The sequence below is a fragment of the Blastococcus sp. Marseille-P5729 genome (assembly GCF_900292035.1).
In the GTDB taxonomy this organism is placed as follows: domain Bacteria; phylum Actinomycetota; class Actinomycetes; order Mycobacteriales; family Antricoccaceae; genus Cumulibacter.
Map to the genome: position 1 here is coordinate 285,142 of NZ_OMPO01000002.1, position 57,219 is coordinate 342,360.

The following is a 57,219-nucleotide window of genomic DNA, read 5'->3' on the forward strand; positions in this document are numbered from 1 at the left end:
GCGGGGCCCGCTACCTCCAGGGTGCGCGCGCGTACGTCGAGGGCAACGGCGGCCGGGTGAGCGCGGTCGTCAACACCGGGGACGACGCGACGATGCACGGCCTTCGGGTCTGCCCCGACCTCGACTCGATCATGTACACGCTCGGCGGCGGCCATGACGAGGAGCGCGGTTGGGGGCAGGTCGGTGAGACCTGGACCGTGGGCGCCGAGCTGAAGGAGTACGGCGCTGGACCGACCTGGTTCGCCCTCGGCGACAAGGACATCGCCACCCACCTGGTCCGCACCCAGATGCTCGACGCCGGGTACCGCCTGACCGACGTGACCGAGGCACTGTGCACCCGGTGGCAACCGGGGGTGCGCGTACTGCCCATGAGCGACCAGCGGGTCGAGACGCACGTGGTCTGTACGCCGCCCGGGGCCGACCGGCCCAGCGCGCTGCACTTCCAGGAGTGGTGGGTGCGCCATCGCGCCGCGATCCCCACGACCGGATTCGTGCAGATCGGGTTGGAGCAGGCCCGCCCCACCAGCGAGGTGCTGGAGGCGGTGGCGACCGCGGACGTCGTTCTGCTCGCGCCCTCGAACCCGGTGGTGAGCATCGGAACCATCCTCGCCCTCCCGGGCATGCGGGAGGCGCTGCGGCAGGGGCCGGCGCCCGTCGTCGGCACCTCGGGCCTGATCGGCGGCGCGCCGCTGCGCGGCATGGCGGACGTGTGCCTCCGGGCGATCGGGGTCGAGCCGACCGCGCCCGCCGTCGCCGCCCACTACGGCGCCCGCGCAGCGGACGGCGTCCTGGACGGCTGGTTGGTCGCTCCCGGCGACGGTGGCCGGTTGGACGGGATCACCATCGCCGAGGCACCGCTGCTGATGACGGACCCGTCGCGCACGGCCCAGATGATCCAGGCGGCTCTCGATCTCGCTGGCCGGCTGCGGTGAGCGGTGAGCAGCTGCCGGGGCAGTTCCTCGTCCGCGCGGTGACCGGGCTGCCGGACTTCCGACCGGGCGATGACCTCGCTGCCGCGCTGTGCCAGGCCGCTCCCTGGCTCGCGGACGGTGACATCGTCGCGATCACCTCCAAGGCCGTGTCCAAGTGCGAAGGCCGCCTCGTGACGACCGGCGTGCTTGAGGAGGAACGGACCCGCGCCCGGCAGCAGGCGATCGACGCGGAGACCGCCGCGGTCGTCGCCCAGCGCGGGAACCTGCGGATCGTCCGCACCCGGCAGGGCATGACGATGGCCGCGGCCGGAGTCGACGCCTCGAACGTCAATGCGGACGAGATCGCCCTCTTGCCGCTGGATCCTGACGCCTCCGCGCGGGCGATCCGCGACGCCGTGCGCGCCCGGCTCGGGCGCGACGTCGCCGTCATCGTGACCGACACCGCGGGCCGGCCCTGGCGTGACGGATTGGTCGACATCGCCCTGGGCGCTGCGGGAATCCCCGCGTTACGCGACCTGCGCGGCAGTCTCGACACGCACGGGCACCCGCTAGCGGTCACCGCGCTGGCGCAGATCGACGAGCTGGCTGCGGCCAGCGAACTGGTGCGCGGCAAGCTCGGACGGGTCGCCGCGGCCGTCATCCGGGGCATCCCGTGGGACGACGCCGGACCGGGAGCGGGGGGCGCAGCGTCGCTGATCCGCACCGGTGATAGCGACATGTTCAGCCTGGGCACCAGGGACGTCGTCCCGGCCACCCGCCGAGCGGTGCCGGACGCGGGGGGCGGACCGGCTGACCTCGCGCCCCTCGTCGCCGACGCCGTACAACGGATGCAGCCGGCGCCCGGCATCGAGACGGCCGTCCAGGGCAGCAGTATCCGAGTTCGCTGCGACGACCCGTTCGAGCGTGGGCTGTACGTCGGTCAGCTGCTGGTGGCGCTGCGCGCCGACGGGCTCACGGCTGTCGTCACGCGGACCGCTCACGGTGCAACCCTCGAGACCGCACTGGCTGCGCCGTACGCCGGGACGCCCCGATGAGCTTCGCGGAGCTGCACGCAGACGCCCTCGCCGTCCTCGATCGATGGGCGCCGGCCGACCCGGCTCAGGAGTCCTTGCGACAGGCCTACATCTCCTACCTGCTGGGAATGCCGGACGCGATGGCACGTTCGTGCGCACCAGGGCACCTCACGGCCAGCGCGGTCGTGGTGGACCCCAGTCGTGACGCGACCCTGCTCACGCTGCACCCGCGCATCGGCCGCTGGGTCCAGCTGGGCGGGCACTGCGAGCCCGACGACGCCGGGCTGCGCGCTGCGGCCGAGCGCGAGGCGCGCGAGGAGTCCGGCATCGACGACCTCCGCATCGGCGAGCTGCCCCTGCAGCTCGACGTGCACCCGCTGACCTGCTCGGGCGGGGTCCCGACGCGCCATCTCGACGTGCGCTATCTCGTGATCGCCCCGTCGGGTGCGGATCCGGTCATCAGCGACGAGTCCGACGACTTGCGGTGGTTCGCCTTCGACCGGCTGCCGGGGGGCCTCGACGCCTCGACGCACGCGCTGCTGATTGCGGCCCGCCGAGCAATGACCTGAGATCGCTTATATCGCCCGAAAGTCGGGCACCGTCCGGCGCGGCCCGCGGCGTGGCTTTCTGATGCCGGCCAGCTCGATCAGCCGCACGACGCGGCCGCGATGGGGCCGGTATGGCTCGAGCAGCTCTGCCATCCCGGCGTCATCGACCGGCTCACCGCGGAAGGCCATGCCGACCGACGTTGGAATGTGATAGTCACCGAAGGACGGGTGGTCGGCCGAGCCCCAGGCTCGCTCGACGACCTCAGCCGCGGTCCACTCGCCGATTCCACGGATCGACTTCAGGGCCGTCGCGCCGTCCTCGGCGGAACGCGTGCTGAGCCGCTCCACGCTCGCCGCGCGAGCGGCGACCCGGCGGATCGTGGAGCGGTGCGCGCGGTCGACCCCGAGGAGGTGCCACTGTGCGTCGTCGAGGCCGCGCAGCACCTCGGCAGACGGCGGCACCCGCATCGGCCGAGGCACCGGCCCCGGCGCGGGGGCTCCGTACTGCCGCAGCAGCCGGCGCCACGACGCAAAGGCCTCCTTGCCGGTGATCTTCTGGCTCAGGATCGCCGGCACCAGGGACTCGAGGACGAGGCCGGTGCGCGCGATCCGCACCCCCGCGAAGCGGGTGTGGAGGTCGCGGACGATGCCGGCGCCCGGCGTGAACCCCGTCAGGTCGTCCTCGAGCCCGGCGAGCCCGGTTACGTTGTGCAGCACCCAGGCCGCTCCCGGCCCCCAGGCCTGTACCACGAGCTCACCTCGCGACACCGAGAACAGCGCGGTGGCGGCGCCTTGCGGAGTGCCGAACGCGCGCCAGATCCCAGCGGTACTAGCGAAGTAGGCCGGGTCGCCGGTTCCGTACCGGTAGCGGCCGAAGGTCCGGGCGAGGTCGAGCGCGAACGGCAGCGGGACCCTGGCGATGATGCCCGGGTCCCGCTGCTGGTCCTGCGACATGCGCGTCAGCGTGGCGCCATCCGCAGCGCGGCGTCGAAGCGGACCGTCTCGCCGTTCATGTAGTCATTCTGCGCCAGGAAGAGCGCCACGTCGGCGTACTCGGCCGGCTGGCCGATGCGGGCCGGGAAGGGCACACCTGCACCGAGCGTCTTTCGGAACTCGTCGCTGACGCCGGCGAGCATGTCGGTGTCGATGATGCCCGGGGCGATCGAGTTCGCGCGGATGCCGACCGTCGACAGATCCCGTGCCAGGCAGATCGTCATGCCATGCACGCCGGCTTTCGACGTAGCGTAGGCGATCTGGCCGATCTGACCCTCGAAAGCCGCCACCGAGGCGGTCGAGATGATGACGCCGCGAGCGCCGTCCTCGTTGTACGGCTCCGTCTTGGCGATGGCGTCACCGGCCAGCCGGATCATGTTGAAGGTGCCGACCAGGTTGATGTCGATGACTTTCTGGAAGGACTCGAGATCGTGCGGGCCGTTCTTGCCGAGGGTGCGCTTGGCGTAGCCGATGCCGGCGCAGTTGATCAGCACGCGCAGGGGGCGGTCCTTGCTCGTCGCGTCGGAGACCGCGGCCTCGACCTCGTCGGACTTGGTGATGTCGGCCTTCACGAAGGTGGCCGCCCCACCGAGCTCGTCGACGAGCGCCTTCGCCTTGTCCTCGTTGAGGTCGACGATGGTCACCAGCGCGCCCTTGTCGGCGAGCGAACGGGTGGTCGCGGCGCCGAGGCCGGACGCTCCGCCGGTCACGATCGCGGACACGACTGACAGATCCAGCATGGATACTTCCCTTTCATTATTGACATCCGGCTCGCGACGCGAGCCGGTTACAGTAGCTCGTCCCGGCCGCGGGACTTCCATTCGTCGACGGCATCCTTGACCCGTTGGGCCTCGGAGCGGCGTACCACGAGGATCGCCGCCTCGGTCTCGACGACGACGATGTCCGGCACGCCCACGACGGTGACGGCGCGCCCTGTCCCCGACGTGGCAAAGCTTCCGGGAGAGTCGATCAGCAACGTCTCGTCCGGCTGTGCCAGGCGGCTGCCTTCGACCAACCCGAGCTCGGCGATGGTGTCCCAGTCGCCGATGTCGCTCCATCCCATGTCGGCCGGCACCGTGGCCACCCGGCCGCGCGCGGCCGCGCCCTCGACGACGGCGTGGTCGATGCTGATCGAGGGAATGTCGTCCCAGGTGCGCTCCAAGAGCCCTCGCGCGGCGTCGATGTCATGATGCCAGAGGTCGGCGACCGGCTGCACACATGCGGCGATCTCCGGAGCCTGCTCGCGCAGCTCGTCCATCAGGTCGGCGACCCGCCAGACGAACATGCCGGCGTTCCACAGATATCTACCGGAATCGAGATAGGACTGGGCGGTGGCGGCGTCCGGTTTCTCCTTGAAGGACCGGACGTCGACCGCATTGCCGATATCGAGGCCAGCACCGCCCTCGATGTACCCGTATCCCGTCTCGGCCCGCGTGGGGGTGATGCCCACGGTCACCAGCCGGCCGGTCCGCGCCACGTCGATCGCGGTGCGGATCGCGGCGCGGAAGGCATCACCGACCGAGATGAGGTGGTCGGCGGCGAAGCTGCCCATGACGGCGTCCGGGTCGACGGCCTCGATGATCGCAGCAGCGAGCGCGATCGCCGGTCCACTGTTGCGCCCCGATGGCTCCACGACGATGTTGTCCCGCGGGACGGCTGGCACCTGCTGGGCTATGGCCGATTTGTGCGCCGCACCGCAGACGATGTACGTGCGCGCGGGAGGAGCCAGGGGCTCGAGCCGGGCGAGGGTGAGCTGGATGAGCGAGCGCTCGTCCGCGCCGAGACGGTGGAGGAACTTGGGCGATCCCTTGCGACTGAGCGGCCAGAGGCGGGTTCCGCTGCCACCGGCCGGAATCACCGGATAGAAGCTGTTCATGAGTCCGTCTCCTGCTCGAGCACGCCGAGCTCCGCTGCACTGCGCTGCGGTGGCGCACCGCCTCGCACCTTCGCTGACCGTTGGGCAAAGGCCGATCGGGCAGCCAACCCAGCGCGCAGCGCGAGCCGAACCGGAAGCCACCTGGCGCCACGATACCGACCGGCGAGGTAGCGGTAGGCGCTGCGATGATGCTCTGTCACCATGCGACCTGGTTCTCGATTGGCAGCGTGCCCCTGGTGGTGGGTGACGACCGAGTCCGGTGCATAGACAACGTCGTAACCCGCATCGTGCAGACGGGTGCAGAGGTCCACGTCCTCGAAGTACATGAAGAACCCAGGGTCGAAGGCGCCTTTCTGCTCCAGCACATCGCGGCGCAGCAGCATGCAGGAGCCAGAGATCCAGCCCGTGGTGCGCTCCTCCACTGAGCCCTGCTCGGCGCGATAGGCGCGGGTCCAAGGGTTGCCCGGCCAGACCGCCCCGAGGATCGCGTGGCCGACACCTGTCCCCAGTGACGGGAGCTGCCGTGCGGACGGATACAGGTCACCTTCTGGAGTGACGATCGCCGGCCCGATCGCGGCCGCCTGTGGCCATCGGCTCGCCACGTCAAGAAGCGTGTCGAATGACCCCGACCCCCAAACAACGTCGGGGTTGGCGACCAACACCCAGGTGGTCGTAACGCGCTCGATTCCGATGTTGGCTGCCGCGCCGAACCCGAGGTTGCTACCCGACCGAATCAGCTCGACACCTGGCCGTTGCGCGGCTCGATCGGTCGAGCCGTCGGTCGAGCCGTTGTCGACCACGAGTACCTGTGGTCGCTCAAGCGTTGCGCGGCAGAGGGAATCTAGGAAGTCGTCGAGGTGGTGGCCTGGCGAGTAGGCGACGACCACGACAGTCACGTCTGCACTCATCGGCCAGCTACCCGGGCGTTGGATGCTACGGCACGCTCGTAGCAGGCGATATGTGCCTCAGCAGCCTTCGCCCACGTGAACTTGGCCGCCTGGGCGTAGCCGAGGTCTACGAGCCGCCGCCCCAGGCCGTCATCGGCCATCAAGGCGGCGAGGCCGGCGGCGATGGAGCGCGCCTCGGTGTCGACATAGTAGGCCGCGTCACCACCTACCTCGGGCAACGCGAGCCTGCGGGTGGTCAGGACGGGGCTGCCGCAGGCCATGGCTTCCGCCACTGGCAGCCCGAACCCTTCACCGAGTGATGGGTAGGCGACGATCCGGGCCCCGCCCAAGAACCCAGCGAGCTCGTCAGCAGGCAGGTAACCGGCTCGGATGACGCGAACACCGTCAGGCAACCCGGCAACTAGCCTGTCGATGTCCTCGCCCCAGCCAACTCCTCCGCCGAGCACTAGGCACCAATCCGGCCGAGCGACCTGAACGTACGCCTCGATGAGGGCCGGGATGTTCTTGCGGGGCTCGATCGTGCCCAGGAACGCGATGTAAGGACCGTCGACGCCGAGACGTCGCCGCACGGCGGCGACCTGTTCGTCTGTCGGAGTCCGGAAGAGTGTCTGGTCCACACCCAGGTGGACGACGTCGAAGCGGGAAGCGTCCGCCCCCGTATACCTTATGATCTCGTCGCGAGTGGCCCGCGATGGCGTGATGCAACGGTCGGCGATCCGCGGGGCAAGCCGGCTCCAGCCACGAAACACGACTCGTTTGGCGCGTTCGTGCACCTCGGGATGGCTGAAGAAGGTTGCGTCGTGCAGGGTGACCACAGAGGGAAGCCGCATCGCCAGTGGCCGCGTGTAGTGCGGGCTGTGGACCAGGTCGGGGCGGTGTCGACGGACCAGCCACGCCATGCCTGACTGCTCCCAGACCAGACGTGCCGGGCGCCTGCGGATGATCGGCGGGGCGGTAATGATCTCGGCATGTGGGCACAGCGCCGCGTAGTGCTCGCGGTCGTCATGCTGAGTGACGATGACGAGGTCGACCCCGCTATCCAGCGCGGGCAGCAGGCTGTCGACATATCGGCCGACGCCGCGCCGGTCTGCCGGCACCGCGGTGGCATCGAACATCACCCTCATGCCGTCTCCAGTGCACCCTCGTAGACCGACCAGTGTGCCTTAGCCACCGCAGACCACGTGTGACGAGCGGCCACCACCTTCCCTCGCTGTACGAGTTCGTCGATCTCGCGTGGCCGAGCCCACAGCCGGCTGATCGCCGCAGCGAGGGCAGCGGCATCGTCTCGTGGCACGCTAGTCCCTGCACCGCCTGCGATCTCGACGAGCGCTGGAGCGTCCGAATGCACGACCGCTGTCCCCAGCGTCATCGCCTCGATCACGGGAAGGCCGAATCCTTCAGATCGACTCGGCATCACCAGCATCTCGGCTCCCCGGATGATCGACGCCAGCTGATTGTCACCCACCCGGCCGGTCGTGATGACCCGAGCCGGGTCGATCGGCTCGCGCCGCACCAGCTCGGCGACGTCGACCCCGCCCCACCCGGCCTGACCGACCACCACGAGCGGGATGTCCCGGCATTCCGTTGCGGCGAGCGCCCTGATCAGGATGTCCAGACCCTTGCGCGGCTCGACGGTCGATACTGCCACGATGTACCGCTCCGGCAGATTCCACAGCTCCTCGCCTATCGCGTCTGCGCTCACCAGACTCGGCGCAGCGGCGCTGCCAATGACCTCCACCGGGCACTGAAAGTCGAGAACCGAGGCAAGCTCCTCGCGGACGGCATGGCTGGGCACGATGACGGCCGCAGCCTCGCGGGCCGCACGTTCGGCCTGGGCGCGGTGCCACCGCACGCCCCGTGCTGTCAGCGTCTCCGGGTGTGACCACGGAACCGCGTCATGAATGGTCACAACCTTCGGTACGCGGGCTCGCCACGGCACCAGGAGCGTCGGGGCATGAATGACGTCGACCGCGTGAGGCACCGGTGGCAGGCCACGTTCCCATGCCGCGACGAGCGCACGACGTCCAAGGGGCAACCTGCGCGGACCGTCGGCTCCGGTAACCAGTGCCTGCGAAGTCGAACGGTGGAACGCGCAATAGGTGCGCACGGTGCGCCGTCCGCGCGACGCAGTAAGCGCACGGGCGAGTTCGATGGTGTACCGCCCCGTGCCACCGGGTACCGGAGCAAGAGCCTGCTCGACGACTAGGCCGAGGCGTGCGGCGGTGCGCTGGTGCAAGCGAGCAGGCCTTCCTTCGATGCTTTGGGACAGGGGCTCAGACTATCGGCGTCACGCCGCCGTTGCGGTGAGGCAGGGTGACGAGTAGGGCACACTGAACCCATGCCCTTCCGTCACCCGCGCGTCACAGTCGTGATCGTGACATGGAACCAGGCGGATCTGGTCTGCGAGGCCATCCGGTCGGTGCGGAGGCAGACCGTTCCCGCACACATCCTGGTCGTCGACAACGCCTCCTCCGACGGAACCACGGACCGCATCGCTGCGGAACACCCCGATGTACACATCCTTCGACTCGCGTCGAATACCGGATTCGCCGGGGGCGTGGCTGTTGCACTCGAGGAGGTCACCACCGAGCTGGTGGCCTTCCTGAACAACGACGCGACGGCCGACCCGTCGTGGCTAGAGGCGTCGATTGCAGCGCTAGACGCCGACCCGCAGGCCGCATCAGTCGCCGCCCGAATGCTCCTGACTGACCAGCCTGATCGGGTGAACAACGCTGGTGTCGTGCTGCTGCGCAGTCTGTACGGAGCCGACCGCGGTCTGGGGGAGATCAACGACAGCCGTTTCGGGTCGGCTGTGGAGGTCTTTGCCGCTTCCGGCGGAGCCGCTGTTCTGCGGCGGTTGCCGGTGCTGGCGGCAGGCGGGATCGATCCGAGCTACTTCATGTACTACGAGGACGTCGACCTCGGCTGGCGGCTTCGGCTCGCCGGCTGGCGAGCGATCTACTGCCCCGATGCGATCGTGTGGCACCGCCACGCTGCGTCCTCCAAGCCGGGGTCGGCCACGTTCGCACTGTGGACCGAACGAAACCGGCTCATCACCCTGGCGCGCAATGCGCCGCTCGACGTGTTCGTCCAAGCACTGGGCCGGTTCGTTCTGACCACTGTCTCGCTCGGCATCTCGTCCCTGCGTCGGGGCGTACCCGATGTGGCAGTGTTCAGCCCTTCGTTGCGGCTGCGGATCCTTGCCGCGACGCTCCGCCGGCTCCCGTCAACGTTCGCCACCCGCCCACCGTCGTCACGCCGGCGGGAGGTGCTGCGGCGTTGGCGGGGCGTCGGCAGCCACGAGCTCGGAGGCGCCACATGAGGATCGCGCTCGACTGCACCCCGTTACTCGGGCCACGCACCGGGGTCGGAAACTACACAGCGAACGTGCTCGCCCAGCTCGCGGCTGCGCACCCCGAGGACCAATGGACCGCGACGGCGTTCACGGTGCGCGGGAACGACCTGCTCGCGCGGGTACCCGCAGGCGTTCAGACACGTACACGGCCGGCGCCCGCTCGGGCGCTTCGTCAGCTGTGGCGCCGAACCACCCTGCCTCCGGTCGAGCTTTTCACCGGTCGGCAGGATGTCTTTCACGCCACGAACTTCGTCAGTCCCCCAGCCTGTCGAGCCGCCCAGGTCCTGACCATCCACGACCTTGCCTACCTCACCCATCCGGCCACCGTAAATGCGCGGTCGCGTGCGTACGTCGACCTGGTGCCGTTGTCCATCCGTCGCTCGCGGGTGGTGTGCACGCCCAGTCGGGCCGTCGCCGACCAGGTTCGGGAGGCCTACCGAGTCCCGACTGAATCAGTCGTGGCAACTCCGCTCGGCGTTGATGCGTCCTGGTTCTGCGTTCAGCCGGATGAACGCGTGCGCCGGGCGCACTCATTGCCGACCAGCTATCTCCTCGCGGTCGGAACCCTAGAGCCGCGCAAGAACCTCCAACGGTTGATTGATGCCTACGCGGTCGCCGGCGACCAGCCGCCGCTGGTGCTGGCCGGGGCGGCTGGGTGGGGCACGGAACTCGACACCAGCGCGGTCCCAGTCGGCCGGCTCATCCAAACCGGTCGCCTACCGTTCGCCGATCTTCAGGCGGTCGTCGCAGGCGCGGCAGGCCTGCTGATGCCCTCTCTGGAGGAGGGGTTTGGGTTGCCCACGATCGAGGCGTTGGCGTGCGGCGTGCCGGTCCTTGCCTCCGACATCGCGGTGTTCCGCGAGGTACTGGACGACCAGGCGACCTTGGTGGATCCGTTGGAGGTCGAGTCGATCGCCGCGGGCATCGATCAACTAGTGCGAGAGCCGCAAGGCACGGCCACCTCGCGCCGCGAGAGAGCTGCCGGCTTCAGCTGGACACAGTGCGCGGTTCGCACATACGCGGCTTACCAGCGAGCGCTGGAGGGCTGAGTGGGATCAACCCTCGCGCAGAGCAGCACCGTCCCGCTGGAACGCTTCTGCGAGCGCTTCACGCCAGCCGGGCATCGGGCTGAGGCCTGCGGCGTTCCACTCATCATGAGAGAGCACCGAGTACTGCGGGCGCCGGGCCGGACGGGCGAACGCGTCGGAGGTCGTCGGCTGGACCCGCTGCGGATCGAGGCCGTTCTGCTCGAAGATCGCGCGGGCGAACTCGAACCACGAGCACTGGCCGCCCCCTGTGCAGTGGTAGTAGCCGGCTGGAGCGTTGCCAACGGCGAGTTCCACGAGCCCGTGAGCCAGATGTCGGGTCCACGTGGGCGAACCAACTTGGTCGTCAACGACCGAGAGAGTCTCACGTTCACCGGCCAGCCGCAGCATTGACCTGACGAAGTTCGGCCCGTATGCGCCGTATACCCAGGCCGTACGCACAACGTAGGCAGAATCGGGCGCGATCTTCCGGATGGCCTTGTCGCCGGCGTCCTTGGTGCGCCCATAAGCGGTGCTGGGCTGCGTGAGGTCATCCGGCCGATAGGGTTCATCGGCGTCACCGGCGAACGTGTAGTCGGTAGAGACGTGGATGAGCCTGCACCGTCCTGCGATCGCCTTGGCAATGTTACTTGGGCCGTCGGCATTGACGGCGTATGCCGTCCGCTCGTCGGACTCCGCGGCATCGACTGCCGTGTAGGCGGCCGTATTGATCACCACAGCCTTACCGGGTGTCGCCGCCCTCAGCCATTCGTCGACCAACGAACGGGTCGATCCCGCATCAGTGATGTCGAGCTGCTCGACGTCCAGACCAACGAGCGCAGGCTCGCCCAGCCCGTCCTCGGCCAACAGTTTCACCAACTCGGTCCCGAGCTGACCTTGCGCACCGACCACTAGGAACCGGTGATCGGCGAGGACTGCGCGAACGTCAGGCGCGAGTGTAAGTGAGGCCACCATCGCCATCGAATATAGTGTGTCCTACGGCAACCGTTCGCGCCATTCGGAGAAAGTGGCGCTCCCCCACTAGCGAGCGGTGGTCGCACGGTCTGAGCTAATCGGGATCTCGCTCTCAGCGTGCAATGCTGGTGTCTCGCCGCAGCCCGCTGCGGTTCGCAGCAATCTACCGCCTGCGCCATGTGGATGAACACGTCTCGGAGGTCACGTGAAGGACGAGCCCGTCGATGAGCGCCCGCTTCCGCCCGAGCTCGATCCTCGATCAGGCATGGGCGCCGCCCCGCGTCGCCGTTCCGCACAGAAGCCGGCGCCCTGGGTCAAAGTCGTACGCGGTATCGCGGGCGTGTTGTCCGTGCTGCTACTGGCCGGTGCGGCGTACGGCACGTCGTTGATGAACCGCGCTCATTCCGGCTCGGGCACGCTGGCCGGCACCGAGGGTGAACATAACTCCGACCGACTCGGCAACCACGAGGACATCAACATTCTCGTGGTCGGCAACGACTCGCGGGCCGGATATACCCAGGAGCAGCTCGATCAGCTGAGCACCACCCAAGAGGAAACGCTTGCGACCGACACGATCATGCTGATCCACGTGCCCGCCAACGGCACCCGGATCCGCGTGGTGTCCTTCCCCCGCGATTCCTGGGTCTCGATTCCGGATATGGGCTCGAAACACAAGATCAACGCCGCCTACGTGAACGGGTACTACTCGCTGCCGGACGACGCTGCCGAAGAGCAACGTCAGGCCGCCGGCCAGGCCTACCTGATCAATACGGTCAGCCAGCTCTCAGGGCTCAAGATCGACCACTACGTGGAGGTGACCCTGCTCGGCTTCTACGACCTCACCAACGCGCTCGGCGGCGTCGAGGTCAATCTCTGCGCCCCGTCGAAGGACCCCTCGGGTGATTCCGGGGCCGACTTCCCGGCCGGCAAGCAGGTGCTGGAGGGCCAGGAGGCACTCAGCTTCGTGCGCCAGCGCAAGGGCCTGGAGGGCGGCGATCTCGGTCGCATCAAGCGCCAGCAGTACTTCTTCGGCGCCGTCATCCGGCAGGTGCTGGATCAGGGGCTGCTCGACCTGGTCAACGTCGGCAAGCTGACCAACATCATCGATGCCCTCTCGGGAACGATTCGCTACGACCAGAACCTGGACCCGATCGCGCTGGCGGACCAGATGAGCAACATCGCGGCGGGCAACGTCGAGTTCATGACGATCCCGCTCGCCGAGAACTACGAGGAGAAGATCGACGGCATGGACGTCGTCATCCCCGCCGATCAGGCCGTGCTGGACAAGTTCTTCGACACATTGTCCGCCGAAGGCACCGACGACGATGCCGCGGGCTCGTCCGCCCCGGAGGCCCCCGCTACCGTCGACCCGAAGTCGGTCACCCTCGACGTCTACAACGGCACCGAGGTCGAGGGGGCTCAGCAGACCGTCGCCGACGAGCTCTCGGCGCAGGGCTTCCAGATCGAGAACACCCTCACCGCCTACACCACCGACTACGCCGCGAGCATCGTGCAGTACCCGGCCGGCATGGAGAAGGAGGCCAACACGGTCGCTGCCGCCGTGCCCGGGGCAACCGTCGAGGAATCCGACCAGGTCGACAAGGTGCTGCTGATCGTCGGGCAGAACTACCCGGGGCTGCTGCCTGAGGCGCCCCCGCAGACCGAGACCCCCGCCCCCGAGCCGACCGAGCCGGCGACCGCCGCGGACGAGGGCTGCATCAACTGATGACGGCCACGCTGTCAGCCCTGCTCGACGCCGCGATCGCCCGCGACCCCGCCCGGCCGCTAGTCACCTACTACGACCGTGACAGCGGCGAGCGCACCGAGCTGTCCGGCACCACCTTCGCCAACTGGGTTGCCAAGTCCGCCAACCTGCTGCGCGACGACCTCGACGTCCACGCGGGATCGACCGTCGCGCTGGCGCTGCCGATGCACTGGCACCAGATCGTGCTGGCGTTTGCCACGTGGGCGGTCGGTGGCTGCGTGAGCGAGTCGCCGCAGGACTCCCCCGACGTCCTCGTGATGTCGCCGGGCCGGCTCATGGAGCTGGCGGACGCCGACGCCGGCGAGCTGCTCGTGAGCAGCCTGGACCCGATGGGCCGCGCGCTGGAGCCGCGCCCGGACCACGTCTTGGACTACACCAGCGAGGTGCGAGTACACCCCGACGCCTTCGCGGGAGCACCCATCGACCCGTCGGCGCCGGCGTACGCCGGAGGCTCGATCGTGCTCGACCACGCACATGCCGCGCAGACCGCGTTGGAGCTCGCCGAGCGGCTGTCGGTCGGCGAGGGCACCCGGCTGCTGGTTCCGGCCGACGCCCCGGCCGAGGCCGGGTTGCTCGGCTGGGCGGTGCCGCCGCTGGTCGCCGGGGGCTCGCTCGTGCTGGTGCGCGCGGGCGACGACGCCGACGCTCAGCAGTGGCGGGCGCGGGTTTCGGAGCAGGAGGGCGTGAGCGCCGTTCTCGGCTCGCCCGGAGTCGCTGGGTAGGCGTCCGACCCGGCCGGTGTGACCGGTCAGACATAATGGCGGCACGCGTTCGGCCCGACCGGCCGCACGCAAGCACCCAGCACCCGTTGTGTTGTGCCGCTTTCGGGAAATGACGCCCGAAAGTGCCACACAACAACGGGTGAAATCGTCACCCCTCACAAGGAGCAGCAATGGACAAAGTCGTCCAGAGCGCTGCCGAGGCTGTGGCCGACATCGGCGATGGGGCCTCCATCGCCGTGGGCGGCTTCGGGCTCTGCGGCGTACCGCAAGACCTGATCGATGCCCTCCGCGAGAAGGGCTCGGGCGATCTGACCGTAATCAGCAACAACTGCGGCATCGACGGCGACGGGCTCGGCGTACTGCTCGAGGACAAGAAGATCAGCAAGGTCATCGCCTCGTACGTCGGCGAGAACAAGGCCTTCGCGCAGCAGTACCTCACCGGCGTCCTTGAGCTTGAGCTCACCCCGCAGGGCACCATCGCCGAGCGGCTGCGGGCCGGCGGCGTGGGCATCCCCGGGTTCTACACCGTCACTGGGGCCGGTACCTGGGTGGCCGAAGGCGGCATCCCCACCAAGTACGACTCCGACGGCAACGTCGTGAAGACCTCGGCTCCGAAGGAGACCAAGGAGTTCGACGGCAAGCAGTACGTCCTCGAGACGGCGATCGTCTCGGACTTCGCGCTGGTGAAGGCCGCCAAGGCCGACCGGCACGGGAACCTCGTGTTCAACGAGTCGGCGCGCAACTTCAACCCGCCGGCGGCGATGTCGGGCAAGGTCTGCATCGTCGAGGCCGAGGAGATCGTCGAGCCCGGCCGGATCGACCCGGACGCCGTCCACCTGCCCGGCGTCTACGTGCACCGCATCATCCAGTCGAGCGGCCGTAAGCCGATCGAGAAGCGCACCACCCGCCCGAAGGAGGCCTAGCCATGGCGTGGGACCGCAACCAGATGGCCGCGCGCGCCGCTGCCGAGCTCGAGGACGGGCAGTACGTCAACCTCGGCATCGGCATGCCGACGCTCGTCCCCAACCACATCCCAGAGGGAGTGACCGTCACGCTCCAGAGCGAGAACGGCATCCTCGGTCTGGGCCCCTACCCGTACGAGGGCGAGGAGGACGGCGATCTGATCAACGCCGGCAAGGAGACCGTCACGGTGCTGCCGGGCTCGTCCTTCTTCGACTCCTCCACCAGCTTCGGGATGATCCGCGGCGGCAAGATCGACGCCGCGATCCTCGGCGCCATGCAGGTCGCCGAGAACGGCGACCTCGCGAACTGGATGATCCCCGGGAAGATGGTCAAGGGCATGGGCGGTGCGATGGACCTGGTGCACGGCGCCAAGAAGGTCATCGTGCTGATGGAGCACACCGCCAAGGGCGATTTCAAGATCGTCAACCAGTGCTCGCTGCCGCTGACCGGCAAGGGCGTCGTCCACCGGATCATCACCGACCTGTGCGTCATCGACGTGACCACGAAGGGCCTCGAGCTGGTCGAGCTCGCCCCCGACGTCACCGTCGAGGAGGTCCAGAAGGCCACCGAGCCCGAACTCATAGTTTCCGTCTGACGAGCTTGGGGGCAGTGGAGCACGCTAACCACCCGATAACGTGCTCCACCGCCCCGCGGAACCGAGCAGCTACTGGAGGCGGACGCCGCGGGTTTCCACGCCGATGAACCACGCGCAGCCGGCCGCGAGGACGAAGCAGCCCGCGAACACGGTGAGCGCGATCGGCAGACTGCCGGTCACCAGCAATGAGCCGACGGACGGCGAAATGACGCTGGCCAGCCGCGCCGAGCTGCTGGCCATCCCCATGCCGGTCGTGCGGACCTCGGTCGGAAACAGCTCGGGCGTATAGGCATACACCGCACCCCATGCCCCCAGCAGCGCGAACGACATCAGGGCGGACGACGCCAGCACCCCGCCGGAGGAGTCCGCGCCCAGGAACAGGTACACCCCCACCGCGCTAGTCAGTAGAAAGCCGGTGACAGTCGCCCGTCGTCCGACCCGGTCGACCAGCCACGAGGCGAGGAAGTAGCCGGGCACCTGGGCCAGCGCCAGCAGCAGCGTCGTCCGGTAGACGGCGCCGAGCTCCATCCCCTGCAAACGCAGATAGCTCGGCAGCCAGGAGAAGATGCCGTAGTAGCCCAGGCTCAGCCCAAACCAGACGCCCGCGAGCAGCACCGTCCGCCGCGCCAGCTCGCCCCGGAACAGGCCCGCCACCCGCACCCGCTGTGTGGCGGCCGGGGTCGACAGATCGGGAAAGTCGACCGGCTTGCCGTTGCTGCGGGCCAACCGCTCGATCGCCCCCCGCGCCTGCCGGGGATGTCCGCGGGTGAGCAGCGACCGCGGCGAGTCCGGGACGCCGATCCGTGCCACCAGCCCTACCAGGCCGGGCAGCGCGGCGATCGCCAGCAGCCACCGCCAGGCCTCCTCGGGCGCCATCCGCGTCGAGAGGAACCACGCCAGTCCGGCCACCGCGATGGTGCCCAGGGCCCAGAAGCTCTCCAGGTAGACAAGGAAGCGACCGCGCCACACCGTGGGCACGAACTCGGCCATCATCGCGTAGTCGACCGGCAGGGTGCCGCCGAGGGCGAAACCGGTCAGCACCCGGAAGATCACCAGGACGGTCAGGTTCGGCGAGAAGGCGCCGGCCACCCCGAAGATCACTCCGAGCGCCACGGTCACCAGGAAGACGTTGCGGCGACCGATCCGGTCGGCCAACCACCCCCAGAACAACGCGCCAACGAGCATGCCTGCGAAGGTGGCGGTGAGCAGCACCGTCGCCATCCCGGCGCCGGGCGGGAGGCCGAAGGACGCGCTGACCCCCGGCAGCGCGAACGCCATGAGCAGCACCTCCATCGCGTCGGCGGCCCAGGTGAGCCCGCAGATGGCCAACAGCTGCCACTGAAAACGGCCCAGCCCGATACGGTCGACTGCCTCGTCGACGGAGATCGAGCCCGGTGGGGTGGTCGTCACGAGCCCATTGTGTCAGCCCGTCCAAACTCTCATGATGTGGGACCACGGTTCGCAGAATGGGAACCCCGGCCGGATCACGGAGGACATCGCCGTCCCCTTCGCCCGGTTCGCCCGTTGCGCAATCTGCGGGGCAGTGAAGCACGCTGTGAGGCGATCAGCGTGCTCCACTGCCTCGCAGAAGGTGTTCGAGGTACGTACGCCTAGCGGCCGAGGATGGAGCGGGCCATGACGATCCGCTGCACCTGGTTGGTGCCCTCGTAGATCTGGGTGATCTTGGCATCGCGCATCATCCGCTCGACCGGGAAGTCGCGCGTGTAACCGGCGCCACCGAGCAGCTGGACGGCGTTGGTGGTGACCTCCATCGCGACGTCCGAGGCCAGGCACTTCGCGGCCGAGGAGATGAACCCCAGGTTGGGCTCGCCGCGCTCGGCGCGCGCCGCCGCGACGTAGCACATCTGGCGTGCCGCCTCGGTCTTCATCGCCATGTCGGCGACCATCCACTGGATGCCCTGGAAGTCCGAGATCCGCGAGCCGAACTGCTTGCGATCCTTGATGTACGAGACGGCCACGTCGAGGGCGCCCTGCGCGACGCCGACCGCCTGGCTGCCGATGGTCGGGCGGGTGTGGTCAAGGGTCTTCAGCGCGGTCTTGAACCCGGTGCCCTCGTCGCCGATCATCCGATCGGCGGGGATCACGCAGTTGCTGAAGTGCAGCTCGCAGGTCGGCGAGCCTTTGATGCCGAGCTTCTTCTCCTTCGGCCCGACCTCGAAGCCCTCGTCGTCCTTGTGGACAACGAACGCCGAGATGCCGTTGGCCTTCTTCTCCGGGTCAGTGACCGCCATGACGGTGAACCAGTCCGACTCGGTCGAGTTGGTGATCCAGGCCTTGGTCCCGTTGAGGACGTAGTTGTCGCCGTCCTTCTGCGCGCGGGTCTTCATGGCCGCCGCGTCGGAGCCGGCCTCGCGCTCGGAGAGCCCGTAGCTGATCATCGACTCACCGGAGGCGATCGAGGGCAGCACCTTCTTCTTCAGCTCATCGGACGCCGACAGGATGATCGGCATCGAGCCGAGCTTGTTGACCGCCGGGATCAGCGAGCTGGACATGCACACCCGCGCCACCTCCTCGATCACGATGCACGCGGCGATCGAGTCGGCACCCGCGCCGTCGTACTCCTCGGGGATGTGCACGGCATGGAACCCGGCCTTCGTCAGCGCGTTCAGCGCCTCCTGCGGGAAGCGGGCCTGCTCGTCGACGTCCGTCGCGTGCGGCTTGATCTGCTCCTCGCTCAGCTCCCGGACGGCCTGGCGCAGGTACTCGTGCTCGTCGTCGAGCTGGTAGATGTCGAAGTCGGGGTTCATTGGTGGACCTCCCTCGGTCGGACGGGACTCGAGAAACACTATCGTGACCTACCCCACAATCTCGGGGCCGGTCCGCGCGGCTCAGCGCTGCTGCAGCCGCTCGTTCTTGGCCATCGCGACGTCGCGCAGCTCGGCTTGGAAGCGCGCCATCTGCTCGGTCAGGACGGCGTCGCCGCTGGCCAGCACCCGGACCGCCAGCAGGCCGGCGTTGCGGGCACCGCCGATCGAGACCGTCGCGACCGGGACCCCGGCGGGCATCTGCACGATCGACAGCAGTGAGTCCATCCCGTCCAGATGCTTCAGCGGCACCGGGACGCCGATCACCGGCAGCGTGGTCATCGAGGCGACCATGCCCGGCAGGTGGGCCGCGCCCCCGGCCCCGGCGATGATCACCCGCAGGCCTCGGCCGGACGCCGTCTCGGCGTACTCGGTCATCTCGCGCGGCATCCGGTGCGCCGACACCACGCGCGCCTCATACGTGATGCCGAACTCGTCCAGCGCGGCGGCAGCGTCCTTCATGACCGGCCAGTCCGAGTCGCTGCCCATGATGATGCCGACGACCGGCTCGCTGCCTGCCTGGGTCTCAGTCATGGAAGACTCCTTCGCGTAGATAGGCCGCAGCGTCACGGGTGATCGCGCGCAGCCGCGGCAGGTCGTCGCCGTACGCCGTGACGTGACCGATCTTGCGCCCGGGGCGCACCTGCTTGCCGTACAGGTGGATCTTGACCTCCGGCCAGCGCGCCATCAGGTGGTGCACCCGCTCGTCGATGCCGGGTCCGCCGTCCGGGCCGCCGAGCACGTTGGCCATCACGGTGTACGGCGCCCGTGTCGTGGTCGCTCCGAGGGGATAGTCGAGGACGGCGCGCAGGTGCTGCTCGAACTGGCTGGTGACCGCACCGTCGATGCTCCAGTGCCCGGAGTTGTGCGGTCGCATCGCGAGCTCGTTGACCAGGAACCGCCCGTCCGTGGTCTCGAACAGCTCGACCGCCATGACGCCGGTGACCCCGAGCTCGGTGGCCAACGCGATCGCCATCGCGGTGACCGCGGAGGCGCCGTCCTCGGTGAGGTCCGGCGCGGGTGCGATCACCTCGACGCAGATGCCGTTCTCCTGCACGGTCTCGACGACCGGCCAGGCGCTGACCTGGCCGAACCGTGAGCGCGCCACGACCACGGCCACCTCGCGGCGCAGCGGCACCATTTCCTCGGCGAGGATCTCAAAGCCGCCGTCGGCGGCGGCCTGCACGACCTCGGCGGCGGCGGACTCGTCGGCGACCACCCACACGCCCTTGCCGTCGTAGCCGCCGGTGGCCGCCTTCAGCACGACCGGCCACAACCCGCCCGCGAACTGCGCGATCTCTTCGACGCTGCCGACCTGGGCCCAGCGCGGCTGCTGGGCGCCGCCCCACGCCGCGATCCGCTCACGCATGACCAGCTTGTCCTGCGCGTGCCGCAGCGCCGCCGACCCGGGTTGAACCTCCACGCCCGCGCGCTCGAGCGCCTCGATGTGCTCGCCGGGCACGTGCTCATGGTCGAAGGTCACGACGTCGCACTCGGCCGCGAAGGCCCGCAGATCGTCGAGGTCGAGGTGGGTTCCGAGGCGGACGTCGGGGGCGACCAGCGCGGCCGACTCATCGGGGCCGATGCTCATCACGCGAAGCGACTGGCCGAGCGCGATCGCCGCCTGGTGGGTCATCCGGGCGAGCTGTCCGCCGCCCACCATTCCGACGACGGGAAGTCCGGTGCGTGAGTCCACCGCCCCACCGTACCGGCGGACGAGCCCCGGTCAGCGACGCAGGTCGGACACCAGCAGCCGGGCCTGGCGGAGGCTGTCGGGCAGTCCTTCGACCCAGATCCCGACCAGCAGCGACTCAGGCTTGGCAGCGTCGAGCCGCCGCGCCTCGATCAGCTCGCGCAGCGCGGCGACCCGGCCGGTGAGCTGCGGCGTACGCCGCGCCAGCACGATCGCCGTGGTCGGGCCGGCCTGCACCACGGTCTCGCCGGAGCTGAACACCGCCCGCAGCTCGTCGGCGAGCTGACACATCTGCCAGGCGTGATCCCAGCCCTCGGCCCGCGCCTGCAGCCGGGCCTGCCACCCGGCATCGTCGCCGTCGGGCGCCGTCGTCCGCGACCGGCCCGGGTCGGCCACGCCCTCGTCGGAGTCGCTGAACCGCGACCTCGGCTCGTCGACCCTGGACGGTCCGAGCAGCGAGGCGACGACGAAGGCGTATTCCTGACCGAGCCGCCGGCCGGCCGACTCGACCTCGGCGGCGATCTCGCCGAGCCGGATCGAGAGATAGGAGCAGTCCGGCAGGGCCGTAGCATTGATCGCGGGCACCTGGGGATGCGCGAGGCCGGTGTCCTCCGACCAGCCGATCGCAGCGGAGCGGACCAGCTGGACGACGTCGACTTCCCGGCAGCTCTGCGTCGCACGGTGCGCCGGGTGGGCGAGCAGCGAGGTGGTGAGGGAGGCGATGGCGACGATGTCGGAGATTGTCTCCTCCATCGACACGCCGGCGCCAGCGCGGGCGCGCCCGAGGCGCATACAGCGCTCCGCGATGTCGCCGTCGCTCACGATGGCTTCGGTGACGGCGTCCACAGCGGGAGTCCACCAATCGTCGGGGAACCGCCAGCCGCGATCTCGGCTTGCCTCACGCCACATCGCTCGAAGCTGATGAGCGGAGACGGTCCGCGGCCCGTGGGACTGGCCGTGCTCGGCACGTGAGGAAGGCGGCATCGTTCCCGGCATCCTCCTGTCGACCGAGCCGGTCCATGGCTGCCTCATGAACCCAGCGTGAACATATCCAACTTAGCCCCGGGATGAGGCCAAAATCGCGTGAATGCGGCATGTGAAAATGTCGTTCATCGCGTTATCAACCCGTAGTATCTACACGTCCTGATCCCGCACGGCACGTCTATGGTGCCCCGGCTGGAGCCCATCCCGCATGTCTTTCACGCAGAGCCCCGCCGCCGGTCAGGCGGCGGACGCCGAGCACATCACCGCCGTCCGCAGTGGTGACACCTCGGCGTACGCGGTGCTCTACGAACGGCACCGGGCAGCGGCCTATCACCTGGCCCGCCAGCTGGTCGCCTCGCCGAGCGAGGCTGACGATCTCGTCTCGGATGCGTTCGTCAAGGTCTTCCAGACCCTGCTCTCCGGCGGCGGGCCGGATTCTGCATTCCGCGCGTACCTGCTGACCAGCGTGCGCAACACCTTCTACGACGACGTACGCCGCGGCAAGAAGGTCACCTACACCGACGACATGGAGGCGCACGACGATGGCGCCCCGCATGTCGACCCGGCCATCGCCCAGCTCGACAGCTCGCTCGCGGCGCGCGCCTTCGCCCGGCTGCCCGAACGCTGGCAGACCGTGCTGTGGCATACGGAGATCGATGGGGAGTCACCCGCGCAGGTCGCGCCCGTCCTCGGCATGACCGCCAACGCCACCGCTGCGCTCGCCTACCGCGCCCGAGAGGGCCTGCGGCAGGCATTCCTGCAGGAGCATGTCGCGGACGTCGGCGACTCCGCCTGCAAGCTCACCAGCGACCGTCTGGGTGCCTGGGCCCGCGGCGGGCTGTCCAGGCGCGAGCAGGCCCAGGTCGATCGTCACCTCGACGAATGCGACCGGTGCGCCGCCGTCGCCGCCGAGATCACCGACCTGGGCACCGGTCTGCGGGGCATCGTCGCCGTCCTGGCGATCGGCAGTGTGCCACTGACCGCTGCCTACCTCGCCGGCGGCACCACCGCGAAGATCGGCGCTCTCGCCTGGGCTGGCGTCGGCACCCCGGTGGCGGGATTCGCCCAGCTCAGTCCTCTCCTCTCGACCTCCTCTGCCCCCGTGGCAGCCGCCGCAGCACCTGCTGCAACCACTACCACCACCTCAACCACAGGAGCATTCGTGCCAGAAAGCACCTCAGCCGCCGAGGAATCGGCCGGCGCAGCAGGATCCGGCGGGGCCGCCACCGCCAGCAACTCGAAGGGGCTGCTCGCCGCCATCGCCGGCACCGCCGCCGTCGCCGCGATCGCCACCGCGGTGATCGTGGGATCGAGCTACGACGATCCCAATCCCAGCGCGACCGACGCCGGGCTCTCGCCGTCCACCTCATCCAGCGGGGCCGCTCCGTCCATGCAGCCGCAGAGTCCCGTTCCGTCGACCACGCCGTCCACCGAGGCGCCGCCCTCGGACTCGTCTTTCAACGACTCGCCCTCGACCTACGGGAGTGACGACATCGCTGATCTGCCGGCGATCCCGCCGGTCATCGGCGAGGTCATCCCCGGCTTGGACTCGACCATCCCCGCCCTGCAGAGCGAGACACCGGCACCGGCACCCGCGCCGACCGAGAACCCCGCCCCGGCGCCTGCCCCGACCCAGAACCCCTGGCCCCACGCAGGAGCCCACCCAGACGCCGAATCCCGGTGGCCCGGCGATGACGAGCCCACTGCGACCTCAACGTCGTCGAACCCGGCCCGACCACCACGACTCCGGCCTGACTACGACTCCCCTCCTCCGCCGCCGCCGAGCCCCACCCCAGCTGACCCGACCACCACTCCCGAATCGCCGATCACGGCCACTGTGGTCGGGACGACTGTCACGTCCGTGCCGTTCACGATCATCAATGGCGGCGCGAATGGCGACCCGACCTATCAGAAGACGGTCCTGACGATTCAGCCGTTCGGCACTCCCACTACGCCGGCTGCCGGTACCGAGAACACGACGTGCTCGGTCTACATCAACGAATCGCCGACCCCCTACAAGGACGGCAATCAGGCCTGCGGCGATCAGGCTCTCGAAATCCAGCTGGGTGACATCTCCCCGGGCCCTACCGGCGTCATCGTAAAGGTGGTCGTGAACATCAACTCTGACCTCAGCGGCGCCATCGATTTCATCCCGCTGTCCTTCGAATACGGAGGAGCCCAGCCGGCCCAGATCAAGATCGGCAACCAGCTCGGCGTCGAGCCTCCAGCACCGACACCGCCTGGCCAGGGTGGTGGACCAAACCCCGGCACCGCTCCTCAGGCCGGAGGGAACCCCGGAACTGGGCAGGACGGCCAGGGCCAGAACACCCCATAGTCATCCCCTGATCGAGAACCACTTGCCATATTCGAACATCTGTTCGAATATGGATGGGTGACAGCAACATCTCTCGCGACGGCGCTCGCTGACCTCCCGGTCAGCCGGGCGTCGTCGCTGCTGTCCGAGGCCCCTCCGCTACTGGCCGGCGCCGAGGTCGAGGCCGGTCACCACCCCGTCACCGAGGGGCTGCGAGGGCTGCTGGGCACGGGGCTGCGCCGCGGGGCGAGCTATCTGGTCGAGGGATCCACCTCCTTGTGCCTGGCGATGGCCGCCGGCGTCAGCCAGGAGGGCGGATGGTGCGCAGCAGTGGGCATGCCGCGGCTAGGCATGCAGGCGGCAGCCGGCCTCGGCATCGACCTCCAGCGGTTCGCCGTCGTCCCCGATCCGGGCAGCCACTGGCTGGAGGTCGTCGCGACACTGGCCGACGCCGTCGAGGTGATCCTGCTGGCGCCCGAGGCACCGGTGCGCGATGCGGACCTGCGTCGGCTGGCGGCCAGGCTGCGCCAGCACGGCAGCACCCTGATCGTGCACGGACGGCGATGGAGCGGCATCGAGGCGCGGTTCACCGTCACCGACAGCCATTGGGCGGGCGCTCACACCGACGGCCGCGGCTATCTCAGCGCCCGGCACGCGCTCGTGACCCTCAGCGGCAAGGGCGCGCCGGTCACCGAGCGGCTCTGGCTGCCTGGCCCCGACGGCGGCGTCCGGCCGGTCGACGAGTCACCCGAGCGGGTCCTGCGAGCGGTGCGATGAGCACGCTCACGCTGTTCGACGACTCCTCCCTGGAGCGCACCCCGCCCCGGGTACTGGTGATGTGGTACCCGGACTGGCCGGTGATCTCCGCCTTCCCCGGCGCCGATGCCGACGACGCGCTGGTCGTCATCGAGAAGGGAGCGGTGCTCGCCTGCTCGGCAGCCGCTCGGGCGGGCGGCGTACGCCGGGGCATGCGCCGCCGCGAGGCGCAGTCCCGGGTGCCGTCGCTGTCGTGGGTGGAGCACAACCCGGACGACGATGCCCGCGCCTTCGAACCGCTGCTGCGTGCCATCGAGCACATCTCCCCCGGTGTCGAGCCGATCAGGCCGGGCATGTGCGCGACCGGGGCGCGAGGTCCGGCCGGCTACTTCGGCGGGGAGGAGCAGCTGATCGACGTCCTCGGCGAGTATCTCGAGAGCCTGGGCTTTCCCGAGGCCCGCTTCGGGATCGCCGACGGGCCGTTCGCAGCGATCCAGGCAGCTCGCGCGGACGTCGTCGTCCCGCCAGGTGGCTCGGCGAGCTTCCTCTCCGAGCTGCCGGTCGACCGCCTCGATCTCCCCGGCCTGGCCGATCTGCTACGCCGCACGGGGATCCGCACACTGGCCCAGTTCGCCTCCCTGCCTGCGAACCAGGTGTCAGCGCGGTTCGGCGCCGAGGGAGCGCACGCCCACCGTCTCGCCACCGGGCTCGAGCAGCGGCGGCTGGCGGTGCGCACGCCCCCGCCCGAGCTGTCGGTGCTCATCGACCTCGATCCCCCGCTCGATCGCGTTGACGTCGTCGCGTTCACCATGCGTCAGCATGCCGACCGATTCGTCGCCCAGCTGGCCCGTCACGACCTGGTGTGCACCGCCCTCGAGGTGCGGCTGACCGATGAGCGGGATGCCGCATCCCAGCGGGTCTGGCGGCATCCCCGCTGGTTCACCGCAGCCGATGTCGTCGACCGCGTCCGGTGGCAGGTGCAGGCGGCCAGCCCCGCGAACGGCGCAGCCAAGCTCGGCATCGACGGCGGCGGGGTGTTGCTGGGTGCGCTGAGCACCATCGAGCTGGTCCCCCGTGAGCTGGACCGGGTTGGTGAGCATCCCGACCAGCTCTACGATCGGGGTCGCGACGACGAGAAGGTGCACCGTGCCTTCACCCGGGTGCAGAGCATGCTCGACCACACCGCGATCCTCACCCCGACCCGCAGTGGTGGCCGCTCTCCCCGCGAGTTCTGCACCCTCACCCCCTGGGGTGAAAGCCCCGCGCCCCGTCGCGATCCGCTCGCCCCCTGGCCCGGACGGCTCCCCGACCCGGCGCCGTCCCAGCTGCTCTCTCCACCCGAGTCGGTGATCGTGCACGGTGATACCGGCGTCCTCACCGTAGACGACCGTGGCTTTCTCAGCGAGAAACCTACAGGTATTCGTTACCGGGACGGACGCCGCGAGAAGGTCACCGCGTGGGCCGGGCCCTGGCACAGCGACGAGCGCTGGTGGGACCTCGCCGCTGGCCGTGAGCTCGCCCGCATCCAAGCAGTGACCGCGAAGTGCGCCTACCTGCTGGTCCACTCGTCTACCGGATGGTGGCTGGAAGGCATCTATGACTAGACACCCACATCCCCACCCTTCGCTTTCGGAGCTCATGGTGGGGGGTCACTGATGGGGTGGAATAACCCGCCGGTCTCGTGGTCGGAGCTGGAGCGGCGACTGTCGTCCACCGTCCACGCCGACGGCCTTCCCGTTCCGGACGGCGGCGACTCCCCTGCCTGGAGCAGACATCGACCGAGCTACCAGGCACCCGACGAAGGACCCCGCCGGCCGGACGGCCCGGTCGTGCCGTACGCCGAGCTGCACTGTCACTCGAACTTCTCCTTTCTCGACGGGGCAAGCCATCCCGAGGAGCTGGTCGAGGAGGCGGTGCGGCTCGGTCTGACCGGGTTGGCGATCACCGACCACGACGGCCTGCAGGGGGTCGTGCGGATGGCGGACGCCGCCCGCGAGTACGACCTCCCCACGGTGTTCGGCGCCGAGCTGTCGCTCGAGCTCACCGGTCCGCAGAACGGCGTCCCGGACCCAGAAGGCCCACACCTGCTCGTGCTGGCCCGCGGCACTGAGGGCTACCACCGGCTCGCCGGAGTGATCACCGACGCCCAGCTCGCCGGCGGCGAGAAGGGCAAGCCGGTGTACTCGCTGGAGGCGCTGGCCGATCGCGGCGAGGGCCACTGGGTGGTGCTGACCGGCTGCCGCAAGGGCCTGGTTCCACGGGCGTTGGCCGGCGTGCAGGGTGAGCTGCTCGGGACGGCCGGCTCCAGCAACCGCAGCGACCGGCTCTCTGCCGCGATGCGCGAGCTGGATCGGCTGCAGGCGCTGTTCGGGCGCGACAACGTCGTCGTCGAGCTCTCCACCCACGGCCATCCCCTCGATCACGAGCGCAACGACGTCCTGTGGGAGATCGCCAGATCCACTGGCACGCAAGCGATCGCGACCAACAACGTGCACTATGCGACGCCCGAGCGGCGACGCCTGGCGATGGCGGTGGCCGCTGTCCGTGCCCGCCGCAGCCTCGACGAGCTCGACGGATGGCTGCCGGTCACCGGCCAGGCACACCTGCGCTCCGGTGCCGAGATGCTGCGACTGCACGCGCCGTACGCCGGGGTCGTGCAGGGCGCCGCCGATCTCGCCGCGCAGCTGGCCTTCCCGCTACGCTCGGCCGCGCCCGAGCTGCCGCATCTCGACGTCCCCGACGGCTACGACCTGATGGGCTGGCTGCGGGAGCTGACCTGGCGCGGAGCGCGCGAGCACTACGGCAACCCCGAGAACCCCATCCACGCCGAGGCCTACCCGCGGCTGGAGAAGGAGCTGCAGGTCATCGAGGACAAGGACTTCCCGGGCTACTTCCTGATCGTGCATGACATCGTGCAGTTCGCCAGACGCAACGGGATCCTCTGCCAGGGTCGCGGCTCAGCGGCGAACTCGGCGGTCTGCTACGCGCTGGGCATCACCGCAGTCGACTCGGTGCGCTACGGGCTGCCGTTCGAGCGGTTCCTCTCCGAGACCCGCAACGAGGAGCCCGACATCGACGTCGACATCGACTCCGAGCGCCGCGAGGAGGTGATCCAGTATGTCTACGAGAAGTACGGGCGCCGCAACGCCGCACAGGTCGCCAACGTGATCACCTACCGGCCGCGGTCCGCCGTCCGCGACATGGCCAAGGCGCTCGGCTACAGCGTCGGCCAGCAGGATGCGTGGTCGAAACGGATCGACGGGTGGCATGCCGTGCGCGCCGACAACGCGGGCAGCGAGCCTGATGACCCGGGCCAAATCCCGGAGGATGTGCTCGAGCTGGCGAACGACCTGCTGAAGTTCCCGCGCCACCTGGGAATCCACTCCGGCGGCATGGTGCTGACCCGGCAACCGGTCGGCGAGGTATGCCCCATCGAGCACGCGCGCATGGAGAACCGCACCGTGCTGCAGTGGGACAAGGACGACTGTGCATCGATGCGGCTGGTGAAGTTTGACCTGCTGGGGCTCGGGATGCTCTCGGCGCTCAGCTACTGCATGGACCTCGTCGAGGCGCACCTCGGTGAGCGGTGGACGCTCGCGACTATGCCCAAGGAGGAGAAGGGGGTCTACGACCAGATCTGCCGGGCCGACACCGTCGGGCTGTTCCAGATCGAGAGCCGCGCCCAGATGGCAACCCTGCCTCGGCTGCGGCCGCGGACCTTCTACGACCTGGTGATCGAGGTGGCGCTGATCCGTCCCGGGCCGATCCAGGGCGGCGCCATCCACCCGTACATCCGGCGCCGTCGCGGGAGCGAGCCGGTCACCTACGAGCATCCGTCGCTCGAGCCGGTGCTGCGCAGAACCCTTGGTGTGCCGCTGTTCCAGGAGCAGCTGATGCAGATCGCGATGGCGGTAGGTGGATGCAGCGGAGCGGACGCCGACCTGCTGCGCCGCGCGATGGGCTCCAAGCGCGGCGTGGAGAAGATCGAGCGGCTCAAGCAGAAGCTGTACGACGGCATGGCGGCCAACGGTGTCACCGGCGCGCTGGCCGACTCGATCTACGACAAGATCGAGGCCTTCGCCAACTTCGGGTTCGCCGAGTCGCACTCGATCTCGTTCGCGTTGCTGGTCTATGCCAGCGCGTGGCTCCGGCTGCACTACCCCGGCGCCTTCCTGTGCTCGCTGCTGCAGGCGCAGCCGATGGGCTTCTACTCGCCGCAGAGCCTGGTCGCGGACGCCCGTCGGCACGGCGTCGAGGTACGACGTCCCGACATCCAGCTGTCCGATGTGCACGCCGGGCTCGAGCCGCTGGATCTCGACTGCGGCATCTGCCCGCCCCGCCGGGTGCGCGCCATGCCGACCGGGGATCCCCGCTGTGTGGAGGATCCCGAGCTCACCGAAGGTTCCATGACGTGGGAGCCAGTCGGCGACTTCGACAGCGATGCGCACCGCCGCGACGGCCGGTTCGCCGTACGGCTCGGCTTGTCGTCGGTGCGCGGCATCGGCACGGATCTCGCCCAGAGGATCGTCGACGCGCGCGGCGAGGGCCGTTTCGAGAGCATGGCCGACGTCGTACGCCGCACCGGGCTGACCACCGCCCAGACCGAGGCGCTGGCGACGTCGGGCGCGTTCGAGTGCTTCGACCTCGATCGGCGCCGCGCGCTGTGGGACGCCGGGCCGGCGTCCCAGGAGCACGCCGACCGGCTGCCGGGCTCGGGTTCTCCGCTGGAGGCTCCCGTGCTGCCCGAGATGACTCGCGGCGAGCTGAGCATGTCGGATCTGTGGGCCACCGGCATCACCCCTGACGATCATCCGATGACGCACCTGCGAACGGCGCTCGACGCGCGCGGCGTGGTGACCGCGGCCGGGCTCGCAGGAGTACCGAGCGGCACCCGGGTGCATGCCGCGGGCGTCGTGACCCACCGGCAACGGCCCGCGACGGCGTCCGGGGTGACTTTCATGAACCTCGAGGACGAGACCGGCATGGTCAACGTCGTCATCCCGGTACCGGTGTGGAACCGGCACCTGCGGGTGGCCCGCGAGTCGTCCGCGCTGGTGATTCGCGGGGTGGTGGAGAAGAACGACGGCGCGATCAACCTCGTGGCGGAGCGGCTCGATCGCTTGCAGATCAGCATCTCCAGCATGGCGCCGACCAGCGCTCTGCCGAGCATGTCCCGCGACTTCCGCTGACACAGAGCATCACCAGACGCCGCAACTCTCATACTGAAGGGGACGTCGGAGGTGACGAATGCGCGCTACGGATGCGGCCGGGATCGTCCGGCTGCTCGGTCTCGGGGCGCGTGGCGTACGGTCCGTCGTCGAACAGACCCATCTCGCGGTGCAGCAGACGGTCTATCGCGGCATCGCAACGGCCACCAGCACCCGTGCCGAACCGGTCGGCCGCGCCCACGACGGCTATGTGGCTGGAATCCACCGACTTGTTGACGCGGGTCTGCTGGGCGCCGAGCACCTCGCGCGCGCCATCGTCCTGCACCGCGTCGCCGGTGCTGACCCGCTCACCGACTCGAGCCGCGCTGCCGCCGTCGTGGCCGTCATCAACGGGTTGTACGGCGACCGCCTGCACGACCACGAGCACGCGCTCGCGCCTGGAATGACCCTGCGCGCCGGGCAGTCCGACGTCCCGCTTACTGACGAGGGGCTCGCGGCCGCCTATCCGGAAGCCTCCGGCCGGCTCGTCGTCTTCGTGCACGGGCTGATGGAGACCGAGACCTCGTGGAGCTTCCGCGCCACGAAACGCCACGGGCAGGCCGAAGCCAGCTACGCCTCCCTGCTCACGCGAGACACTGGGCGAACGTCGCTGCTGGTCCGCTACAACACCGGCCGGGCGATCGCCGACAACGGCCTCGCCCTCGGTGCGCTGCTGGAGTCCGTCGTACGGCACTGGCCGGTGCCGGTGCGCGACATCGCGCTCATCGGGCACTCGATGGGCGGGCTGGTCATGCACAGCGCACTCGCGCAGCGCGAATCGGACGCCGACTGCACCGACCTGGTCTCCACGACGGTCACCCTGGGCACGCCCTACCTCGGCGCTCCCCTGGAACGAGGCGCCGACGCGCTCGCCCGTCATGCGGCCAAGGTGCCCCCGGCGCGCTGGCTCGCGGAGCTGGTCACGGCACGCAGCGAGGGCATCAAGAACCTGGGCGACGGGCTCGGACCGCACTCGCAGCTGACGCAGGACGCCGGACACGCCCGCCGTCACTACCTCGTGTTCGCGACCGTCGTCCCGGGCGGTGCCGGCCGGCTGCGCGATATCACCGGTGACGTGATCGTCCCGACCGCCAGCGCCGCCGGCGGCTACCCGCTGCCCTTCGCGGACGACGAACGGGCCTGCGTGCTGCACCTGCCGGGGCACCACCACATGGACCTGCTGAACAGCCCGGTCCTCTACGAGCACCTGCTGGGCTGGCTCACCAACGACGTCCACCCTGAGTAGCCCGCGAGCGCGGCTGGCAGAGTGTGGGCATGAGCGAATCGGACCATCCCCTCACCGCCACCCTCGAAGAGCCGAGCATCTGGTTCGACGACATCGAGGTCGGCCAGGTATTCGAGCTGGGCTCGGTAGTCGCCGAGCACGACGAGGTGCTCGCCTTCGCCAAGCGCTACGACCCGCAGTGGTACCACGTCAACGAGCAGGCCGCGAAGCGCAGCCCGTGGGGCCAGATCATCGCCTCGGGCTGGTGGACCGGCTCGAGCATGATGCGGCTGTACGTCGACGGCTTTCTGTCGAAGATCGCCCCCGATGCCTCCCCCGGCATGGAGAACGTCCGCTGGCACAAGGCGGTCTACCTCGGCGACGAGCTGCGTGGCCGGATCACGATCGTCGACAAGAAGGACTCCTCGCGGGGCCCGCACCTGGGCACGCTCACGATCAGCTGGGAGGTGCTGCGCGGCGAGGACATCGTCATGAGCTTCGTCGGGCGCGGCTGGTTCCACAAGCGGACGCCGTCCGCCTGAACCAGACCTGCCGTGGGTTGGTCAGGGCGATGGCGCGCCCAGCCCTGACCAACCCACCGCAGAACGGGCAGCACGCCAGGAGCCACCATATGCTCGCAGGATGAGCAGGCTGACCACCCGGCGCCGGATCGAGCGCATCGACCTCGCGCGCGGCACCCGCGTGGCCAAGACCGACTCGCTCGCCGGCGAGGAGCCGCTCGAGATCAGGGTCGGCGGGCAGCCGCTGACCGTCACGATGCGTACGCCGGGGCACGACGTCGAGCTGGTGCACGGCTTCTTGCTGTCCGAGGGCGTGATCGGCAGCCGCGAGGACCTGATGACCGCGCGCTACTGCGACGGATCGGTGACCATCGAGGAGACCGGGGTCGCGGCCAACACCTACAACGTGCTGGACGTCGAGCTCACGACCGACGCTGCGCTGCGCGCCGCCCAGGCGGTTCGCAGCTTCGGCACCACCAGTTCCTGCGGAGTGTGCGGCTCCGCGAGCATCGACGACGTCGAACGGCAGAGCCACTTTCCCGTCGCCGCGGGAAAGCCGGTCGTCGACGCGCAGCTGGTCACGCGTCTACCGCACCTGCTGCGCGAGCAGCAGAAGGTGTTCGGCAAGACCGGTGGACTGCACGGTGCCGGGCTGTTCGACGTGGAGAGCAGCACGTTGCTGGTCCGCGAGGACGTCGGGCGGCACAATGCGGCCGACAAGGTGATCGGCGCCGCGGTGATGGAGGGCCGGCTGCCGCTGGCGACCGGCGTCCTCGTGCTCAGCGGCCGGGTCTCGTTCGAGCTGGTGCAGAAGGCGGCCATGGCGGGGATCGGGATGGCGGGGGCGGGGGCCGCCCCGTCCTCCCTCGCGGGCGCTCTCGGGGGCCGCCTGGGCATCACCGTCGCTGCGTTCGTCCGCGGCGAGTCGTTCAATCTCTACACCCCCCCGGACCGCGTGGTCTGAGGCCTCAGCTGGCCGGCTTGGGACGCAGCCCGTCGGCGTCGAGGGAACCACGACGGTGATCGTCACGCACGACCCGCTGGTCGCCGCGCGCCGCCGGTCGCTTCACTCCCCTCATCGATGACCTCAGAAGGACCAATCGGGCAGCCACCTTCGTCCGCGAACGGCTTTTGCAACGCACCACTAGTGCGGGAGGACGCGCGAGCCGCGGTCGGTGCGTTCGATGACCAGCTGCGTGGTGATGCGGGTGCGCATCTCCTCGACGTGGCTGATCACGCCGATGGTGCGGCCCACCTGGCGCAGGTCGTCGATCACCCGCATCGCCAGGTCGAGGGTGTCGGCATCGAGCGAGCCGAAGCCTTCGTCGATGAACAGCGAGTCCAGCGACATCGCACCGGTCTCGTTGGTCACCACCTCCGCGAGCCCCAGCGCGAGCGCGACGGAGGCGTAGAAGGTCTCGCCACCGGACAGCGAGTGCGGCGGCCTCGCCTTGCCGGTGTAGGCATCGAAGACCTCGAGCCCCAGCCCTCCGTGCCCCCGCGCCGTACGCCGCTCGTCGGTGTGCCGCAGCGTGTATCGACCCGACGACATCCGCATGAGGTGCTCGCTCGCTACCGCAGTCACCTGCTCGAGACGTGCCGCGAGGAAGTAGGAGGTCAAGTTCATCTTCTTCGTGTTGGGGCCCATGCCACGAATCAGCAGCGCCAGCGACTTCACCTCGGCGGCACGCGCGGCGGTCGCGAGCGCCGCAGCGAGGTCGGCGCGCGAGTCGCGAGCGAGCTGCTGCAGCCGGTCGGCCTTGCGCGTAGCGCTGGCGGCGTCGGACCGCGCCCCGTGCTCGTCGGCGCGGGCCTGCCGCAGGGTCTCCTGCAGGCCTTCGAGGTCCGGTCGCTCGGTGGGTAGGTCGCACAGCCGCGGATCGCTGAGCCGCGTCTGCGCGGCTACCTCATCACGTTCGAAGGCAGCAATCATCTCCGCCGCCTCGGTGAGGGTCTGCTTCGACAGCGAGGCAGCCACCGCTTCGGCCACCGATACGAATCCCGCCTCTTCGGCGGCCTCGTCGGCGGCGGCCGCCGCCTTCAGCAGGGCGGCGTCGGCGGCGGCGTGCGTCTCGATCGCCGCGGCGTACGCCTCGATGGTCTCGATGTCGGCCTCGATCTGCTCGGCGCGCTCCGCGACCGAGGCGTGCCCGTCGCGGGCCTTCTCGATGGCGGCGGACTGACGATCGATGTCGGTGCTGAGCTCGCGGACGGCGCCCGCCAGCTCGGTGCTGCGCTGCTCGGCCGCGTGCAGCTCGCCGGTGATCCGCTCGATGTCGGCGTCGACGGCCTCGAGCCGGCCGAGGGCGGCCGGGATCCGGTCTGCGGCGTCGGACGCCTCCTTGGCTCGCCCGCGGGCGGCCTTGAGCTCCTTCTTGATGGCGGCCGGGGGCCGCTCCCCGCAGACCGCGAGCTGTCCGCTCAGCATCGACTCGAGCTCACCGACGCTCTTGTCGGCCATCTCCTTCACCCGACGCGCGTCGTCGACGCGCTTCTCCGCCGCTTCGATCTCCTCCGGGGTCGGGGCGTCGCCCGCGCGGCGGGCTGGCTTGGGGTGGCTGATGCTGCCGCAGACCGCGCACTCGTGACCGTCGCGCAGCTCGCCGGCGAGCTCGGCGGCCATGCCGGAGATGCGGCGTTCGCGGAGATTCAGCTCGGCCTCTCGCGCGGCCGTCGCGTCGTCCGCACGCTCGGAGCGGTAGATGCGCGCCTCGACGAGTCTGGCCCTGGTCTGCTCGGCCGCCGACGACGCCGCGAGCGCCTCGGTCAGCCGTTGGACCGCAGCTGCGGCGTCCTCGCGTACGGCGGCCCGCTCACGAAGCTCCGTCAGCTCCTTCTCCGCGGCGAGCCGCTGGGCCGGCAGCTCGGCCAGCGTCTGACGCAGCGCCCTCACCGACTCGCCCGCCTCGCCGGCCTGCTCCTGCGCCGTTGCCACGAGCTCGCGCTGCGCGTCGATCCGCTGCTCGGCGCGCAGCGCGTCGTCCAGCGCCCCACGCTGGGTGCTCAGCGCGCGGGCCCGCGCGCGCACCTTGGCCAACGGTTTGCCGACCAGCGCCGGCTCGATCGCGGCGACCCGCTCCTGCGCGGCGGTGCGGCCCTCGTGGGCCTGGGCGAGCTCGGCGTCCCGGTCCGCGCGCTCACGCTCCAGCGGGACGACGACCGCGGCGGCAGCGGCGCGGTCGTACTTCTCACGCAACAGCCCGATGCCCTCCCGCTGGGCCTCGACGCGGTCGCGGAGGGTGACTGCCTCGCGGTACTCCTGCTGGCGCTTGACCAGGTCCTCGGCGTCCCGCACCCGGGCGGCCGCCTCCTCGTGCAGTCGGGTGGCGATCGACACCGCGGTCTCCGCCGCCGCGAGCCGATCGCGGTGCGTCCGCGCCAGAGTCTCGAACCACGTCCCGTCGACCTTCTCGGGCAGCTCGTCGTCGGGAATCTCCGCCACCGCCTGCGCCGTCGTGAGCAGGTTCTGGACCTTCGCCTCGGCTTCCGCCGCCCGGGCGGCCTCAGCGCGCTGGCGGTCGTCGAACCACTGCTCGACGTCGTGGAAGCGATGCGCGTTGAACAGTGAGGTCAGCAGCTTCTCGCGGACGTCGTCCGAGGCGTGCAAGAACTCGGCGAACTGTCCCTGCGGCAGCAGCACGACCTGGGTGAACTGATCGCAGTTCAGCCCGATCCGCTCTTGAAGCCAGTCGTTGGCGACGTTCTCCTTGCGCGCGCCCTCGACGCCGATCCAGCGCCCGTCGACCTGCTGCTCGACGGCGACCGAGGCACGCTCGACGGTGAATCCCTCGCCGCGGTGCTTGGGCCGCTCATAGGACGGCGAGCGGTGCACCCGCAGCCGCTGGTCGCCGATCGTCACCTCGAGCACGACTTCGGGCTTGGTGCGGGAGTCCGCGAAGTCGCTCTTCAGCCGGGACAGGTGGCCATCGCGGGTGCCGGGCAGCCGGCCGTACAGGGCGTAGGTGACCGCATCGAGGACCGTGGACTTGCCGGCGCCGGTCGGCCCGGTGAACAGGAACAGCCCGTCGGCGGCCAGGGCATCGAAGTCGATCGTCTCGGTGGCGACGTACGGCCCGATCGCCGTCATCGTGAGGGAGTGCAGTCTCATGCTCGTGCCTCCTGGGCCCGCAGTGCCTCGTATGCCTCGCGGATCAGCTCGCTCTCCAGCTCGCTCGCCTCGACCCCGCCGCGCATCTCGGCGATGAAGCCGGCGGTGAGCTCCTCGTCGCTCTTGCCCCGGACTCGCTCCGCGTAGCTCGCCGGCGCCTGCCCGGGGACGCTGTCGGGCCGCAGCTCCAGGCGCACGCAGTTGGCGAATCGCTCGCGCAGCCTCCGCATCGCCTCCAGCGGATAGACCGGGTCGGTGAGCACGGCGCTGATCCAGTGGTCGACGACCGCGTCGTACGCCGGATCGCTGAGCAGCTCATCGAGCCGGCCAGTGATGACGGACATGCCGCGCGGCACCGGGAGCTCGGCCCACGTGACCTGCTGGATGCCGGACTCGTCGAGGTCGATCAGCCACGCCCCTCGCGGGCCGTGGTCGCCGAAGGAGTAGGCCAGTGGAGAGCCGCTGTATCGGATGCGGTCGCTGAGTGTCTTGCGCGAGTGCAGGTGGCCGAGCGCGACGTAGGTCGGGCCTTCGAAGACCGCGGTGGGCGCGCATTCCACCCCGCCGCACGCGATCGAGCGCATCGAGTCGGTGATCTCTCCGGCGATGTCGGCGGCGCCCGGCATGACCGCGCCGCGGTCGCCGTCGACCGCGAAGCAGTGGGCGAGGACGACGGACCGCGCGCCGTCCCGCTCGGCCAGGTCGTCGCGGACCCGGTCCATCGCCGCGTCGAGGATCAGCTCGTGGCTGTGCAGCTCGTCGTCGCCGAAGTGGCCGCGGTCGATCTTCGGATCGAGGAACGGGATCCCGTAGAAGCACACCGGGCCGTGCTCGTCGGCGAGCTCGACCGGCCGGCCGATCTGGTCGACGGTCGTGATGACGTGCAGGCCGCCCGCGGCAGCCGCCCAGCCGCCGTAGCCCAGCCGCGACGCGCCGTCGTGGTTGCCGCTGATCATCACGATCTGCGCACCCGCCTCGCGGACCTGCCGCAGCTGATCGGACAGGAACGCGACCGCTTCGGCAGACGGGGCCGCCCGGTCGAAGACGTCGCCGGCGATGACGACGACGTCCACCTGCTCACGGCGCACCGTCTCGACGAGCGCGGCGAGCACCTCGCCGAGGAGGTCGAGCACCTCGGTCTCGTTGAATCGGCGTCCGACATGCCAGTCGGAGGTGTGCAGGATCCGCATGCCTTCAACGTAAACGGGAGCCCTGACAACTTCTCGGACCTGAGTCCGGCGAGCCGCGTCCGCCGGGGTGAGAAGGCCGACCCGGCCTGCTGACCGCGCCCGTGGCTACCGCAGCGGCGGGGTCTCCCAGTCGTCGGACGGGTAGGCGCGGGTGTCGCGCCGGTCGTCGTGGGCGCGAGTGTCGCACCGGTCGTCGTAGGCGCGGGTGTCTCGCCGGTCGTCGTAGGCGCGGGTGTCACGGCGGTCGTCGTACCCGCGGTCCCGGCGGTCGTCGTACCCGCCGTCGTACCCGCGGTCGGCGGGCGGCTGCTGGTGGTACTCGGCGTGCCGGCCGCCCATCTGCTCGTGGCCGAGGTGGGCGGACCGTCCGTAGCCGCCCCGGCGGGCCGCGTCGTCCTCGATCAGGTGGTTGAGCAGTTGCTGGATCTGGTTGCTGCGCGGGATGTTCGAGAACTCCTCGTCCTGGCTGTCGCCGGCCGTCTCGATCTGCAGGCTGCCCGAGCGCAGGATCCGATCGAGCAGCGACTGGCGGAACGAGACGTCGGTGATCTTCGACAGCGCGATGTCTTGCCCGGACTTGGCGAGGATGCCGCGCCGTACGACGACCCGGTTCGAGGTGATGACGTAGTGCGTGGTGCGCCAGCGCAGGAACGGCACGACGACGAAGCCGATGAACAACAGGACAGCGATCGCGATGATCACCCAGTCCACGATGTTCCAGGTGTCATCGACCGGGGTCATCGCGACGATCAGCCAGGTGGCCGCGATGATCAGCAGCCCGATCACGGCCGGGATCACCAGGGTCAGCCAGTGCGGGTGCAGGCTCCGGACGACCTTCTCGTCCTTGGCCAGGATGTTCTCGGGAAAGCGCATTCGTTCCTCCGCAGGCTGGTGGTCAGCACCAAATCTACGCGAATCGCCAGGTCGGGTAGGGCAGATCGGCGCTCAGCCAGCGCGTCAGCCGGAGGCGGGCTGCGTGGCGAGGCGATGCGGTCGGGTGGCTCAGCCAGTCGGGCGGACGTGGATGACGTCGCCGGCGCCGACGACCACCGGCCCGTCCGCCGTCCGGACGACGAGACGCCCCTCCTGATCGACATCCTCGGCGATCCCGAGGGCCGGCGGCGCTCCCCCTGGCAGCTCCACGCGCACGCGCTGGCCGAGGGTGCCGCACGCGGTTCGATAGTCCGCCAGCAGTCCCGTGCGGACGACGTCCCCGGCGGCGCCGTCCCACCGCCGGTAGCGGGCCGCGATCGCGTTCAGGACGGCGGCCAACAGTCGCTCCCGCGAGATGTCCCAATAGTCGCCGATGACCTCCGCGGTCTCCGGCAGGCGGTCGTGCGAGCGCACGTTGAGGCCGATCCCGACCACGGCGGCACCAGCCGCAGCCTGGGTGAGAATGCCCCCGCACTTGCCGCGGTCGGGGCCGAGCTGGACGTCGTTCGGCCACTTGAGGGCGGCGTCCACGGCGGCGGACTGCAGCGCGTCGTACACCCCCATGCCCGCCAGGATCGGGATCCAGCCCCAGTGTCGCACCGGTGCCTGCGGGCGCAGCAGGATCGAGAACATCACCGAGGTCCCCGGCGGCGCCTCCCAGCCACGGTCGAGGCGGCCGCGGCCGGCGGTCTGGAACTCCGCGGTCCGCACGAGTCCCTGCGGGGTGCCGCGAGCGGCCTCGGCGAGGACGTCGTCGTTCGTGGAGCCGGTCTCACCGACCGCCTGCAGCTCGCTCCAGAAGGGGTCGAGCTCGCGGCGTACGGCATCAGCATCGAAACTCACGCGCCCGACCCTATCGATCTGCGGGTCAGTGGAGCACGGTATGGGGCCGATAGCGTCCTCCACTGACCCGCAGGTCGGGTGCGGGTCAGTCGTCGCCGATGCCGCGAGCGTGCAGGGCCTCGCCGGTCGACCGGGCGTGCGCGACGACGCGGATCACCATCGGTCGCAGCACCGCCCGAGGATCACGTTGCAGCCCGCGGGCCTTCGCCGCGTCGCGTGACTCCTGCGCGAGCTGCAGGGTGGTCGGGATGCCGCGCAGCATCAGCGAGAACGCCAGCGCGACCTGCTCGGGCCGGACGCCGAAGCGCCGCAGCGGCTGCACGCCCCGGGTGACCGCATCGAGCACCTCGTCCACCGGGGTCGTCGACGTCATGACGGTCGCCAGCAGCGCGAGCGCGACCAGGTCACCCACGACAGCGACCGCGCGCTCCCAGCCCTGCTGCCAGGCCAGGTAACCGCCCAGGAAGGCCATGACCAGCAGCAGCATCCGGGTGCCGGCGAACAGCGTCCGCAGCCCCACCCGGGCGGACGCCGCGACGATCAGCGCAAGGAGCACACCGGCGACCGCCGTCCGCCAGCCGGGCAGGAACGCCAGCGTCAGGCCGCACGCGAACAGCCCCACCAGCTTCCCGCCGGCGGGCAGCCGGTGCATCCAGGAGGTGCCGGGGCGGTAGGCGCCGAGCAGCTGCACGCTCATCCGGGCTCCATGCAGGACTGCTCGTAGAACGCCACTGCCTCCGCCGCGGGCCCGTCGTAGCCGACCCGGCCCTCCTCGATCACGATGCCGCGCTCGCAGCGCCGCGCCAGCTCGAGGTCGTGCGTCACGATCACCACCTGCTGCGGCAGCGACAGCAGCAGGTCGCCGATCCTTCGCGCGTTGCGCAGGTCGAGCAGGGTGGTGGGCTCGTCAGCGACCAGCACGCTCGGGTCGGTGGCGAGGACGCCGGCCAGCGCGAGCAGCTGTCGCTGCCCGCCGGAGAGGCCGTGGATCGAGCGCTCCCCCAGCCCGCCGAGCCCGTACCGCTCCAGCACGGACTCCGCGACAGCCTGCCGCTGCTTGGCGCCGCGCACCGTACGTCGCAGCGATAGCGCGACGTCCTCGGCGGCCGTCGGCATCACCAGCTGGGCGGCGGGATCGGAGAAGACGAACCCCACCCTGCGCCGCACCTGCGCGCCGTCCTTCACGACGTCCAACCCGTCGACGGTGACGGTGCCGCCGGTGGGCTCGATCAGCCCGTTGAGCAGCCGGGCGAGGGTCGACTTTCCCGAGCCGTTGGCGCCGATCAAGGCAGTGGTCGGCTCGGTGATCCGCAGCGTGGTCGGGTGCAGGATCGTCAGCTCACCCTCGGCGAGGGTCGGGACCCGCACCGAGGCCCGGGTGAGCTCGATCCCGGTCACGAGATGCGGGCACCCGCCTGCGGCTGGACGTCGTCCTGCTCGTCGTCGATCTCCGGCTCCAGCGGTGACGGACGGCCGAGGAGATCGGGGAAGGCGCGGTGGACGGCGGTCGCGACCAGCGCCATCGCGACGTTCTTGATGACGTCGCCGATCCAGAACACCCGGTCCACGGCCCACGCCTCCGACCAGCTCAGGCCCGCGCGCAGCACCATGCCGCCCATGCCGAGGGTATGGATCAGCAGGATGCTGCTGAAGAGGCCGGCGAGGAAGATCAGGCCGACGCTCTGCAGCTTGTGCCGCGGGAGCTTGGAGACGATGAAACCGCACAGGGCGGCGGCGAACGGGAACGCGACGAGGTATCCGGCGCTGGGGCCGGCGAGGACGCCGACGCCGGCGGCGCCGCCGGAGAAGACCGGCAGGCCGGCAGCGCCCACCGCGATGTACAGCAGGTTCGCCAGGAACCCGCGGACCGGACCCAGCACCGCGCCGGCGAGCAGGACGGCGAAGGTCTGCAACGTGATCGGGACCGGGCCGGCGATCTGGATCGCCGGCAGGATCGCGCACACGGCGATCAGCGCGGCGAAGCCCGCGATCAACGCAATGTCGGTGGCAGTCGACCGGGAGCTTCCCCGGCGGGTGGTGCTGGTCATGGGTGCCCTGGCTTTCGGGTCGGGGTGACTGGGATACAGTGACCTGAACGATGTTCAGGTCAACCTGAACGGTGTTCAGGTTAAGGTTGAGTGAGCCCACGGTCAAATCGGACGGATGTGACATGCGATACCACCTGGCAGACGTCGTCGACCGCGCCCTGCGGGTGCTCGACGAGTACGGTCTCGCCGACGTCTCGATGCGGCGGCTCGCCGGGGAGCTCGGCGTCCAGCCCAGTGCGCTCTACCATCACGTCAGCAACAAGCAGCAGCTGCTCGCGCTCATGGTGGACGAGATCCTGCGGCGCGGGCGCCGTACGCCGGTGGACGACGAGTGGCCCGCCCGGTTGCTCGACAGCTGCACCACGCTGCGGGACTCGATGCTCGCCTACCGGGACGGCGCCGAACTGGTCGCGACCGTGCACGCCTACGGGCTGGGCAGCCACGACCCGGCCGACGATATCGCCGCGATCCTGCTCGACGCGGGCTTCGAGCCCGCGCTCGCCGTGACCGCCGCACGCACCCTGCTGCACGTGACCTTCGGCTACACCGGCGAGGAGCAGACCCACCTGCAGGCCGCGAGCGTGGGAGCCATCGACGGGGAGGGCACGCTGCCGGCGGGCAGCTTCGCGTCGTCCATCTCGCTGATCATCGACGGCCTGCGGGCCCACACCCCCGCCTGATACCTGCCGCTGCGGGCTTCGTACGCTGCGGGCGTCCGACGTCCGTGGAGTCATCAGGGCTAGTTGCGACCTAGCCCCGACCAACCCACCGCCGAACGGGCGACGTGACGCACTCAACGAGTCCTAACCCACCGCAGGTGGGATGACGTGAAGGTGAGCGGGTGGTGCCGCGTTAAAGTGCATGACGTGACCGATACCGCTAATGACGCACCTGAGATCGACCTGTCCACGACGGCGGGCAAGATCGCGGACCTCGAGCGCCGCAAGGCCGAGGTCGCCAACGCCGGTTCTGACCGCGCCGTGGAGAAACAGCACGCGCGCGGCAAGAAGACCGCCCGCGAGCGCATCGAGATGCTGCTCGACCCCGGAACGTTCATCGAGATGGACAAGTACGCCCGCCACCGCTCCACCGCCTTCGGCCAGGAGAAGAACCGGCCGTACGGCGACGGCGTGGTGACCGGCTACGGCACCATCGAGGGCCGTCAGGTCGCGATCTTCGCCCAGGACTTCACCGTCTTCGGCGGCTCGCTCGGCGAGGTGTTCGGCGAGAAGATCGTGAAGGTCATGGACTTCGCGATGAAGATCGGCTGCCCGGTCATCGGCCTGAACGACTCCGGTGGCGCCCGCATCCAGGAGGGCGTCGTCTCGCTCGGCCTGTACGGCGAGATCTTCCGCCGCAACGTGTGGGCCTCCGGCGTCATCCCGCAGATCTCGGTCATCATGGGCCCCTGCGCCGGCGGCGCCGTCTACTCCCCCGCGATCACCGACTTCACGGTCATGGTCGACCAGACCTCGCACATGTTCATCACCGGCCCGGACGTCATCAAGACCGTCACCGGTGAGGACGTCGGCTTCGAGGAGCTCGGCGGGGCCAAGACGCACAACACCAAGTCCGGTGTCGCGCACTACATGGGCACCGACGAGGAAGAGGCCATCGAGTACGTCAAGGCGCTGCTGTCCTATCTGCCCTCGAACAACCTCGACACGCCGCCGGAGTTCGAAGGCCACGGCGAGGACCTCACCGGTCGCGAAGAGGACCTCTGGCTCGACACCGCCATCCCAGACTCGCCAAACACGCCGTACGACATGAAGCAGATCATCGAGCACGTCGTGGACGACGGCGAGTACCTCGAGGTCCAGCCGATGTTCGCCCCCAACATCCTGTGCGGGTTCGCGCGCATCGACGGCCAGGCGGTCGGCGTGGTCGGCAACCAGCCGATGCAGTTCGCCGGGACCCTCGACATCGACGCCTCGGAGAAGGCCGCCCGGTTCGTGCGCACCTGCGATGCCTTCAACGTCCCGGTCGTGACCTTCGTCGACGTCCCCGGGTTCCTGCCCGGCACCAGCCAGGAGTGGAACGGCATCATTCGCCGCGGCGCCAAGCTGATCTACGCCTACGCCGAGGCCACCGTCCCCAAGGTCACCGTCATCACCCGCAAGGCGTACGGCGGCGCGTACGACGTCATGGGCTCCAAGCACCTGGGCGCCGACATCAACCTGTCGTGGCCGACCGGCCAGATCGCCGTCATGGGCGCGCAGGGCGCGGTCAACATCCTGCACCGCAACACCCTCAAGAAGGTCCAGGACGAAGGCGGCGACATCGAGGCCAAGCGCAAGGAGCTCATCGACGAGTACGACCAGCATCTGGCCAACCCGTACATCGCGGCCGAGCGCGGCTACATCGACACCGTCATCAACCCGCAGAACACCCGCATGAACATCACGCGGGCGCTGCGGGCGCTGAAGAACAAGCGCGAGACGCTGCCGCCGAAGAAGCACGGGAACATCCCGCTGTGACCGAGAACCAGCCGGCCGATCCCGACCACCCAGACGCCACCGCAGTCGCCGACCCCGCCGCCGAGCAGGCAGAGCAGCCCAAGCCGTTCTTCGTCGTCGAGTCCGGAAACCCCACCGCCGAGGAGATCGCGGCGCTCACCGTCGTCCTCGCGGCCGCCGCGAGCGGCGATGAGCAGCCGGCCCCCGCGCCCGTCAGTGGCTGGGCCAGCCCATCTCGGATGATGCGATCGATCGGCACCGCCGGGTTCGGTGGCTGGCGCGCGGAGTACCAACCCCGATGAGATTCGTGCTCGCCTCTCGCTCACCGGCGCGTCTGGCCACCCTCCAGGCCGCCGGCATCGAGCCCGAGGTGCTCGTCTCGGACGTCGACGAGGACTCATTGCTCGCGGGGATGCCCGACGCATCGCCGCAGCAGAAGGTCATCGCGCTGGCCGAGGCGAAGGCTCGCGAGGTGTCTGCCCAGATCGGGCCGGACGCCGGCGAGGCGGTCGTCATCGCCTGCGACTCGATGTTCGAGATGGACGGCGAGGTCCGCGGCAAGCCTGCCGACGCGCAGGACGCCGTCCGCCGGCTGCGGCAGATGCGCTCCAACCACGGCACGCTGCACACCGGCCACCACGTCATCGCCGGGGAGCGGTCGGCCAGCGCCGCGGCCAGCACCGAGGTGCACATCGGGCCGATGACCGACGAGGAGATCGCGGCGTACGTCGCGACCGGCGAGCCGCTGCACGTCGCCGGCTCGTTCACCATCGATGGTCTCGGTGGCTGGTTCATCGAGAAGCTCGAGGGCGATCACACCAACGTGGTCGGCATCAGTCTTCCGCTGGTCCGCCGGATGCTGCTCGATCTCGATATAGATATCACTCAATACTTCAACAAGCTGTCTTACGCATAGCACAAGGAAAGGGCACATCATGCCGGAGACCTCCATCAAGAAGGTGCTCGTCGCGAACCGCGGCGAGATCGCCGTACGTGTCATTCGCGCCGCGAAGGACGCGGGCATCGCCTCCGTCGCGGTCTACGCCGACCCCGACCGCGACGCCCCGTTCGTGCGGATGGCCGACGAGGCGATCGCCCTCGGCGGCGCGACCTCAGCCGAGAGCTACCTGGTCATGGAGAAGATCATCGATGCCGCGAAGCAGACCGGCGCCGACGCGATCCACCCCGGCTACGGCTTCCTCTCCGAGAACGCCAACTTCGCCCAAGCGGTCATCGACGCCGACCTGATCTGGATCGGTCCGTCGCCGAAGGCGATCGAGGCCCTCGGTGACAAGGTCACCGCCCGTCACATCGCCACCGAGGCCGGCGCACCACTGGTCCCGGGCACCAACGACCCGGTGAGCGGCCCGGATGAGGTCGTCGCGTTCGCCGAGGAGCACGGTCTGCCGGTCGCGATCAAGGCCGCCTTCGGCGGTGGCGGCCGCGGCCTGAAGGTCGCCCGCACCATGGAGGAGATCCCCGAGCTGTTCCACTCCGCCGTCCGCGAGGCCGAGACCGCCTTCGGCCGCGGCGAGTGCTTCGTTGAGCGCTTCCTCGACAAGCCGCGGCACGTCGAGGCCCAGGTGCTGGCCGACCAGCACGGCAACGTGATTGTCGTCGGCACCCGCGACTGCTCGCTGCAGCGCCGCAACCAGAAGTTGGTCGAGGAGGCGCCCGCGCCGTTCCTGACCCCGGAGCAGCGCGAGAACATCCACAGCGCCGCGAAGAAGATCTGCCTAGGTGCCGGCTACTACGGCGCCGGCACGTGCGAGTTCCTCGTCGGCCAGGATGGCGTCATCTCCTTCCTCGAGGTCAACACTCGCCTGCAGGTCGAGCACCCGGTCACCGAGGAGACCACCGGGTTCGACCTCGTGCGTGAGCAGTTCGCCATCGCCGAGGGCAAGAAGCTGCCCTACACCGAGGATCCCGAGCCGCGCGGGCACTCCTTCGAGTTCCGCATCAACGGTGAGGACGCCGGCCGCGGCTTCCTGCCCGCGCCGGGCACCGTCACCAAGCTCGTCGAGCCCTCGGGCCCGGGCGTGCGGATGGACTTCGGCGTCGAGACCGGCTCGGTCATCGGCGGGCAGTTCGACTCGCTGCTGGGCAAGCTGATCGTCACCGGCAAGGACCGCACCCAGGCGCTGGAGCGCTCGCGTCGCGCGCTGGACGAGCTGCAGGTCGAGGGCATGGCGACCGTCATCCCGTTCCACCGCGCGATCGTCCGCGACCCGGCCTTCACCGCCCCCGACAAGGACGGCAAGCCGTCTGAGGGCTTCGACGTCCACACCCGCTGGATCGAGACGGAGTACGACAACCAGGTGGAGCCCTTCACCGCTCCCGGCGAGGCCGGCGAAGAGGAGGAGCCGCGCCAGAAGGTCGTCGTCGAGGTCGGCGGCAAGCGCGTCGAGGTCTCGCTGCCCGGCGACATGTCCTTCGGCGGCGGTGGCGGCAAGAAGAAGGCCGCGAAGAAGCGCAAGGTCGGCGGCGGCAGCGGGTCGGCGGCGTCCGGCGACTCAGTCACCGCCCCGATGCAGGGCACCATCGTCAAGATCGCCGTCGAGGACGGTCAGACCGTCGCCGAGGGCGACCTGGTCGTCGTCCTCGAGGCGATGAAGATGGAGAACCCGGTGGCGGCACACAAGGCCGGTGTCATCAGCGGCCTCACCGGGGAGCCCGGCACCTCGGTCACCCAGGGCACCGTGATCTGCGAGATCAAGGACGCCGAGTAGCACCGGCGCCGTCCAGCCTCACGCAATAACCTTCTGCGGGGCAGTGGCGCACGCGATCTGTTGATTAGCGTGCTCCACTGCCCCGCAGAAGTGTTCTCGGACGCCGAGTAACGCCGGCTACGACAGCTTGAAGCCGTGGTAGTTGCCGGCGAGCGCGATGCCCTCGCAGATGGCCGCGTAGGTGTCATGGCCGCCGACGAACGGCATGAAAACCCGCTCCTTGCCGGGAATGTTCGCGCCCATGTACCAGGAGTTCGCCTGCGGCATGAGCGTGCCCGCGGCGATGTCGTTGTTCGCCCGGACCCACTGCTCCTCTGCCTCCGGACGCGCCTCGATGCGGCTGAGCCCGGCGTCCCGCATGCCTTCGAGCAGCCGGCTGAGCCAGTCGACGTGGTACTCGATCGAGGTCATCATGTTCGTGAGCACGGACGGCGACTGCGGTCCGGTGATCATGAACAGGTTCGGATAGCCGCTGCTGGTGAGCCCGAGGTAGGTCTGCGGGCCGTGCGCCCACTTGTCCTTCAGCTTCTCGCCTCCGGCGGTGATGTCGATGCTCGTGATCGCGCCGGTCATCGCATCGAACCCGGTGGCCAGGATGATGACGTCATGCTCGCGCAGCTTTCCGCCGGCGACGATTCCGTTCTCGACGAACTTCTCGATCGGCTGTTCGCGGATGTCGACCAGCTCGACGTTGTCCTGGTTGTAGACCTCGAAGTAGCCGGTGTCGACGCACATCCGCTTGCTGGCGATCGGGTACGTGGTCGGCAGCAGCTTCTCGGCCACCTTCGGATCCTTCACCCGTTCCCGGATCTTCTCCCGGAGGTACTCCGCGAACGTGTCGTTGGTCTGCGGGTTCAGCAGGATGTCGCCGTACGCAAAGCCGAAGGCCAGTCCGCCGTACTCGTAGAACTTGTCCTGCTGCGCGCGCACCTCGTCGGGCGACAGGTCAGCGGCGTGCACGTTCGCCCTCTGCCCGTCGTCGAAACCAACCTTGGCCGCAAAGTCCTTGGTGCGGATCTCGTCGTAGTTGGCCTTGACCTTCTGGCGGTCCTCGTCGGTCAGCTCGTGGTTGTGCGCGGGCATCGAGAAGGACGGCGTCCGCTGGTAGACCGTGAGCTCGCCGACCTCGGGGCCGATGGCGGTGATCGTCTGCAGGCCGGAGGATCCGGTGCCGATGACGCCGACCTTCTTGCCCTTGAGGTCCGGGGCGTCCTTCGGGTAGCTCGAGGTGTAGTAGAGCTCGCCCTTGAAGTCCTCCAGCCCGTCGAACTTCGGCTTCTGCGGTACCGACAGGGTGCCGGTGGCGAGGATGACGTGGCGGCAGGTGACCGGCTCGCCGGGATCGGTCGTGACGGTCCAGGTGCGCGCGTCCTCGTCCCAGTCCATCGCGCTCACGCGCGTGGAGAAGCTGATGTCCTTGCGCAGGTCGAAACGCTCGGCGACGTGCTGCGCGTACTTCAGCAGCTCGGGCTGGGGCGAGTACCGCTCCTTCCAGTCCCACTCCTGCTGCAGGTCCTTGTCGAAGCTGAAGGAGTAGTGGTGCGACTCGATGTCGACCCGGGCGCCTGGATAGCGGTTCCAGAACCAGGTGCCTCCGACGTCGTCGCCGGTCTCGTAGACGTGGGCGCTCATACCCAACTGGCGCAGCCTGTGCAGCTGATACATGCCGGCGAAGCCGGCGCCGACGATGACGACGTCGTAGTCGACGTCCGCCGGCGTTGCCTTGGTCTGTTCAGTAGCGATCATCGCGGTCATCTTCAGTTCACCTCTTGGTCGTCAGGAACTGGTCGATCTTCTGCGCCACGAGGTCCATTCCCGCGGCGTATCCCGGAAGGATGTTGGCCATCTGGAAGAAGGCGTGCATCTGGCCGGCGGCTGTCTCCATCTCGACCTCGTTGCCCGCCTCCCTCAGCTTCTCGGCGTACTCCTTGCCTTCGTCGAAGAGCGGATCGTGCTCGGCGAGGTAGACGAACGCCGGCGGCAGATCCGCCAGGTTCTCGTGGCGGATCGGAGATATATCGGGAGTCTTGCGCTTCTCGACGTCCGGCTCGTAGTGGTTGAAGAACCACTCCATCAGCTGCTTGTCGAGCAGCAGCTGGTTTTCCGGCGCGTTGTACGACGGGCGCTCGAAGTCGCAGTCGGTCGCCGGGTACACCAGCACCTGGTAGTCGATCGTGGGTCCGCTGCGGTCCCGCGCGCGCTGCGCCATGACCGCGCTGAGGTTGCCGCCGGCGCTGTCCCCCGCGACGATCAACGGCGCACCCTCCGGGGCCAGCTCGGCCCGGTGCGCGTCGACCCACTCCAGCGCGGCGTACGAGTCGTCCACGGCCGCCGGGAAGGGATGCTCCGGCGCCTTGCGGTAGTTGACCATCACGACGGTGCAGCCGGTCTTCTCGACCAGCTGACGCCCCACGGTGTCGTACTGCAGGTCGATGTCGCCGAGGACCCAGCCGCCGCCGTGGTAGTACACGATGATCGCCTTCGGATCGCCCTTGGGCTTGAGGACACGGGCGCGGAAGGTGCCGCCGTCGCCATCCAGCTCGAGGTTGCGTACCTCGCCGACGTCCGGTCCGGGCCCGCTCATGCCGGCGAAGATCGGCCCGGTCATCCGCGCCATCGCCGGGGTCTGCTCATAGAGCGGCGGGGGGCCGCCCCCGGCCCTCGCTGCCAGGAACTGCTGCGGTGCTTCATCTATCGCCCTGCTTGTGACCCAAGCAACAGTTGACCCGGCTGTCAACACCACCGGTCGGCGTCCGGACTAGTGGTCTTTGCGTTAGTTAGGCTAACCTAAGCGTGCCCCTGCCGACGTTCATCTGATGCCGGTGCCGTCCTCGCCGTCCACCGAGGTCAGCGCGGTCGCAACCAGGAAGTCATCGACGCATGCTGTTCACCGACAAGCTCAAGGCACTGACCGACGACGCCCATCAGGACGCCGAGCAGTCGGTCTTCATCACCCGGCTGCTCCAGGGCGAGGAGTCTGCTGCCGCGTACGCCCGCCTGGTCACCGAGTACCTCCCGCTGTACGACGGACTCGAGCACGCCGCGCGCGCGACCCGCCAGGCGCGTCCGATGAGCGAGTTCTTCGATGCCCGCCTCGAGCGCACCCCGGCACTACGCAGCGATCTCGCGGTCCTCGGCGTCTCGGACCCGGCCCCTCCCCTGCCGGCGACCTCGGCGTACGTCGACCGCATCGCCTCCTTCGCGACCGACGAGCCGGTGCGGGTCCTGGCACATCACTACCTGCGCTACCTCGGAGACCTCTCGGGCGGGCAGGTGATCGGACGTCTGGTCCAGCGCCACTACGGCATCCCGGACGACGCCCTGCGGGTCTGGGACTTCTCCGCGGTCGGCAAGAGCAAGCCGTACAAGGACGCCTACCGCGACAAGCTGAACATCTGCTTGTCGGCGTCCGAGCAGGACGTGTTCGTCGAGGAGTGCCTACACGGCTATCGCCTGGCCCGCGAGCTGTTCGAGGATCTAGCCGCGGCTCCGGTCGGCTGATCGACCGGTCCCCAGGGACGGCAGTACGCCTCACCGCCGCCCCTCGATAGTGCAGCGACAGCGGCGCCCGGCTGGATGTCTGTCAACGAGGGCCTGCTCATCACCCACCGCAGCGCGGATCCGCAGCGTAATGGCAGCGCCTCGCTGGGACGGGCCTAGCCGAGCTGGCTGTTCAGCCAGTCACTGACACGGCTCATCCCGACCTCGTAACCGGGGAGCATCTTGTACATCTGGAAGAAGATGTGCATCTGTCCTTCGGCCACCGAGGTCTCGACCGGAACGCCGGCCGCAGCCAGGGCATCGGCGTAGTCGCGGCCCTCGGCGATCAGCGGGTCGTACTCGGCCAGCAGCACGTATGCCGGCGGCAGGCCGGTGAAATCGAGACGTCGCAGCGGGGCGGCCTCAACAGTTCCCCGGTCACGCTCATCGGGCAGGTACTGCTGATGGAACCACTCCATCGCGGGCATGCTCAGCAGCAGCTGGTTCTCCGGCGCAGAGTACTCCGGTCGGCCGAAGTCGTTGTCGGTCGCCGGATAGACCAGCACCTGCCCGTCCAGGTGCGGGCCACCGCGATCGAGCGCCCGGTGCGTCATGACCGCCGCGAGGTTCCCACCTGCCGAGTCGCCCGCGATGAACAGCTTGGCGCCTGCTCTCGCCAGCTCGCCACGGCGCGCGTCGACCCACTGAAGTGCGCTCCAGCAGTCCTCGATCCCTTTCGGGAAGGGGTTCTCCGGCGCCTTCCGGTAGTTCACGAGGACGACGGTGCAGTCGGTGCGCGTGGCGAGGTCCCGGCCGACGGCGTCGTACTGGTGGTCGATGTCGCCGATCACGAACCCGCCGCCGTGGATGTAGAGCACGATCCCGCGCGGCTGCTCGGACGGCGTCAGGATCTTCAGCCGGACCTCGTCGCCGTCGTACGTGCTGATCCGCTCCTCGCGGGCGTCGTGCACCTCCGGCCCCGGGCCCGACATCGGGCCCATGGCGGCATGGCCCGCGCGGGCGTCGTCCGGCGTCCCCTCCCAGATCGGCGGGCGGCCGGCTTCGATGAAGGCGGCGATGAGCTGTTGGGAGGCGTCGTCCAGAGGCATGCGCAGACCCTCGCACCCCGGCCCACCGCCGTCAAGCACCGTCCTACTTGCTGGACGACGTCGCCTTCTTGCCGGACTGCGCCGAATTCTTGGCGGACTTCTTGCCGGACCTCGCCGACTTCTTGGCGGTCTTCTTGCCGCCGGAGCGGTTGCCCGGGGTGGACGCCGGGAGCTTGTCGAGGGCCTCGCGTTCCAGCTTGACCCACTGGTCGATCCGGTCCCTGACCTCCTCGAGCGCCTCCTCGGAGAGCTCTTCGGCGCCGTCCTCGGTGATCCGGTAGACGTTGGTGGGCCCGCCGACGCTGGGCGAGGTGAGCTTCAGCGCCTCGATCACCCGGACCGCGACGAGCACGCCGTGATCGACGTCCCGAGCGTCCATGTTGAAGTGGGCCAGCAGCGACTCGGCCTGTTGCGCCATGGGCGCGCCGCTACCGATCGCGTGGAAGCCGATCTCCTCGTAGCGCCCGATCAGCCCATGCGGGTTGATCTCGACGATGAACGGCTCGCCGTCGGAGTATCCGGCGACCATCACGTAGGTGGCGGGAGAGCCACCGGGCTTCTCCCCCGGGACATCCTCGATGAAGCAGTCGTAGTGGTGGCGCATCAGCGGCAGCACCCGCTCCTGGATCGCGCGGGAGATGTTCTTCTCCACCAGCATGGCCGGTGCAGACTGCTCGAACTCGTCCTCCACCTCCATGAGCACCGCGCGCGAGCCGCTGCCGCCCCACGCCCCCGCTTCTGCGAAGGGGTGCAGCTTCGGCGCCGGATAGCTCATGCCGCGGCCGCTCTCGGTGATCTGGGTATCGGAAGCCAGGACGATTCCGTCCGAGCACTTCAGGGCAAGTACGACTGTCATCGAGTTCCTTTCGTGGTCCCCCATCCCATCATGACCGCGACGGCCGTGCACCCCCCCCCGCCGGAGCCGCACACGCATCCGACATCAAGTTGTCCCCAGATGCGGCGCGTTTGCCGCATCCGGGGACAAGTTGTCTTGTGCGGGTACGGCGCTCGGGTGTGCGGGTACGGCGCTCGGGTGTGCGGGTACGGCGCTCGGGTGTGCGGGTACGGCGCTCGGGTGCTCGGGTACGGCGCTCGGGTGTGCGGGTACGGCGCTCAGCAGGCCGGGCAGCGGGCCGGCGGCTCTCCCCCGGCTACCCGGCTCGCGGTCCGGCACGGCGTGCTCCAGCAGTCGCTCCAGGTGAAGCGGAAGGACCCGTATCCGAGGGCGGCGTGCCGGTTGTCGAGATCGCGATCGGCATCCGCGTCGTGGTAGCGCGCGCCGTCGAGGTGGATCAGCTGCCTGCGGGCGGGATAGGCGCCGTCGGCCCGGTGACCGGTCTCCGGGACGACGTACTGCCGCACCATCGGCTCGAGCCCGTGCGGGCGCTCGACACGGACGGCGTAGGTGTACTCCAGCGCACTCTCCAGGCCGGCGCCGTCCCGCAGGATCCTCGTCACGACCTCGCGGTGCGCGACCCGCCGGCGTCGGTTGACGATCTCCAGCAGCCGGGCCGCGGTGGTGCGCCGCTCCTGGGTGACTCGCGTGAGCAGCGCGATCGCCGCGATCTCATCGAGGTGGGCCAGAGCGTCGATCACGCTGTCGTCGAGGGCGATCCTGCGGGGTGCCAGGTTCGGGAGCACCTTCCGACCGCCCAGGTCCTTGCGGTGAAAGCAGACCCACTCGCGGTCCCGCGGGTGCGATCGCGACCGGACGACGACGTGCAGCGGCAGCTCGCGCTCCCCGACGCCGTGGAGCGCGAGCGCGGTCGGGCCGTACGCCACTGCGCCGTCCCCGCCGAGCCGCAGCGCTGCCGCGAGCCGCACCTCCCAGGTGGGCGGGGCCAGCCCCAGCAGCGCCGGCGTGAACTGGCGCAGGACCTCCTCCCGCACCATCCGGCGTTGAATATCGCGGGTGATCCCGCGCTTCCGCACCGACTCGACGGTGATCACGCCGTCCTCGGCGGCGAGCTCCGCCAGCTCGGCGCGAGTGATCCTGCTCTTTGCCATGCGCACAGGGTGGCGGGGCGAGCCGGACGACGCCATCGCCGTCCGGCCTCTGTGGACCCGCGGCGCACCCTGTGGACGACGGCGGACGAACAACTTGTCCCCGAATGCGGCAAACGCGCCGCATCCGGGGACAACTATTCGCTGGTAGCCACAGCCCAGGGTGCCCAGCCGCTCGTGGGTCAGTCGAGGTCGTCGTGCTCGATGAGCCGGCGAGCGGCTTCGCTGATCGACCCGCTGATCGAGGGGTAGATGGTGAAGGTGCTGGCGATCTGCTGCACGGTCAGTCGCTGCCGGACGGCGAGGGTGATCGGCATGATCAGCTCGGAGGCGTGCGGCGCCACGACCACGCCGCCGATCACCACGCCCGTCGTGGGCCGCGCGTAGAGCTTCACGAACCCGTCGTCCAGCTCGGCCATCTTGGCCCGCGCGTTGGTGCGCAGCGGCATGGTCACCGACCGCACGTCCATGTCGCGGTCGTCGATGGTCTTCTCACCGATGCCGACCGTCGCGATCTCGGGATGGGTGAAGATGTTGGACGACACGGTCTTCAGCTGCAGCGGCGCGACTGCCTCGCCGAGCGCGTGCCACATCGCGATGCGGCCCTGCATCGCAGCGACCGAGGCAAGCATGAGGACGCCGGTGACATCGCCCGCGGCGTACACCCCGGAGACCGAGGTGCGCGAGACCCGGTCAACCTTGATGAACCCGCCGTCGTCCACCTCCACACCGGCCTCCTCGATGCCGAGGTCGGTCGTGTTGGGTACCGAGCCGACGGTCATCAGGCAGTGCGAGCCCTCGATGACCCGCCCGTCGGCGAGCTCGACCCGGACGCCGTCCCCGGTGTTCTGCACCGTCTTGGCGCGCCCGTGGGTCAGGATCGTCATCCCGCGGCGAGTGAAGGAGTCCTCGAGCAGGCGAGCCGCATCGCCGTCCTCGTGGGGAAGCACGCGGTCGCGGCTGGCAATCAGGGTGACCTCGACGCCCATCTCGGTGTACGCGTTGGCGAACTCCGCGCCGGTGACGCCCGAGCCGATGATGATGAGCTTCGAGGGCAGCTCGGGAAGGTCGTAGACCTGCCGCCAGTTCAGGATCCGCTCGCCGTCCGGCTCGGCGCCGGGCAGCACGCGCGGGCTCGCTCCGGTGGCCAGCAGGACGACGTCCGCCTCGACGGTGTACGCCGGCTCCCCCTCCGGAGTGATCTCCACCGGATGGCTGCCGTGCTCCTCGGTGGCCAGCAGCCTGCCGCGTCCGCGGACGACGGTCACCTTCGTCTTTGCCAGCCCCGCGGTGACGTCGGCGAGCTGGGCGCGGGCGAGCTCCTTGACGCGGTTGTAGACCTGCGGCGCATCGACGGTGATCTCGTCCGGCGAGGGCATCCGGATGCCGAGATCGTCGGCGTGGCGGGTGTTCGAGACGACCTCGCTGGAGGCGATGAACGCCTTCGACGGCACGCAGTCGTAGTGCACGCACGCACCGCCCGGGGCGTCGTAGTCGATGAGGGTCACGCTCGCGCCGAGCGAGTCCGCGACGTACGCCGATTCGTACCCGGCCGGTCCGCCTCCGATGATGACGATGTTGGCCACGTCCGTGGGCCTCCTTCGCGTTGGTGATGCACGGTCTGCAGCACCCAGCCACGAGGGCCGGACGCGGCCGCGCACGATATCCCGCATCCTCCCACGAGGCCGATAGTCTGTGCCGGTGAGCCTGTACGCCGCCTATGGGTCGAACATGGACCCTGCGCAGATGCGCCAGCGATGCCCGTCGTCGCCGGCTGCCGGCGTGGGCTGGATCCGTGGCTGGCGGCTGACCTTTGGCGGGGAGGAGCACGGCTGGGAGGGCGCGCTCGCGACGATCGTCCCGGACGAGGTGGGTGTGGTGTTCGTGGCGCTGTACGACATCGCCCACAAGGACGCTGAGAACCTCGACGAGTGGGAGTCGGTGCCCACCGGCCTCTACGAGCGGATCAAGCTGCACGTCCACACCCTCGAGGGGGCGGACGTCGCCGCGTGGGCCTACGTGCTGAACGCCTACGAGGGCGGGCTTCCGTCCGCGCGGTACCTCGGTGTCCTGGCCGACGCGGCTGAGGTCGCCGGTGCGCCGGACGACTACGTCGCGGGGCTGCGTAACCGCCCCTGCAACTCGATCTGACCCCCGCCGTGCGCCCCGACACCCCTAACGATCTGTGGGGGCAGCGGGTCAGAGATCGTCACCGGCGATGTCGTGGGCGGCGGCGGTCGCGGCGGCGACCATGATCCGGACGCCGACCTCGATCGCGCCGTCGTCGGCCATGAACGCGCTCTGGTGCAGGTCGGTGATCGGCGCACCCGGTGCCCGGACGCCGAGGCGGGCCAGCGCGATGCGGGTGCGATCGCCGTACCACGCGAAGTCCTCGCCGCCCATCGACTGGTGCGGCACGAACACGCCGTTGGCCCCGCAGACCGACGAGATCGCCTGCCGCAGGATGTACGCCGCCTCGGGGTGGTTGTCGACCGGCGGGACGCCGACCATGTAGTCGACCTCGACGTCCGCCCCGGAGGTGCCGACCAGCTCGTCGACCCAGCCGCGCACCAGCAGCTCGCAGTTGCGCCAGACGTCCAGCGACAGCACCCGGATGCTGCCCTGCAGCACGCCCTCGGCGGGGATCGCATTGGCCGCGTCGCCGGCGCGGATCGAGCCGAACACGATGCTCAGCGCAGCGCGGGGGTCGACCCGTCGTGATGCCAGGGCGGGCAGCCCCGTGGCCAGTCGCGCCAGCGCGTCGACCATGTCGACGGTGAGGTGCGGTCGGGCGGTGTGCCCGCCGGTCGAGCGCAGCCGGACCTTGATGTTGTCGCAGGCGGCGGTGATCGGTCCGCTGCGGGTGCCGGCGGTGCCGACGTCGTGGTGCGGCTCGCAGTGCAGCGCGTACATCTGCTCGATTCCGTCCAGCAGCCCGGCCTCGATCACCGACTCCGCTCCCCCGAGCACCTCCTCGGCCGGCTGGAAGACGACCCGGACGCCGACCGGCAGCTCGGGCTGGTCCGCGAGCGCCAGCGCGGCCCCCATCGCCACCGCGGCGTGGACGTCGTGCCCGCAGGCGTGCATCCGCCCCTCGAAGACCGACGAGAACGGCAGCCCGGTCTGCTCGGGCAGCGGCAGCGCGTCGATGTCGGCACGCAGGCCGACGCGCGGCGGCTGCGGTCCGATGTCGACGTACAGCCCGCCGCGGAAGGCGACCGGCTCGAGTCCGTCGGCCTGCAGCTCGGTGGTGAGCGCGTGGCAGGTCAGCGGGGTGTCGAAGCCGAGCTCTGGGTGGGCGTGGATGTCATGGCGGACGTCGATCACCCGCTGCAGGTTGTCCTTCAGCCAGGTGTCGAGCTGGTGCTGGTCGATAGTCACAGTCCGTTCTGCATCTCCTTCAGCAGTAGATCCACCACATCACGCATATCACCGGTCTGCGCGAACCGCTCGCGCTGCCGCTGGTAGCTGGCGCCCCGGTCCAGGATCGTCTCGATCGCGCCGAGCTCGTCCACGCAGCCCAGCCGCTTGGCCGTGGGCATCAGCTCCTCGACCAGGCCGAGCAGCGCGTCGCGCACCGGCCGCAGGGTGCGGATGTTGTCGACGACGATCTTGGCGTCCAGCCCGTACCGGGCGGCCCGCCACTTGTTCTCGCGCACCAGCCACTGCTTGGGCTTGGGCAGCCGGTAGCCGCGGTCTATCTCCCGGTCGAGCATGACGACGAGGCACTGCGACAGCGCGGTCACCGCCCCGACCTCCTCCAGCGAGGGCAGTCCGTCGCAGATCCGCATCTCGATGGTGCCGAAGTTCGGGTGCGGGCGGATGTCCCACCACACCTCACGGATCGTGTCGATCGTCTTGGTCTCGATCAGCGCCTCCATGTACATCTCGAACTCGTCCCACGAGTCGAGCTGGAACGGCAGGCCCGCGGTCGGCAGCGCCTCGAAGACCTTCGAGCGGTACGACGCCAGCCCGGTGTCCTCGCTGATCCAGAACGGGGAGGACGCAGAGAACGCCAGGAAGTGCGGGATGTACTGGGTCAGCGCGTTGACGATCGGGACGACCTTCTCCTTCGCGGTCACCCCGACGTGCACGTGGACCCCGAAGATCGCCATCTGCCGGGCCAGGTGCTGCATGTTCTCGACCAGCTCGGTGTAGCGCTCCTTGGGCGAGATCTTCTCGTTGCGGAAGTCGCTCATCGGGTGCGTCCCGGAGCACATCAGGCCGACGCCGTACCGGTCGGCCTCGGCCTGCACCTCGGCGACGGTCTCGGCCAGCTGGCCGGTGGCCTCGCTGACGGTCTCGCAGACCCCGGTGACGACCTCGATGCAGGACTGCAGCAGCTCGTGCTTGGCCCGCGGGTGCTCATCCAGGCCGTCCGGCGTGATGGCCTCAAGGATCTCTATCGCCCGAGGCGAAAGCTCGCGACTGTCGCGATCGACGAGCTCAAGCTCCCACTCGACGCCGAGCGTCGGCCCGGCCGAGGGATTGAAAGGAATATCCACAGTTGTCGAGTTTGTCACGACCAGCGGCGCTTGCGTGCCGCCGAGGGCCGATAAGTCGTGCTTTCACGGCGTCCGGGCACGAGCCGCAGGCGCCCGGCGTCCTACCACCGTAGGAAGTTCACCACTCGCGCCCTGAAGATGAGCGTTCTCTCATCGAACGCTGCAAGAATGGTGCGAGCCGACACGACCGGAAAGAACGATGAGCGAACCCCCCGACGATCAGCCTGCCGCCGAGCTGGCTGACTCGCCGCGCTCTGAGGTCGCCGGCAGCGAGACCCGCACCCGCCTGGAGGTGGCCCCGGACACCCAGCGGCTGCTGGCCGGGCGCTACCGGCTGGACGCGCTGCTGGGCCGCGGCTCAATGGGCGCGGTGTGGAAGGCGCAGGACGTCGTGCTCGGCCGCGCGGTCGCGGTCAAGGAGGTGCTGCTGCCGCCGACCCAGACCGACGAGGAGAACCACGTCGCGCGCCAGCGGGCGCTGCGCGAGGCGCGCTCCATCGCTGCGCTGTCGCACCCCAACGTGGTCACGCTGTACGACGTCGTCGAGGACGACGGCCGGCCGTGGGTGGTCATGGAGCTCGTGCCGGCCAAGAGCCTCGCGCAGATCATCAAGGAAGAC

The 57,219-nt window shown here is 69.5% G+C and carries 51 protein-coding genes (2 of these 51 cut by a window edge); 24 read left to right on the forward strand and 27 right to left on the reverse strand.

What is annotated here, in order from left to right; translation table 11 throughout:
• The 3 genes in view from cofD to DAA40_RS09920 are tightly spaced (each overlapping or abutting the next) and all read left to right on the forward strand, a layout consistent with a single transcriptional unit that may run on beyond the window.
• Positions 1-932, forward strand: partial view of a 2-phospho-L-lactate transferase gene (gene cofD, locus DAA40_RS09910; RefSeq protein WP_234356330.1) — the 3' portion only. It extends 79 nt beyond the left edge of the window; the window shows 932 of its 1,011 coding nt (coding positions 80-1,011); its start codon lies off the left edge, out of view; its stop codon occupies positions 930-932.
• Positions 929-1,966, forward strand: a complete 1,038-nt coding sequence (locus DAA40_RS09915) for a coenzyme F420-0:L-glutamate ligase (protein ID WP_106849572.1) — start codon at positions 929-931, stop codon at positions 1,964-1,966. The genes cofD and DAA40_RS09915 overlap by 4 nt, the downstream gene beginning before the upstream one ends.
• Positions 1,963-2,514: an NUDIX hydrolase gene (locus tag DAA40_RS09920; RefSeq protein ID WP_106849573.1), complete on the forward strand. Its 552-nt coding sequence runs from the start codon at positions 1,963-1,965 to the stop codon at positions 2,512-2,514. The genes DAA40_RS09915 and DAA40_RS09920 overlap by 4 nt, the downstream gene beginning before the upstream one ends.
• 6 nt (positions 2,515-2,520) lie before the next feature.
• On the opposite strand, the gene DAA40_RS09925 is transcribed toward DAA40_RS09920, so the two are convergent.
• From DAA40_RS09925 to DAA40_RS09950, 6 genes are read right to left on the reverse strand one after another with little or no spacing between them, the layout of a single operon-like run.
• Positions 2,521-3,447, reverse strand: a complete 927-nt coding sequence (locus DAA40_RS09925) for a DNA-3-methyladenine glycosylase (RefSeq protein WP_106849574.1) — start codon at positions 3,445-3,447, stop codon at positions 2,521-2,523.
• Between the two features lie 5 nt (positions 3,448-3,452).
• A complete protein-coding gene (locus DAA40_RS09930) occupies positions 3,453-4,226 on the reverse strand; it encodes an SDR family NAD(P)-dependent oxidoreductase (RefSeq protein WP_199849692.1) in 774 nt (257 codons plus the stop codon).
• A 47-nt stretch (positions 4,227-4,273) separates the two neighbouring features.
• Positions 4,274-5,362 carry a mannose-1-phosphate guanylyltransferase gene (locus DAA40_RS09935; protein WP_106849575.1) on the reverse strand — a complete coding sequence of 363 codons (1,089 nt, stop codon included), beginning with the start codon at positions 5,360-5,362 and terminating at the stop codon, positions 4,274-4,276.
• The gene (locus DAA40_RS09940; protein ID WP_234356331.1) at positions 5,359-6,258 is read right to left on the reverse strand and encodes a glycosyltransferase family 2 protein; all 900 of its coding nucleotides are present in this window, start codon (positions 6,256-6,258) and stop codon (positions 5,359-5,361) included. Before DAA40_RS09940 ends, DAA40_RS09935 begins: the two co-directional genes overlap by 4 nt.
• A gap of 8 nt (positions 6,259-6,266) precedes the next feature.
• Positions 6,267-7,394 carry a glycosyltransferase family 1 protein gene (locus DAA40_RS09945; RefSeq protein ID WP_106849577.1) on the reverse strand — a complete coding sequence of 376 codons (1,128 nt, stop codon included), beginning with the start codon at positions 7,392-7,394 and terminating at the stop codon, positions 6,267-6,269.
• Complete coding sequence (locus DAA40_RS09950; protein WP_106849578.1) at positions 7,391-8,506, reverse strand: glycosyltransferase family 1 protein; 1,116 nt, start codon at positions 8,504-8,506, stop codon at positions 7,391-7,393. Before DAA40_RS09950 ends, DAA40_RS09945 begins: the two co-directional genes overlap by 4 nt.
• Positions 8,507-8,608: 102 nt before the next feature.
• Here DAA40_RS09950 and DAA40_RS09955 point away from each other — a divergent pair, with 102 nt between their 5' ends.
• Complete coding sequence (locus DAA40_RS09955; protein WP_106849579.1) at positions 8,609-9,592, forward strand: glycosyltransferase family 2 protein; 984 nt, start codon at positions 8,609-8,611, stop codon at positions 9,590-9,592.
• Complete coding sequence (locus DAA40_RS09960) at positions 9,589-10,674, forward strand: glycosyltransferase family 1 protein (protein ID WP_106849580.1); 1,086 nt, start codon at positions 9,589-9,591, stop codon at positions 10,672-10,674. The genes DAA40_RS09955 and DAA40_RS09960 overlap by 4 nt, the downstream gene beginning before the upstream one ends.
• Positions 10,675-10,680: 6 nt before the next feature.
• Here DAA40_RS09960 and rfbD read toward each other — a convergent pair whose 3' ends face one another.
• Positions 10,681-11,631, reverse strand: coding sequence for a dTDP-4-dehydrorhamnose reductase (gene rfbD / locus DAA40_RS09965; protein WP_234356332.1), 951 nt, complete (start codon positions 11,629-11,631; stop codon positions 10,681-10,683).
• A 199-nt stretch (positions 11,632-11,830) separates the two neighbouring features.
• On the opposite strand from rfbD, the gene DAA40_RS09970 reads away from it, so the two are divergent.
• The 4 genes from DAA40_RS09970 (at position 11,831) to DAA40_RS09985 (ending at position 15,670) form a co-directional block, all read left to right on the forward strand.
• Positions 11,831-13,351: an LCP family protein gene (locus DAA40_RS09970; protein ID WP_106849581.1), complete on the forward strand. Its 1,521-nt coding sequence runs from the start codon at positions 11,831-11,833 to the stop codon at positions 13,349-13,351.
• Entirely contained in the window at positions 13,351-14,112 is a 762-nt protein-coding gene (locus DAA40_RS09975) for a TIGR03089 family protein (RefSeq protein WP_106849582.1), read from the forward strand. The genes DAA40_RS09970 and DAA40_RS09975 overlap by 1 nt, the downstream gene beginning before the upstream one ends.
• Before the next feature lie 170 nt (positions 14,113-14,282).
• Entirely contained in the window at positions 14,283-15,035 is a 753-nt protein-coding gene (locus DAA40_RS09980; protein WP_106849583.1) for a CoA transferase subunit A, read from the forward strand.
• A 2-nt stretch (positions 15,036-15,037) separates the two neighbouring features.
• Entirely contained in the window at positions 15,038-15,670 is a 633-nt protein-coding gene (locus DAA40_RS09985; RefSeq protein ID WP_106849584.1) for a 3-oxoacid CoA-transferase subunit B, read from the forward strand.
• Positions 15,671-15,739: 69 nt separating this feature from the next.
• Here DAA40_RS09985 and DAA40_RS09990 read toward each other — a convergent pair whose 3' ends face one another.
• The 5 genes from DAA40_RS09990 to DAA40_RS10010 form a co-directional block, all read right to left on the reverse strand.
• Positions 15,740-17,080, reverse strand: coding sequence for an MFS transporter (locus tag DAA40_RS09990; RefSeq protein WP_199849693.1), 1,341 nt, complete (start codon positions 17,078-17,080; stop codon positions 15,740-15,742).
• Between the two features lie 200 nt (positions 17,081-17,280).
• A complete protein-coding gene (locus tag DAA40_RS09995) occupies positions 17,281-18,438 on the reverse strand; it encodes an acyl-CoA dehydrogenase (RefSeq protein ID WP_106849585.1) in 1,158 nt (385 codons plus the stop codon).
• Between the two features lie 81 nt (positions 18,439-18,519).
• Positions 18,520-19,029: a 5-(carboxyamino)imidazole ribonucleotide mutase gene (gene purE / locus DAA40_RS10000; RefSeq protein ID WP_106849586.1), complete on the reverse strand. Its 510-nt coding sequence runs from the start codon at positions 19,027-19,029 to the stop codon at positions 18,520-18,522.
• A complete protein-coding gene (locus tag DAA40_RS10005; protein ID WP_106849587.1) occupies positions 19,022-20,191 on the reverse strand; it encodes a 5-(carboxyamino)imidazole ribonucleotide synthase in 1,170 nt (389 codons plus the stop codon). Before DAA40_RS10005 ends, purE begins: the two co-directional genes overlap by 8 nt.
• A gap of 30 nt (positions 20,192-20,221) precedes the next feature.
• A complete protein-coding gene (locus tag DAA40_RS10010) occupies positions 20,222-21,034 on the reverse strand; it encodes a hypothetical protein (protein ID WP_106849588.1) in 813 nt (270 codons plus the stop codon).
• Between the two features lie 346 nt (positions 21,035-21,380).
• Between DAA40_RS10010 and DAA40_RS10015 the strand changes: the two genes are divergently transcribed.
• The 7 genes from DAA40_RS10015 (at position 21,381) to fdhD (ending at position 32,159) form a co-directional block, all read left to right on the forward strand.
• Positions 21,381-23,507 carry a sigma-70 family RNA polymerase sigma factor gene (locus DAA40_RS10015; protein WP_106849589.1) on the forward strand — a complete coding sequence of 709 codons (2,127 nt, stop codon included), beginning with the start codon at positions 21,381-21,383 and terminating at the stop codon, positions 23,505-23,507.
• 57 nt (positions 23,508-23,564) lie between these two features.
• Positions 23,565-24,263 (forward strand): hypothetical protein, encoded by a 699-nt coding sequence (locus DAA40_RS10020; RefSeq protein WP_106849590.1) that lies wholly within the window; start codon positions 23,565-23,567, stop codon positions 24,261-24,263.
• Positions 24,260-25,846 (forward strand): DNA polymerase Y family protein, encoded by a 1,587-nt coding sequence (locus tag DAA40_RS10025; protein ID WP_106849591.1) that lies wholly within the window; start codon positions 24,260-24,262, stop codon positions 25,844-25,846. Before DAA40_RS10020 ends, DAA40_RS10025 begins: the two co-directional genes overlap by 4 nt.
• 51 nt (positions 25,847-25,897) lie before the next feature.
• Positions 25,898-29,431 (forward strand): error-prone DNA polymerase, encoded by a 3,534-nt coding sequence (locus tag DAA40_RS10030; protein WP_106849592.1) that lies wholly within the window; start codon positions 25,898-25,900, stop codon positions 29,429-29,431.
• A 58-nt stretch (positions 29,432-29,489) separates the two neighbouring features.
• The gene (locus DAA40_RS10035) at positions 29,490-30,695 is read left to right on the forward strand and encodes a triacylglycerol lipase (protein ID WP_106849593.1); all 1,206 of its coding nucleotides are present in this window, start codon (positions 29,490-29,492) and stop codon (positions 30,693-30,695) included.
• Between the two features lie 29 nt (positions 30,696-30,724).
• The gene (locus tag DAA40_RS10040) at positions 30,725-31,216 is read left to right on the forward strand and encodes a MaoC/PaaZ C-terminal domain-containing protein (protein WP_106849594.1); all 492 of its coding nucleotides are present in this window, start codon (positions 30,725-30,727) and stop codon (positions 31,214-31,216) included.
• A gap of 100 nt (positions 31,217-31,316) precedes the next feature.
• A complete protein-coding gene (gene fdhD, locus DAA40_RS10045; protein WP_106849595.1) occupies positions 31,317-32,159 on the forward strand; it encodes a formate dehydrogenase accessory sulfurtransferase FdhD in 843 nt (280 codons plus the stop codon).
• 180 nt (positions 32,160-32,339) lie between these two features.
• Here the strand turns inward: fdhD and DAA40_RS10050 are convergent, their stop codons facing one another.
• The 7 genes from DAA40_RS10050 to DAA40_RS10080 form a co-directional block, all read right to left on the reverse strand.
• Positions 32,340-35,303: an AAA family ATPase gene (locus DAA40_RS10050; protein WP_106849596.1), complete on the reverse strand. Its 2,964-nt coding sequence runs from the start codon at positions 35,301-35,303 to the stop codon at positions 32,340-32,342.
• Positions 35,300-36,493 (reverse strand): exonuclease SbcCD subunit D, encoded by a 1,194-nt coding sequence (locus DAA40_RS10055; RefSeq protein ID WP_106849597.1) that lies wholly within the window; start codon positions 36,491-36,493, stop codon positions 35,300-35,302. Before DAA40_RS10055 ends, DAA40_RS10050 begins: the two co-directional genes overlap by 4 nt.
• Before the next feature lie 105 nt (positions 36,494-36,598).
• Positions 36,599-37,366, reverse strand: a complete 768-nt coding sequence (locus DAA40_RS10060; RefSeq protein ID WP_106849598.1) for a PH domain-containing protein — start codon at positions 37,364-37,366, stop codon at positions 36,599-36,601.
• Between the two features lie 129 nt (positions 37,367-37,495).
• Positions 37,496-38,269 (reverse strand): biotin--[acetyl-CoA-carboxylase] ligase, encoded by a 774-nt coding sequence (locus tag DAA40_RS10065; protein ID WP_158716361.1) that lies wholly within the window; start codon positions 38,267-38,269, stop codon positions 37,496-37,498.
• An 85-nt stretch (positions 38,270-38,354) separates the two neighbouring features.
• Entirely contained in the window at positions 38,355-38,966 is a 612-nt protein-coding gene (locus DAA40_RS10070) for an energy-coupling factor transporter transmembrane protein EcfT (RefSeq protein WP_106849600.1), read from the reverse strand.
• A complete protein-coding gene (locus DAA40_RS10075; protein ID WP_106849601.1) occupies positions 38,963-39,667 on the reverse strand; it encodes an energy-coupling factor ABC transporter ATP-binding protein in 705 nt (234 codons plus the stop codon). Before DAA40_RS10075 ends, DAA40_RS10070 begins: the two co-directional genes overlap by 4 nt.
• The gene (locus tag DAA40_RS10080) at positions 39,664-40,317 is read right to left on the reverse strand and encodes a biotin transporter BioY (protein ID WP_106849602.1); all 654 of its coding nucleotides are present in this window, start codon (positions 40,315-40,317) and stop codon (positions 39,664-39,666) included. The genes DAA40_RS10075 and DAA40_RS10080 overlap by 4 nt, the downstream gene beginning before the upstream one ends.
• Positions 40,318-40,439: 122 nt before the next feature.
• Between DAA40_RS10080 and DAA40_RS10085 the strand changes: the two genes are divergently transcribed.
• From DAA40_RS10085 to DAA40_RS10105, 5 genes are all read left to right on the forward strand, one after another.
• On the forward strand, positions 40,440-40,997 hold the full coding sequence (locus DAA40_RS10085) for a TetR/AcrR family transcriptional regulator C-terminal domain-containing protein (protein ID WP_106849603.1): 558 nt from the start codon (positions 40,440-40,442) through the stop codon (positions 40,995-40,997).
• Positions 40,998-41,183: 186 nt separating this feature from the next.
• Positions 41,184-42,794, forward strand: a complete 1,611-nt coding sequence (locus DAA40_RS10090; protein WP_106849604.1) for an acyl-CoA carboxylase subunit beta — start codon at positions 41,184-41,186, stop codon at positions 42,792-42,794.
• Positions 42,791-43,075, forward strand: coding sequence for an acyl-CoA carboxylase subunit epsilon (locus tag DAA40_RS10095; protein WP_106849605.1), 285 nt, complete (start codon positions 42,791-42,793; stop codon positions 43,073-43,075). Before DAA40_RS10090 ends, DAA40_RS10095 begins: the two co-directional genes overlap by 4 nt.
• Complete coding sequence (locus tag DAA40_RS10100; protein ID WP_106849606.1) at positions 43,072-43,689, forward strand: nucleoside triphosphate pyrophosphatase; 618 nt, start codon at positions 43,072-43,074, stop codon at positions 43,687-43,689. The genes DAA40_RS10095 and DAA40_RS10100 overlap by 4 nt, the downstream gene beginning before the upstream one ends.
• Positions 43,690-43,708: 19 nt before the next feature.
• Positions 43,709-45,502: an acetyl/propionyl/methylcrotonyl-CoA carboxylase subunit alpha gene (locus tag DAA40_RS10105; protein WP_106849607.1), complete on the forward strand. Its 1,794-nt coding sequence runs from the start codon at positions 43,709-43,711 to the stop codon at positions 45,500-45,502.
• A gap of 117 nt (positions 45,503-45,619) precedes the next feature.
• Here the strand turns inward: DAA40_RS10105 and DAA40_RS10110 are convergent, their stop codons facing one another.
• Positions 45,620-47,257 (reverse strand): NAD(P)/FAD-dependent oxidoreductase, encoded by a 1,638-nt coding sequence (locus DAA40_RS10110; protein ID WP_234356333.1) that lies wholly within the window; start codon positions 47,255-47,257, stop codon positions 45,620-45,622.
• Positions 47,258-47,264: 7 nt separating this feature from the next.
• On the reverse strand, positions 47,265-48,110 hold the full coding sequence (locus tag DAA40_RS10115; protein ID WP_199849694.1) for an alpha/beta hydrolase: 846 nt from the start codon (positions 48,108-48,110) through the stop codon (positions 47,265-47,267).
• A gap of 272 nt (positions 48,111-48,382) precedes the next feature.
• Between DAA40_RS10115 and DAA40_RS10120 the strand changes: the two genes are divergently transcribed.
• The gene (locus DAA40_RS10120) at positions 48,383-49,003 is read left to right on the forward strand and encodes a heme oxygenase (biliverdin-producing) (RefSeq protein WP_106849609.1); all 621 of its coding nucleotides are present in this window, start codon (positions 48,383-48,385) and stop codon (positions 49,001-49,003) included.
• Between the two features lie 155 nt (positions 49,004-49,158).
• Here the strand turns inward: DAA40_RS10120 and DAA40_RS10125 are convergent, their stop codons facing one another.
• The 4 genes from DAA40_RS10125 to DAA40_RS10140 form a co-directional block, all read right to left on the reverse strand.
• Entirely contained in the window at positions 49,159-50,091 is a 933-nt protein-coding gene (locus tag DAA40_RS10125) for an alpha/beta hydrolase (protein WP_106849610.1), read from the reverse strand.
• A gap of 43 nt (positions 50,092-50,134) precedes the next feature.
• On the reverse strand, positions 50,135-50,947 hold the full coding sequence (locus tag DAA40_RS10130; RefSeq protein ID WP_106849611.1) for a proteasome protein: 813 nt from the start codon (positions 50,945-50,947) through the stop codon (positions 50,135-50,137).
• 257 nt (positions 50,948-51,204) lie between these two features.
• Entirely contained in the window at positions 51,205-52,098 is an 894-nt protein-coding gene (locus DAA40_RS10135; RefSeq protein WP_106849612.1) for a hypothetical protein, read from the reverse strand.
• Positions 52,099-52,277: 179 nt separating this feature from the next.
• A complete protein-coding gene (locus DAA40_RS10140) occupies positions 52,278-53,681 on the reverse strand; it encodes an NAD(P)H-quinone dehydrogenase (protein ID WP_106849613.1) in 1,404 nt (467 codons plus the stop codon).
• Between the two features lie 115 nt (positions 53,682-53,796).
• Between DAA40_RS10140 and DAA40_RS10145 the strand changes: the two genes are divergently transcribed.
• Positions 53,797-54,246: a gamma-glutamylcyclotransferase gene (locus DAA40_RS10145; protein WP_106850119.1), complete on the forward strand. Its 450-nt coding sequence runs from the start codon at positions 53,797-53,799 to the stop codon at positions 54,244-54,246.
• Between the two features lie 48 nt (positions 54,247-54,294).
• On the opposite strand, the gene DAA40_RS10150 is transcribed toward DAA40_RS10145, so the two are convergent.
• Together DAA40_RS10150 and DAA40_RS10155 are read right to left on the reverse strand one after the other, a co-directional pair.
• Entirely contained in the window at positions 54,295-55,476 is a 1,182-nt protein-coding gene (locus DAA40_RS10150; protein WP_106849614.1) for an amidohydrolase, read from the reverse strand.
• A complete protein-coding gene (locus tag DAA40_RS10155; protein WP_106849615.1) occupies positions 55,473-56,600 on the reverse strand; it encodes a glutamate--cysteine ligase in 1,128 nt (375 codons plus the stop codon). Before DAA40_RS10155 ends, DAA40_RS10150 begins: the two co-directional genes overlap by 4 nt.
• 199 nt (positions 56,601-56,799) lie before the next feature.
• Here DAA40_RS10155 and DAA40_RS10160 point away from each other — a divergent pair, with 199 nt between their 5' ends.
• Positions 56,800-57,219, forward strand: partial view of a serine/threonine-protein kinase gene (locus DAA40_RS10160; RefSeq protein ID WP_106849616.1) — the beginning only. 1,536 nt of this gene lie beyond the right edge of the window; the window shows 420 of its 1,956 coding nt (coding positions 1-420); the start codon lies at positions 56,800-56,802; the stop codon falls past the right edge of the window.

What these genes read in the sequence shown, in the direction of transcription:
- DAA40_RS09920 (WP_106849573.1), top strand. Translation starts at nt 1,963, where the DNA reads ATGAGCTTCGCGGAGCTGCACGCAGACGCCCTCGCCGTCCTCGATCGA.
- DAA40_RS09925 (WP_106849574.1), bottom strand. Translation starts at nt 3,447, where the DNA reads ATGTCGCAGGACCAGCAGCGGGACCCGGGCATCATCGCCAGGGTCCCG.
- DAA40_RS09930 (WP_199849692.1), bottom strand. Translation starts at nt 4,226, where the DNA reads ATGCTGGATCTGTCAGTCGTGTCCGCGATCGTGACCGGCGGAGCGTCC.
- DAA40_RS09935 (WP_106849575.1), bottom strand. Translation starts at nt 5,362, where the DNA reads ATGAACAGCTTCTATCCGGTGATTCCGGCCGGTGGCAGCGGAACCCGC.
- DAA40_RS09945 (WP_106849577.1), bottom strand. Translation starts at nt 7,394, where the DNA reads ATGAGGGTGATGTTCGATGCCACCGCGGTGCCGGCAGACCGGCGCGGC.
- DAA40_RS09955 (WP_106849579.1), top strand. Translation starts at nt 8,609, where the DNA reads ATGCCCTTCCGTCACCCGCGCGTCACAGTCGTGATCGTGACATGGAAC.
- DAA40_RS09960 (WP_106849580.1), top strand. Translation starts at nt 9,589, where the DNA reads ATGAGGATCGCGCTCGACTGCACCCCGTTACTCGGGCCACGCACCGGG.
- rfbD (WP_234356332.1), bottom strand. Translation starts at nt 11,631, where the DNA reads ATGGCGATGGTGGCCTCACTTACACTCGCGCCTGACGTTCGCGCAGTC.
- DAA40_RS09975 (WP_106849582.1), top strand. Translation starts at nt 13,351, where the DNA reads ATGACGGCCACGCTGTCAGCCCTGCTCGACGCCGCGATCGCCCGCGAC.
- DAA40_RS09980 (WP_106849583.1), top strand. Translation starts at nt 14,283, where the DNA reads ATGGACAAAGTCGTCCAGAGCGCTGCCGAGGCTGTGGCCGACATCGGC.
- DAA40_RS09985 (WP_106849584.1), top strand. Translation starts at nt 15,038, where the DNA reads ATGGCGTGGGACCGCAACCAGATGGCCGCGCGCGCCGCTGCCGAGCTC.
- DAA40_RS09995 (WP_106849585.1), bottom strand. Translation starts at nt 18,438, where the DNA reads ATGAACCCCGACTTCGACATCTACCAGCTCGACGACGAGCACGAGTAC.
- purE (WP_106849586.1), bottom strand. Translation starts at nt 19,029, where the DNA reads ATGACTGAGACCCAGGCAGGCAGCGAGCCGGTCGTCGGCATCATCATG.
- DAA40_RS10015 (WP_106849589.1), top strand. Translation starts at nt 21,381, where the DNA reads ATGTCTTTCACGCAGAGCCCCGCCGCCGGTCAGGCGGCGGACGCCGAG.
- DAA40_RS10025 (WP_106849591.1), top strand. Translation starts at nt 24,260, where the DNA reads ATGAGCACGCTCACGCTGTTCGACGACTCCTCCCTGGAGCGCACCCCG.
- DAA40_RS10030 (WP_106849592.1), top strand. Translation starts at nt 25,898, where the DNA reads ATGGGGTGGAATAACCCGCCGGTCTCGTGGTCGGAGCTGGAGCGGCGA.
- DAA40_RS10035 (WP_106849593.1), top strand. Translation starts at nt 29,490, where the DNA reads ATGCGCGCTACGGATGCGGCCGGGATCGTCCGGCTGCTCGGTCTCGGG.
- DAA40_RS10040 (WP_106849594.1), top strand. Translation starts at nt 30,725, where the DNA reads ATGAGCGAATCGGACCATCCCCTCACCGCCACCCTCGAAGAGCCGAGC.
- fdhD (WP_106849595.1), top strand. Translation starts at nt 31,317, where the DNA reads ATGAGCAGGCTGACCACCCGGCGCCGGATCGAGCGCATCGACCTCGCG.
- DAA40_RS10050 (WP_106849596.1), bottom strand. Translation starts at nt 35,303, where the DNA reads ATGAGACTGCACTCCCTCACGATGACGGCGATCGGGCCGTACGTCGCC.
- DAA40_RS10055 (WP_106849597.1), bottom strand. Translation starts at nt 36,493, where the DNA reads ATGCGGATCCTGCACACCTCCGACTGGCATGTCGGACGCCGATTCAAC.
- DAA40_RS10060 (WP_106849598.1), bottom strand. Translation starts at nt 37,366, where the DNA reads ATGCGCTTTCCCGAGAACATCCTGGCCAAGGACGAGAAGGTCGTCCGG.
- DAA40_RS10070 (WP_106849600.1), bottom strand. Translation starts at nt 38,966, where the DNA reads ATGAGCGTGCAGCTGCTCGGCGCCTACCGCCCCGGCACCTCCTGGATG.
- DAA40_RS10080 (WP_106849602.1), bottom strand. Translation starts at nt 40,317, where the DNA reads ATGACCAGCACCACCCGCCGGGGAAGCTCCCGGTCGACTGCCACCGAC.
- DAA40_RS10085 (WP_106849603.1), top strand. Translation starts at nt 40,440, where the DNA reads ATGCGATACCACCTGGCAGACGTCGTCGACCGCGCCCTGCGGGTGCTC.
- DAA40_RS10100 (WP_106849606.1), top strand. Translation starts at nt 43,072, where the DNA reads ATGAGATTCGTGCTCGCCTCTCGCTCACCGGCGCGTCTGGCCACCCTC.
- DAA40_RS10105 (WP_106849607.1), top strand. Translation starts at nt 43,709, where the DNA reads ATGCCGGAGACCTCCATCAAGAAGGTGCTCGTCGCGAACCGCGGCGAG.
- DAA40_RS10110 (WP_234356333.1), bottom strand. Translation starts at nt 47,257, where the DNA reads ATGACCGCGATGATCGCTACTGAACAGACCAAGGCAACGCCGGCGGAC.
- DAA40_RS10115 (WP_199849694.1), bottom strand. Translation starts at nt 48,110, where the DNA reads ATGACCGGGCCGATCTTCGCCGGCATGAGCGGGCCCGGACCGGACGTC.
- DAA40_RS10120 (WP_106849609.1), top strand. Translation starts at nt 48,383, where the DNA reads ATGCTGTTCACCGACAAGCTCAAGGCACTGACCGACGACGCCCATCAG.
- DAA40_RS10125 (WP_106849610.1), bottom strand. Translation starts at nt 50,091, where the DNA reads ATGCCTCTGGACGACGCCTCCCAACAGCTCATCGCCGCCTTCATCGAA.
- DAA40_RS10130 (WP_106849611.1), bottom strand. Translation starts at nt 50,947, where the DNA reads ATGACAGTCGTACTTGCCCTGAAGTGCTCGGACGGAATCGTCCTGGCT.
- DAA40_RS10135 (WP_106849612.1), bottom strand. Translation starts at nt 52,098, where the DNA reads ATGGCAAAGAGCAGGATCACTCGCGCCGAGCTGGCGGAGCTCGCCGCC.